Annotated in this window: 39 protein-coding genes and 1 tRNA gene (1 of these 40 cut by a window edge); 24 read left to right on the top strand and 16 right to left on the bottom strand. The window is 63.4% G+C overall.

The features are described 5' to 3' along the window. Together cysC and cysQ are read left to right on the top strand one after the other, a co-directional pair. Positions 1–1,223 (top strand): adenylyl-sulfate kinase (gene cysC / locus AC1DYC_RS26645; RefSeq protein ID WP_477410705.1); only part of this gene is annotated, 1,223 nt, incomplete at its 5' end. A gap of 10 nt (positions 1,224–1,233) precedes the next feature. Further along, the gene (gene cysQ / locus AC1DYC_RS26640) at positions 1,234–2,025 is read left to right on the top strand and encodes a 3'(2'),5'-bisphosphate nucleotidase CysQ (RefSeq protein ID WP_477410708.1); all 792 of its coding nucleotides are present in this window, start codon (positions 1,234–1,236) and stop codon (positions 2,023–2,025) included. 161 nt (positions 2,026–2,186) lie between these two features. On the opposite strand, the gene AC1DYC_RS26635 is transcribed toward cysQ, so the two are convergent. The 4 genes from AC1DYC_RS26635 to AC1DYC_RS26620 all read right to left on the bottom strand — a co-directional run bounded on the left by AC1DYC_RS26635 (position 2,187) and on the right by AC1DYC_RS26620 (position 6,217). Next, on the bottom strand, positions 2,187–3,329 hold the full coding sequence (locus AC1DYC_RS26635; RefSeq protein ID WP_477410704.1) for a DegT/DnrJ/EryC1/StrS family aminotransferase: 1,143 nt from the start codon (positions 3,327–3,329) through the stop codon (positions 2,187–2,189). 294 nt (positions 3,330–3,623) lie between these two features. Continuing rightward, a complete protein-coding gene (locus AC1DYC_RS26630) occupies positions 3,624–4,547 on the bottom strand; it encodes a carbohydrate kinase family protein (RefSeq protein WP_477302585.1) in 924 nt (307 codons plus the stop codon). Beyond that, positions 4,544–4,990 (bottom strand): RbsD/FucU family protein, encoded by a 447-nt coding sequence (locus tag AC1DYC_RS26625; RefSeq protein WP_477410703.1) that lies wholly within the window; start codon positions 4,988–4,990, stop codon positions 4,544–4,546. Before AC1DYC_RS26625 ends, AC1DYC_RS26630 begins: the two co-directional genes overlap by 4 nt. Continuing rightward, positions 4,991–6,217, bottom strand: coding sequence for an ROK family transcriptional regulator (locus tag AC1DYC_RS26620; protein ID WP_477410702.1), 1,227 nt, complete (start codon positions 6,215–6,217; stop codon positions 4,991–4,993). Positions 6,218–6,480: 263 nt separating this feature from the next. On the opposite strand from AC1DYC_RS26620, the gene AC1DYC_RS26615 reads away from it, so the two are divergent. From AC1DYC_RS26615 to bglA, 10 genes are all read left to right on the top strand, one after another. Then, complete coding sequence (locus AC1DYC_RS26615; protein WP_434221238.1) at positions 6,481–7,458, top strand: sugar ABC transporter substrate-binding protein; 978 nt, start codon at positions 6,481–6,483, stop codon at positions 7,456–7,458. Between the two features lie 153 nt (positions 7,459–7,611). Beyond that, complete coding sequence (locus tag AC1DYC_RS26610) at positions 7,612–8,673, top strand: ABC transporter permease (RefSeq protein WP_477410701.1); 1,062 nt, start codon at positions 7,612–7,614, stop codon at positions 8,671–8,673. A 2-nt stretch (positions 8,674–8,675) separates the two neighbouring features. Next, complete coding sequence (locus AC1DYC_RS26605; RefSeq protein ID WP_477285648.1) at positions 8,676–9,458, top strand: ATP-binding cassette domain-containing protein; 783 nt, start codon at positions 8,676–8,678, stop codon at positions 9,456–9,458. 140 nt (positions 9,459–9,598) lie between these two features. Beyond that, positions 9,599–12,061 carry a glycogen/starch/alpha-glucan phosphorylase gene (locus AC1DYC_RS26600; RefSeq protein WP_477410700.1) on the top strand — a complete coding sequence of 821 codons (2,463 nt, stop codon included), beginning with the start codon at positions 9,599–9,601 and terminating at the stop codon, positions 12,059–12,061. A gap of 58 nt (positions 12,062–12,119) precedes the next feature. Further along, on the top strand, positions 12,120–14,333 hold the full coding sequence (glgB, locus tag AC1DYC_RS26595; RefSeq protein ID WP_477410699.1) for a 1,4-alpha-glucan branching protein GlgB: 2,214 nt from the start codon (positions 12,120–12,122) through the stop codon (positions 14,331–14,333). A gap of 35 nt (positions 14,334–14,368) precedes the next feature. Further along, complete coding sequence (gene glgC / locus AC1DYC_RS26590; protein WP_112564064.1) at positions 14,369–15,634, top strand: glucose-1-phosphate adenylyltransferase; 1,266 nt, start codon at positions 14,369–14,371, stop codon at positions 15,632–15,634. Positions 15,635–15,652: 18 nt separating this feature from the next. Continuing rightward, positions 15,653–17,098, top strand: a complete 1,446-nt coding sequence (gene glgA, locus AC1DYC_RS26585; RefSeq protein ID WP_477410698.1) for a glycogen synthase GlgA — start codon at positions 15,653–15,655, stop codon at positions 17,096–17,098. A gap of 3 nt (positions 17,099–17,101) precedes the next feature. Beyond that, the gene (locus AC1DYC_RS26580) at positions 17,102–18,730 is read left to right on the top strand and encodes an alpha-D-glucose phosphate-specific phosphoglucomutase (protein WP_477410697.1); all 1,629 of its coding nucleotides are present in this window, start codon (positions 17,102–17,104) and stop codon (positions 18,728–18,730) included. Between the two features lie 172 nt (positions 18,731–18,902). Further along, positions 18,903–20,903 (top strand): glycogen debranching protein GlgX, encoded by a 2,001-nt coding sequence (gene glgX / locus AC1DYC_RS26575; RefSeq protein ID WP_477410696.1) that lies wholly within the window; start codon positions 18,903–18,905, stop codon positions 20,901–20,903. Continuing rightward, the gene (bglA, locus tag AC1DYC_RS26570) at positions 20,903–22,552 is read left to right on the top strand and encodes a beta-galactosidase BglA (RefSeq protein ID WP_477410695.1); all 1,650 of its coding nucleotides are present in this window, start codon (positions 20,903–20,905) and stop codon (positions 22,550–22,552) included. Before glgX ends, bglA begins: the two co-directional genes overlap by 1 nt. A gap of 92 nt (positions 22,553–22,644) precedes the next feature. On the opposite strand, the gene AC1DYC_RS26565 is transcribed toward bglA, so the two are convergent. Then, positions 22,645–24,411, bottom strand: a complete 1,767-nt coding sequence (locus AC1DYC_RS26565) for a pilus assembly protein TadG-related protein (RefSeq protein WP_477410694.1) — start codon at positions 24,409–24,411, stop codon at positions 22,645–22,647. After that, a complete protein-coding gene (locus tag AC1DYC_RS26560; protein WP_477410693.1) occupies positions 24,411–24,776 on the bottom strand; it encodes a TadE/TadG family type IV pilus assembly protein in 366 nt (121 codons plus the stop codon). The genes AC1DYC_RS26565 and AC1DYC_RS26560 overlap by 1 nt, the downstream gene beginning before the upstream one ends. Positions 24,777–25,149: 373 nt before the next feature. Here AC1DYC_RS26560 and AC1DYC_RS26555 point away from each other — a divergent pair, with 373 nt between their 5' ends. The 5 genes from AC1DYC_RS26555 (at position 25,150) to AC1DYC_RS26535 (ending at position 30,989) form a co-directional block, all read left to right on the top strand. Further along, entirely contained in the window at positions 25,150–26,742 is a 1,593-nt protein-coding gene (locus AC1DYC_RS26555; protein ID WP_477302938.1) for a peptide ABC transporter substrate-binding protein, read from the top strand. A 174-nt stretch (positions 26,743–26,916) separates the two neighbouring features. Further along, on the top strand, positions 26,917–27,840 hold the full coding sequence (locus AC1DYC_RS26550; protein ID WP_477302560.1) for an ABC transporter permease subunit: 924 nt from the start codon (positions 26,917–26,919) through the stop codon (positions 27,838–27,840). Continuing rightward, positions 27,833–28,960, top strand: coding sequence for an ABC transporter permease (locus tag AC1DYC_RS26545; protein ID WP_477410692.1), 1,128 nt, complete (start codon positions 27,833–27,835; stop codon positions 28,958–28,960). Before AC1DYC_RS26550 ends, AC1DYC_RS26545 begins: the two co-directional genes overlap by 8 nt. A 16-nt stretch (positions 28,961–28,976) precedes the next feature. After that, on the top strand, positions 28,977–30,596 hold the full coding sequence (locus tag AC1DYC_RS26540; protein WP_477410691.1) for an ABC transporter ATP-binding protein: 1,620 nt from the start codon (positions 28,977–28,979) through the stop codon (positions 30,594–30,596). 75 nt (positions 30,597–30,671) lie between these two features. Further along, positions 30,672–30,989 (top strand): hypothetical protein, encoded by a 318-nt coding sequence (locus AC1DYC_RS26535; RefSeq protein WP_477410690.1) that lies wholly within the window; start codon positions 30,672–30,674, stop codon positions 30,987–30,989. Position 30,990: 1 nt separating this feature from the next. Here AC1DYC_RS26535 and AC1DYC_RS26530 read toward each other — a convergent pair whose 3' ends face one another. Then, on the bottom strand, positions 30,991–31,323 hold the full coding sequence (locus tag AC1DYC_RS26530; protein WP_477410689.1) for a hypothetical protein: 333 nt from the start codon (positions 31,321–31,323) through the stop codon (positions 30,991–30,993). A gap of 176 nt (positions 31,324–31,499) precedes the next feature. Continuing rightward, a tRNA-Pro gene (locus AC1DYC_RS26525) sits at positions 31,500–31,576 on the bottom strand. Positions 31,577–31,776: 200 nt separating this feature from the next. Between AC1DYC_RS26525 and AC1DYC_RS26520 the strand changes: the two genes are divergently transcribed. Continuing rightward, the gene (locus tag AC1DYC_RS26520; RefSeq protein ID WP_477410688.1) at positions 31,777–33,297 is read left to right on the top strand and encodes a phosphomannomutase/phosphoglucomutase; all 1,521 of its coding nucleotides are present in this window, start codon (positions 31,777–31,779) and stop codon (positions 33,295–33,297) included. A gap of 2 nt (positions 33,298–33,299) precedes the next feature. Here AC1DYC_RS26520 and AC1DYC_RS26515 read toward each other — a convergent pair whose 3' ends face one another. Then, on the bottom strand, positions 33,300–34,190 hold the full coding sequence (locus AC1DYC_RS26515; protein ID WP_477410687.1) for an NmrA/HSCARG family protein: 891 nt from the start codon (positions 34,188–34,190) through the stop codon (positions 33,300–33,302). Positions 34,191–34,290: 100 nt separating this feature from the next. Between AC1DYC_RS26515 and AC1DYC_RS26510 the strand changes: the two genes are divergently transcribed. Beyond that, on the top strand, positions 34,291–35,190 hold the full coding sequence (locus tag AC1DYC_RS26510; RefSeq protein ID WP_477410686.1) for a LysR family transcriptional regulator: 900 nt from the start codon (positions 34,291–34,293) through the stop codon (positions 35,188–35,190). A 50-nt stretch (positions 35,191–35,240) separates the two neighbouring features. After that, complete coding sequence (locus AC1DYC_RS26505; protein WP_477410685.1) at positions 35,241–37,478, top strand: mannose-1-phosphate guanylyltransferase/mannose-6-phosphate isomerase; 2,238 nt, start codon at positions 35,241–35,243, stop codon at positions 37,476–37,478. 219 nt (positions 37,479–37,697) lie between these two features. Here the strand turns inward: AC1DYC_RS26505 and betB are convergent, their stop codons facing one another. Genes betB through betI form a run of 5 tightly spaced genes read right to left on the bottom strand, consistent with a single transcriptional unit; the run spans position 37,698 to position 43,980 of the window. Further along, the gene (betB, locus tag AC1DYC_RS26500) at positions 37,698–39,161 is read right to left on the bottom strand and encodes a betaine-aldehyde dehydrogenase (RefSeq protein ID WP_477410684.1); all 1,464 of its coding nucleotides are present in this window, start codon (positions 39,159–39,161) and stop codon (positions 37,698–37,700) included. Positions 39,162–39,211: 50 nt separating this feature from the next. Next, positions 39,212–40,864: a choline dehydrogenase gene (gene betA, locus AC1DYC_RS26495; RefSeq protein ID WP_477410683.1), complete on the bottom strand. Its 1,653-nt coding sequence runs from the start codon at positions 40,862–40,864 to the stop codon at positions 39,212–39,214. Next, positions 40,857–41,855 (bottom strand): threonine/serine dehydratase, encoded by a 999-nt coding sequence (locus AC1DYC_RS26490; RefSeq protein WP_477410682.1) that lies wholly within the window; start codon positions 41,853–41,855, stop codon positions 40,857–40,859. The genes betA and AC1DYC_RS26490 overlap by 8 nt, the downstream gene beginning before the upstream one ends. Continuing rightward, positions 41,852–43,381, bottom strand: a complete 1,530-nt coding sequence (betC, locus tag AC1DYC_RS26485; protein ID WP_477410681.1) for a choline-sulfatase — start codon at positions 43,379–43,381, stop codon at positions 41,852–41,854. Before betC ends, AC1DYC_RS26490 begins: the two co-directional genes overlap by 4 nt. Before the next feature lie 8 nt (positions 43,382–43,389). Then, on the bottom strand, positions 43,390–43,980 hold the full coding sequence (gene betI / locus AC1DYC_RS26480) for a choline-binding transcriptional repressor BetI (protein WP_477410680.1): 591 nt from the start codon (positions 43,978–43,980) through the stop codon (positions 43,390–43,392). A gap of 204 nt (positions 43,981–44,184) precedes the next feature. On the opposite strand from betI, the gene AC1DYC_RS26475 reads away from it, so the two are divergent. Together AC1DYC_RS26475 and AC1DYC_RS26470 are read left to right on the top strand one after the other, a co-directional pair. Next, positions 44,185–45,351, top strand: a complete 1,167-nt coding sequence (locus tag AC1DYC_RS26475; RefSeq protein ID WP_477410679.1) for an acetyl-CoA acetyltransferase — start codon at positions 44,185–44,187, stop codon at positions 45,349–45,351. 28 nt (positions 45,352–45,379) lie between these two features. Continuing rightward, positions 45,380–46,384 carry an asparaginase gene (locus AC1DYC_RS26470; RefSeq protein ID WP_477410678.1) on the top strand — a complete coding sequence of 335 codons (1,005 nt, stop codon included), beginning with the start codon at positions 45,380–45,382 and terminating at the stop codon, positions 46,382–46,384. On the opposite strand, the gene AC1DYC_RS26465 is transcribed toward AC1DYC_RS26470, so the two are convergent. Then, positions 46,377–47,732: a TIGR03808 family TAT-translocated repetitive protein gene (locus AC1DYC_RS26465; RefSeq protein WP_477410677.1), complete on the bottom strand. Its 1,356-nt coding sequence runs from the start codon at positions 47,730–47,732 to the stop codon at positions 46,377–46,379. The two genes, AC1DYC_RS26470 and AC1DYC_RS26465, sit on opposite strands and share 8 nt — an antisense overlap. A gap of 139 nt (positions 47,733–47,871) precedes the next feature. Between AC1DYC_RS26465 and greA the strand changes: the two genes are divergently transcribed. After that, entirely contained in the window at positions 47,872–48,345 is a 474-nt protein-coding gene (greA, locus tag AC1DYC_RS26460; RefSeq protein WP_477410676.1) for a transcription elongation factor GreA, read from the top strand. 267 nt (positions 48,346–48,612) lie between these two features. Continuing rightward, positions 48,613–49,905 carry a hypothetical protein gene (locus AC1DYC_RS26455; RefSeq protein WP_477410675.1) on the top strand — a complete coding sequence of 431 codons (1,293 nt, stop codon included), beginning with the start codon at positions 48,613–48,615 and terminating at the stop codon, positions 49,903–49,905. 34 nt (positions 49,906–49,939) lie between these two features. On the opposite strand, the gene scpA is transcribed toward AC1DYC_RS26455, so the two are convergent. Further along, positions 49,940–51,259, bottom strand: partial view of a methylmalonyl-CoA mutase gene (gene scpA, locus AC1DYC_RS26450; RefSeq protein WP_477410674.1) — the 3' portion only. 801 nt of this gene lie beyond the right edge of the window; only the last 1,320 of its 2,121 coding nucleotides appear in the window; its start codon lies off the right edge, out of view — the gene reads right to left on this strand; it ends in the stop codon at positions 49,940–49,942.

The following is a 51,259-nucleotide window of genomic DNA, read 5'->3' as shown; positions in this document are numbered from 1 at the left end:
CCGCGGTCGAATTGCCGTTCCGGTTTCCGGTGCAGTATGTCAACCGGCCCAATCTCGACTTCCGCGGCTTTGCCGGCACCATCGCGTCCGGCCAGGTTGCGCAGGGCGATGAGGTTGTCGTCGCGAAATCCGGCAAGGCCTCGCGGGTCAAGCGCATCGTCGCGCATGGCGGCGATCTCGCCCAGGCCGTCGCCGGCCAGGCCATCACCCTTGTGCTTGACGACGAGGTCGAGGTCTCCAGAGGCAACATGCTGGTGTCGCCCGCAGCTAGACCGCAGGTTGCCGACCAGTTCGCCGCCAACATCGTCTGGTTCGACGAGGCAGCGCTGCTGCCGGGCCGCTCCTACATCCTGCGCACCGAGACCGACCAGACCAGCGCAACCGTCACCGACCTGAAATACCGCGTCAACGTCAACGATTTCGCCCGCGAGGCGGCAAAGTCGCTCGACATGAACGAAGTCGGCATCTGCAACATCTCGACCCGCGCGCCGATCGCCTTCGACACCTTCGCCGACAACCGCACCACCGGCGCCTTCATCCTGATCGACCGCATCACCAACGCCACGGTTGGCGCCGGCATGATCCTGCACACGCTGCGCCGCGCCGAAAACATCCATTGGCAGTCGCTCGATGTCGGCAAGCGCGGGCGCTCCGACCTGAAAGGCCAGCGCCCCGCCGTGTTCTGGTTCACCGGGCTTTCCGGCTCGGGCAAGTCGACCATCGCCAACCTGCTCGAGAAGAAACTGTTCGCCTCGGGACGCCACACCTACATTCTCGACGGCGACAATGTCCGCCACGGCCTCAACCGCGATCTCGGCTTCACCGATGCCGATCGCGTCGAAAACATCCGCCGCGTCGCCGAAGTCGCCAAGCTGATGGCCGATGCCGGGCTGATCGTTATCGTCTCCTTCATCTCACCCTTCAGCGCCGAGCGCCGCATGGCGCGCGAACTGATGGCCGACGGCGAATTCGTCGAGGTGTTCGTCGACACGCCGTTCGAGGAATGCGCCAGGCGCGACCCGAAAGGCCTCTACGCGCGGGCATTGAATGGCGAGATCAAGAATTTCACCGGCGTCGATTCACCGTATGAAGCCCCGGAAAAACCGGAAATCCATCTTAAGACACTCGGCAAGACGGCCGAGGAGATGGTAGAGGCTCTGGAACACTGGCTGAACGAGCGCGACATTGCTGAAGACCAATACGAAGCCGGCGGCGGCATCTGACGACGAGGTGATGCTGGCCGTGTTCGAGCGCCTGGCGCTCGAAGCAGGACGCGAGGTGATGCGGGTCTTCAAGGCCGGCTGTGCGGTCGACAAGAAGTCCGACTCCTCGCCGGTGACGGAAGCCGACCGCGAGAGCGAGACGATCATCCTTGCCGGCCTGCGTACGGCCTTTCCCGATATTCCCTGCGTGGCCGAGGAAGAGGTCGCCGCCGGCATCGTGCCGCCCGATCTCGATGGTGCCTTCTTCCTGATCGATCCGCTCGACGGCACCAAGGAATTCGTCAACCGCAGGACCGATTTCACCGTCAACATCGCGCTTGTCCGCCATGGCGTGCCGGAGATCGGCGTCGTCTTCGCACCCTGCAGCGGTCGCTTCTTCTCTGGACGGCCGGGCAGCGCGGAAGCGATCGAAGTCGATGGCGATTTCCGCATCGTCGGCCGGCGGCGGATTTCGGTCAGGACGGCGGTGACGCCGCTCGCCGTCGTCGCCAGCCGCTCGCACAACACGCCAGAGACCGAAGCTTTCATCAGGGACCTCGGCGCCGCCGAGATCGTCTCGGTCGGCTCATCGCTGAAATTCTGCCTGCTCGCCGCCGCCGAAGCCGACATCTATCCGCGCTTCGGCCGCACCATGGAATGGGACACGGCGGCGGGCGACGCCGTGCTGCGCGCCGCCGGCGGTATGACGCGCACGCTGGACGGCGAGCCGCTCGCCTATGGCAAGCGCCAGCAGAGCGACGACGAGGATTTCGCCAATCCGCATTTCATTGCGAGCGGGAAGGCGGCGGAGGCAAGCGCCTAATCTCCCCCCTTGAGGGGGAGATGTCGCCGAAGGCGACAGAGGAGGTCGGTACGACCAGGCGCAACTTTCCTACGACAGAAGAAGGCTAGCGCTCTACGCGCGAGGACCCCCTCTGGCCTGCCGGCCATCTCCCCCTCAAGGGGGGAGAGATTACCTAACCGCTAAGCCGCCGCTACATGCGCCGAGTTCGAGCCGATATAATTGCGGATCGTTTCGATGATGCGGTCCTGGTCGGCTTCGCTGAGATAGGGATGCATCGGCAGGCACAGGATCCGCGTCGGCAGTTCTTCCGATACGGTCAGCCCGGTCGGCGTGCGCGGAAAGTTCTTGTAAGCGACCTGCTCGTGCAGCGGCTTCACATAGTAGATCACCGATGGGATCTTCTTTTCGGTCAGATGCGCCCGCAAGCCGTCGCGCTTCGGCGTCTCGATGGCATACTGCGCCCAGGCCGAGCGGCCGTGGCCCAGATTGCGCGACGCCTTGACGATGTCGCCGAGGCCCGCTGCGTAACGGTCTGCAACCACCTGGCGGGCGACCATCTCGTCCTCGAGGATGGCGAGCTTCTCGATCAGGATCGCCGCCTGGATCGTGTCGAGGCGTGAATTGATGCCGACGCGGACATTGTCGTACTGCGTCTCGCCCTTGCCATGGAAGGCGAATGAACGAAGCTGGTCGGCCAGCGCGTCGTCATTGGTGAACATGGCGCCGCCATCGCCGTAGCAGCCCAGCGGCTTCGCCGGATAGAAGCTGGTCGAGCCGACATGGCCGAAGGCGCCGCACATCTTGCCGTCAGCCGAGCCGCCGATCGACTGCGCCGCATCCTCGATCACCAGCAGCCCTTCGCGCTTGGCAATTGCCATGATCGCCTCGTAGTCGGCGGCAAGGCCGAACAAATCGACTGGAATGATCGCCTTGGGCTTCAGCCGGCCTTCCTTCTTGATCATCGCGATCGCCGCTTCGAGGCTGGCGATATCGATGTTGTAGGTCTCTGCGTCGACATCGACGAACACCGGTTCGGCCTTGGCCAACGCCACCACTTCCGCCGTTGCGGCGAAGGTGAAGCTCGGCACGAACACCGCATCGCCCGGGCCGATGCCGGCGGCAAACAGCGGCAACAGCAGCGCGTCGGTGCCGTTGGCGCAGGCCACGACATGCTTGGTGCCGATATAGGCGGCGAGCTTGTTTTCGAATTCGGTGACCTGCGGCCCGAGGATATAGCGGCCTTCCTCGACGACATTGTCGATGGCGGCCTTCAGCCGGTCGCGGATACGTTCGCGCTGCGCGCCAAGATCGATGAACTGCATGTCGGCCTCAAAACGGTAATGCGCGCGGTCCGGGAGACAACGATACGCGCAGAAACAACAACTTAACCGGCCCGCTGGTACCAGAGTTGCGCCGGTCGAGAAAGCCGGACCGGCTACGGGTCGGGTTGCCGAGGTGTCGCAGCCTGTTACCACGGGTTTTTGCCGCACTGCAGCAAGATGCTGGAAATCCGGGCTTTCCAGGCCGTGACGCGGCTAATTTATCGCGTCTTTCCGGCTCGTGGAAACATAAAGTGATCAAGCTTTGCGGCGGTTGCTGGCCTGAAAGGGCTCGGATCAGGCGATTTCATGTCGCCAGGGCGGATTGGCGCCGGCCCGCGACACCGTCACAGCCGCCGCCTTGGCGCCGAGCGCCAGCGCCTGGCGGATGGCGTCCTCGGAAAGGCCGCCGATGTCAGCCTTGGAGAGCAGTCCTTGCTCGTGCAGCGAGGCCAAAATGCCTGCATTGAACGTGTCGCCGGCGCCGACCGTGTCGACCACCTCAACCTTCTGCGGCATCACCGTGACCTTGTGCTCGCGGCTGTACCCGACGGCGCCTTCGCTGCCATGGGTGACGACGATCAGCTTGGGACCGCGATCCAGCCAGTTGCGGATGACGTCCTCATGCGAGCCGGCCTCACCGAACCAGTGCAAATCCTCATCCGACAGTTTTACGATGTCTGCCATTGCCATCATCGAGCGGATGCGGCGCAGATGCTTGGCCTTGTCGGGTATGAAATTCGGCCGGATGTTGGGATCGAGCATCATGACGCGGCGCTGGTGCTCGCGCTTCATGAATTCCTCATAGGCAGCACCCGCCGGGTCCGAGATCAGGCTGATGGCGCCAAACAGCATGGCCTCGATCTCGGCGCCGAGTTCGGGCAGGTCTTCGATCGTCAGCATGCGCCCGGCGGTGTTCTCGTCATAGAACGTGTAGGTCGCCTGGCCGTTGGTGAGCCGCACGAACGCCAGCGTGGTGGGGCGAGGGGAGGTGTGGGCATAGGTAGAGCTGACCTTGCTTGCCCCCAGCGCCTCGCGGAACTGGCCGCCGAACAGATCCGACGAAAGCCCGGAAAAGAAGCCGGCGGGCGCGCCGAGGCGGCCAAGCGCGATCGCCGTGTTGAACACTGCGCCGCCGACATAGGGCGAAAAGGCCGGCTCGCCCAGCGTGGTGGTGCGCGGCAGCATGTCGATCAGGGCTTCGCCGCAGCAGAGGATCATGTCTCAGGACTTTCCGGCGGATAGATCACGCCTTTACGGATGATGATGTTGGCATAGAGCCTGGGTTCACCGGTCGCGACGATCGCATACGCCGACCGGACGCGTGCATAAAAGTCGGCGCCGGCCAGCGCAACCACTTTGCGGCCCGGCGCACGCTTGGCGCAGATAGCCTCGATCTCGCGGTGGACCGGATCGGCAACCGAGGGATCGCCCCTGACCGAGGCGCGAAACAGCGCTTCCGGCACGAAGTCGTCCACCGGCAGCACGCTCAATATGGCGTCGAGCACCGGTATCAGGGGATGACCGTCGGCTCGCACCAGCCGGTTTGCCTGTTCTTCCGCCGGGTAGTTGCCATCGACGAGCGCGATCTCGTCGCCATGGCCCATGGCGCGCAAGGTCGCCAGAAGCTCCGGACCGAGCAGCGACGGAATACCGATCAGCATTCAGGTGCTCCTGGAAATCGTGGTCGAACCGATGAGGAAGCGTTCGGACAGCGGCAGGCTGGCGCCGCCCAGCGCCCGGGCATGGATGCCGACGGTGCCTTCGCGCACCACCGGGAGCTTGAGGCCTTCGCCGTCGATCGAACCGATGGCCTCTTTGATCGCATCCACGAGCCGGCGCCGCACCGACAGCGGCATCCAGCCGTCGATGACCGCAGCCTCGAAATCGATCACCGAGGACGCCGCGACAACAGCGTAGGCGAGCGCCCGAGCGGCATTGGCGATCCAGTCGTCGAGCTCGTGGCCGATCTCGCCCCAATCCTCAGGCGACGTCCACAGATGCGAAGCCTCGACGCCGCGTGCGTTAAGCGCCTTTTCCAGCATGGCGATCGAGGCGACGTCGATGAGCTGCGTCGGCTTGCCGTCCGGCCCCGGCACCGGCATCGAGCCCAGCGCCCCGGCATTGCCGGTTGGTCCGCCGAACAGCCTGCCGTTAAGCACGATGCCGCCGCCGGCAAAGGCGCCGATGTAGAAATAGACGAAGTCGCGCGCACCGCCGGTCTGTCCGAACACCAGTTCGGCGCCGCAGGCCGATGTCGCGTCGTTCTGCAGATAGACCGGGAATTCGCATTGCGACTGGATGTCGGCGCGGATGTCGCGATGGCGCCATTCGTCCATGATGTCGCGCGGCGCACCGGCGGTGTCGGCCCAGTTCCACAGTTCGAACGGCATGGCGATGCCGAGCCCGGCAATGCGCTTGTCCTGCGCCGGCGTCAGTTCGGCGCGCATCGTCTTCATGCCCGATGTGACGAACTCCACCGTCTCGCGCGGCGCCGGATAGCGGTAGGAGTGCTGCAGCATGGAGCGCACATGCCCAAGGAAATCGATCAGCACCAGTTCGGCGCTGCGGCGGCCGATTTTGAGGCCGATGAAGAACGCGCCTTCGGGGTTCAGCGCCATCGGGATGGAAGGCTGGCCGATCTTGCCACGCAACGGCGCCTGGCGCACCAGCAGGCTGTCTTCCTCCAGTTCGCGCATGATGACCGAGACGGTCTGCGCCGAAAGCCCGGTCATGCGCGCAATGTCTGATTTGGCCAGGCTGCCATGCTGGCGCACCAGAGACAGCACCAGCCGCTCATTGTGGTCGCGCATGCCGCTTTGATTGGTGCCACGGTGGAGACGGCTGGCGGCCGCCTCGGGCGAACCGTGCCTCGCAATGCCGGTCTCCACCCTTGTTCCTTCCCTTGGTTTATTCTTACTGCTTTTGCGGCAGAATGGGTGAACCGTGCAATGCTGTCAATAATAAATAAGAGTGATTTAATTATTGACAGGCGCCCCCCACTGGTGTCATTTGAGGGCGCGTCCACACTGGGAGATTTCGGTGGATGCGCTCAAGATGCCGGTTGGCGGCATCCGCATGGTTCCATGGGAGGAAGATCGTGACCAAAGCATTATTGAAGTCCACCGTGTTCGCCGCGGCGGGCCTCGGCCTGATGGCGTTTGCCTCTACGGCATCTGCCGCCGGCGTCGGCGCCTGCCTGATCACCAAGACCGACACCAACCCCTTCTTCGTCAAGATGAAGGAAGGCGCGACCGCCAAGGCCAAGGAACTTGGCGTCGACCTCAAGACCTATGCCGGCAAGATCGACGGTGACAGCGAAAGCCAGGTGGCGGCAATCGAAAGCTGCATCGCCGACGGCGCCAAGGGCATCCTGATCACCGCGTCCGACACCAAGGGCATCGTGCCGACGGTGAAGAAGGCGCGTGACGCCGGCCTGCTGGTGATCGCGCTCGACACCCCGCTTGACCCGATCGATGCCGCCGACGCGACCTTCGCGACGGACAATCTGGAAGCCGGCAAGCTGATCGGCGCCTGGGCCGCCGCGACCCTCGGCGACAAGGCCAAGGACGCCAAGATCGGCTTCCTCGACCTGACGCCCTCGCAGCCGACCGTGGACGTGTTGCGCGACCAGGGCTTCATGATGGGCTTCGGCATCGACGTGAAGGATCCCAACAAGATCGGCGACGAGGACGACGCGCGCATCGTCGGCCATGACGTCACCAACGGCAACGAAGAGGGTGGCCGCAAGGCGATGGAGAACCTTCTGCAGAAGGACAACACCATCACCGTCATCCACACCATCAACGAGCCCGCCGCGGTCGGCGCCTATCAGGCGCTCAAGGCTGTCGGTCTCGAAAGTCAGGTGCTGATTGTCTCGGTCGACGGCGGCTGCCCCGGCGTGAAGTCGGTGACCGAAGGCGTCATCGGCGCAACCTCGCAGCAATATCCGCTGCAGATGGCGGCACTCGGCATCGAGGCGATCGCTGCCTTCGCCAAGGACGGCACCAAGCCGAAGCCGACCGAAGGCAAGAACTTCTTCGATACCGGCGTCAACCTCGTTACCGACAAGCCGGCCAATGGCGTGAAGTCGATCGACACCAAGGAAGGCCTCGCCAAGTGCTGGGGCTGAAGGCTGCCTGACAGCAAGAACCTGACGGCCGGGGGCTTGATCCCCGGCCACTTCGGGTGGACGATGTGTCACTGTAAACGCGAATAATCCCGGCGGCAGACCGGACAGGCGCGAACGGGTTTCGGCATGGAGCTGAAGCCCAGGGGAGGAAACATGGCTCAGGCTCAGGAATTCGAAAAAGTTCTGTCGAGCAGCGACACAAGCGTTGCCGCTTTTGACGAGCACAAATCGGCCGTCAAACGCGTCCAGCATTTCCTGCATTCCACGCCGGCGGCGGTGCCGCTGATTGTGCTGGTCCTGTCGATCGTCATTTTCGGCATCGCCATCGGCGGACGTTTCTTTTCATCCTATACGCTGACGTTGATCCTGCAGCAGATCGCAATCGTCGGCATCCTCGGTGCCGCGCAGACGCTGGTCATCCTGACCGCTGGCATCGACCTGTCCATCGGCGTGATCATGGTGATTTCGGCTGTGATCATGGGCAATTGCGCGGTCAGCTACGGTATGCCGGCCGTACTCGCAGTACCCATCGGACTTGCCGCCGGCGCGGCCTGCGGCCTGCTCAACGGCCTGCTGGTCGCCTACATGAAGCTGCCGCCGTTCATCGTCACGCTCGGCACCTGGAACATCGTCATGGCCACGAACTTCATCTATTCGGCCAACGAGACGATCCGCGACACCGACGTCGACACCCAGGCGCCGCTGCTGCATCTGTTTGCCCTGAGCTTCAAGATCGGCACTGCGGTGCTGACACTCGGCGTCATCGCCACGGTCGTGCTCGTTTTGATCCTGTGGTACGTGCTCAACCACACGGCATGGGGCCGCCATGTCTACGCCGTTGGCGATGATCAGGAAGCGGCGAAGCTCTCTGGTATCCAGACCAAGAAGGTGTTGGTGACGGTCTACACCCTTGCCGGGTTGATCGCCGCTTTCGCTGCCTGGGTCTCCATCGGGCGCAACGGCTCGATCTCGCCGTCAGCTGCCGTCACCGACTACAATCTGCAGGCGATCACCGCGACAGTGATCGGCGGCATTTCACTGTTCGGCGGCCGCGGCTCGATCCTCGGCACGCTTTTCGGCGCGATGATCGTCGGTGTCGTTTCGATGGGCCTCAACATGCTGGGCGCCGATCCGCAATGGAAGGTGCTTTTGACCGGTGTGCTGATCATCGGCGCCGTGGCGATCGACCAATGGATCAGAAAGGTTTCGGCATAATCATGACCCAGGAACCCATCCTCACCGCGCGCGGCCTGATCAAGCGCTATGGCCGCGTCACCGCCCTCGACAATGCCGACTTCGATCTCTACCCGGGCGAAATCCTGGCCGTCATCGGCGACAATGGCGCCGGCAAGTCATCGCTGATCAAGGCGATTTCAGGTGCCGCCGTGCCCGACGAGGGCGAGATCCGGCTTGAAGGCAAAGCCGTCTCCTTCAAGTCGCCGATGGAGGCGCGCGAAGCCGGCATCGAGACGGTCTACCAGAACCTGGCTTTGTCGCCGGCGCTGTCCATCGCCGACAACATGTTCCTCGGCCGCGAGATCCGCAAACCCGGCTTCCTCGGTGACTGGCTGCGCATGCTCGACCGGCCGGCGATGGAAAAACGCGCCCGCGACAAGCTCACCGAACTTGGCCTGATGACCATCCAGAACATCAGCCAGGCGGTGGAAACCCTGTCCGGTGGTCAGCGTCAGGGTGTGGCGGTGGCGCGCGCCGCCGCTTTCGGCAGCCGCGTGGTGATCATGGACGAGCCGACTGCGGCGCTGGGCGTCAAGGAGAGCCGTCGCGTGCTGGAGCTTATCCTCGACGTCAAGAAGCGCGGCCTGCCGATCGTGCTGATCTCGCACAACATGCCGCATGTCTTCGAAGTGGCCGACCGGATCCACATCCATCGGCTGGGACGTCGCCTCTGCGTCATCGATCCCAAGCAATATACGATGTCGGATGCCGTGGCTTTCATGACCGGAGCCAAGGTTCCGCCGGAAGCGGCGCTCGCGGCCTGATCCGCTCTGCGGATAAATTGCCGCAGGGGAACCGGCGGCTATTCGACCTAAATCGATTGAATGTATGTTGCGATGCACTAGGATGGGCTGGGACTGAGAGCGAAAGCCGGTATGATCGCAGCACGATCACGAGAGGCAGTATGACGCGAACAATGACAGCCAAAGCCCCTGTTCTCGAAATCCCCGATCCCAAGACGCTCGCCGACGAGGTGCTGTCGGCCCTTAAATACCGGGTCGGCAAGGGCACCAACGTCGCCACCCAATATGATTGGCTGACAGCCTCGATCAAGGTCGTGCGAGACCGCATCGTCGATCACTGGATGCAGGCAACGCAGGAGGCCTACGCCCAGCAGGAAAAGCGCGTCTATTACTTGTCGCTCGAATTCCTCATCGGCCGGCTGATGCGCGATGCCTTCTCCAATCTCGGCCTGATGGACAATATGCGCGAGGCGCTGAAGTCGTTGGGCGTCGACCTCGACCTCATCGCGGGGCTCGAGCCGGACGCAGCGCTCGGCAATGGCGGTCTCGGCCGGCTCGCCGCCTGCTTCATGGAAAGCATGGCCACCGTCGACATTCCCGCTCACGGCTACGGCATCCGCTACGCCAATGGCATGTTCCGCCAGGAAATCCATGACGGCTGGCAGGTCGAACTGCCAGAGACCTGGCTCGACCACGGCAATCCCTGGGAGTTCGAACGGCGCGAACGTGCCTTCGAGGTCGGCTTCGGCGGCTCGGTGGAATCGATCACCTCCAAGGACGGACGGCTCGAACGCCACGTCTGGAAGCCGACCGAGCACGTCCAGGCCGTAGCCTACGACACGCCGGTGGTTGGCTGGCGGGCCAACCGGGTCAACACGCTCAGGCTATGGTCCGGCATGCCGATCGATCCGATCCTGCTCGACAAGTTCAACGCCGGCGACCACATCGGCGCGCTGGCCGAAAGCAACAAGGCCGATGCGCTGTCGCGCGTGCTCTACCCCGCCGACTCTCACAAGGCCGGCCAGGAACTGCGGCTGCGGCAGGAGTATTTCTTCTCCACCGCCTCGCTGCAGGACATCGTCCAGCGCCATCTCAGCCAGTATGGCGATCTTGTCTCGTTGCCCGACAAGGCGGCGATCCATCTCAACGACACCCATCCGGCGATTGCCGTGCCGGAGCTGATGCGCCTGCTGATGGACGTCCACGGCATGGATTTCGACCAGGCATGGGACATCACCAAGCGCACCTTCGGCTACACCAACCACACGCTGCTGCCCGAGGCGCTGGAAAGCTGGCCGGTGCCGCTGTTCGAGCGGCTTTTGCCGCGCCACATGCAGATCGTCTACGCCATCAATGCGCAGGTGCTGCTCGAGGCGCGCGCCACCAACCAGTTCTCCAACGAGCAGATCAGCCGCATCTCGCTGATCCAGGAAGCCGGCGACCGTCGCGTGCGCATGGGCAATCTCGCCTTTGTCGGCTCTCACTCGATCAACGGCGTGTCGGCGCTGCATACAGAGCTGATGAAGGAGACGGTGTTTGCAGATCTCCACAAGCTCTATCCCGACCGCATCAACAACAAGACCAACGGCATTACGCCGCGGCGCTGGCTGATCCAGTGCAATCCAGGCCTCACTGCGCTCACCCGTGAAGCGATCGGCGACCGCTTCCTCGACGATATCGACGCCATCAAGGGGCTCGACGCCTTTGCCGGCGACGCCGCGTTCCGCGACAAGTTCGCCGCCGTCAAGCGCTCCAACAAGGTCAAGCTCGCCAATCTGGTCGCGGATCGGCTCGGCATCAAGCTTGATCCGTCGGCGCTGTTCGACATCCAGGTCAAGCGCATCCACGAATACAAGCGCCAGCTGCTCAACATCCTGGAAGCCATCGCTCTTTACGACCAGATCCGCTCGCACCCCGAGAAAGACTGGATGCCGCGCGTCAAATTCTTCGGCGGCAAGGCGGCGCCCAGCTATCACAATGCCAAGCTGATCATCAAACTCGCCAACGACGTCGCCAAGGTCATCAACAGCGATCCGTCGGTTCGCGGCCTGCTGAAAGTGGTGTTCGTGCCGAACTACAATGTCAGCCTGGCCGAGGTGCTGATGCCGGCCGCCGACCTTTCCGAGCAGATCTCGACCGCCGGCATGGAAGCGTCGGGCACCGGCAACATGAAGTTCGCGCTGAACGGCGCCTTGACCATCGGCACGCTCGACGGCGCCAATGTCGAGATCAAGGAGTGCGTCGGCGACGACAACATCTTCATCTTCGGCCTGACCACGGCCGAAGTCGCCGAGCGGCGCAACAATGGCTACAACCCGCGCGCGGTGATCGAAGGATCGCCGGAACTGGCGCAGGCTGTCGCCGCCGTCTCGTCGGGCGTGTTCTCGCCCGACCAGCCGGATCGCTACCGCGAGTTGGTCGACGGTCTCTACAACACCGACTGGTTCATGGTTGCGGCGGATTTCGACGCTTATGCCGCTGCCCAGCGCGATGTCGACGCCGTCTGGCGCAACAGTCCCGACTGGTACGCACGCGCCATCCGCAACGTCGCCCGCGTCGGCTGGTTCTCTTCCGATCGCACGATCCGCCAATATGCGAAAGAAATCTGGAACGTGCCCGCCTGATATGATTGCATGAGGCCGCGAACAACGTGGCCCAACTCCCCGGGAGGGAAATCGGCTGATGAGGAAACCGCGCGTGACCGCTGCGACAAGCGGGCCGGACGGGCTGGCGCCAGCCGGCGATGTCGCGGCGATTGTTGCCGGCACGCACGGCGATCCCTTCGCGGTTCTGGGTGTGCATGAAGCCGGCAAGGGCTTCGCTGCCCGCTGCTTCGTGCCCAATGCCGAGTTCGTCACCGCCTATACGCTGACCGGCAAGGAGGTCGGCGAACTCTCACGCCGCGACGATGCCGGTTTCTTCGAGGGCAAGGTATCGATCCGCAAACGCCAGCCGCTGCGCTATCACGCCAAAAATGCCGGCGGCGACTGGTGGCTGACCGATCCCTATTCCTTCGGCCCGGTGCTCGGCCCGATGGATGACTACTATATCGCGCAAGGATCGCACCTCAGGCTGTTCGACAAGCTCGGCGCCCATCTCATCGACCATGAAGGCGCCTCCGGCGTGCATTTCGCCGTCTGGGCGCCCAATGCGCGACGCGTCTCGGTGGTCGGCGACTTCAACGAATGGGACGGCCGCCGGCACACGATGCGCGACCGCCGCGACACCGGCATCTGGGAACTGTTCATTCCCGATATCGGCGCCGGCCACCCCTACAAATACGAGATCATCGCCCCCGATGGCGTGCGCCTGCCGCTCAAGTCCGATCCGTTCGCCTTCAAGTCAGAGCTGCGCCCGGCCACCGCTTCGGTGACGGCGGTGCCGCCGGCGCATGAGTGGGGCGACGATTCCCATCGCAGTTACTGGCGCAAGGCCGATCCCAGGCGCGAAGCCATCTCGATCTACGAGGTCCATGCCGGCTCGTGGCAGCAACACGATGACGGCAGCTTCCTGTCATGGGATGAACTTGCCGACCAGTTGATCCCCTATGCCGTCGAAACCGGCTTCACCCACATCGAATTCCTGCCGATTTCCGAACATCCCTATGACCCGTCCTGGGGTTATCAAACAACCGGACTTTATGCCCCCTCGGCGCGCTTCGGTGACCCGGACGGCTTTGCCCGTTTCGTCGACGGTGCGCATCGCGCCGGTGTCGGCGTCATCCTCGACTGGGTGCCGGCGCATTTCCCGGTCGACGCTCATGGCCTGGCCAATTTCGACGGCACCGCACTTTATGAGCATGCCGATCCGCGCAAGGGTTTTCATCCCGACTGGAACACCGCGATCTACAATTTCGGCCGCCGCGAGGTGGTGTCGTTCCTGGTCAACAATGCGCTGTTCTGGGCTGAGAAATACCATGTCGACGGTTTGCGCGTCGATGCAGTCGCCTCGATGCTCTACCTCGATTATTCGCGCAAGGCCGGCGAATGGATCCCCAACGAAAAGGGCGGCCGCGAAAACCTCGAGGCGGTGTCCTTTCTGCAGAAAATGAACAAGGAACTCTACGGCCATCATCCCGGCGTGATGACCATCGCCGAGGAATCGACCTCATGGCCGAAGGTCTCGGCACCGGTGCATGAGGGCGGGCTGGGCTTCGGCTTCAAGTGGAACATGGGCTTCATGCACGACACGCTGGAGTATTTCGCCAAGGAGCCGATCTTCCGCAAGCACCACCACAACGACCTGACCTTCGGCCTGACCTACGCCTTTTCAGAGAATTTCGTGCTGCCGCTCTCCCATGACGAGGTCGTCCACGGCAAAGGCACGCTGCTTGGCAAGATGGCCGGCGACGACTGGCAGAAGTTTGCGACTTTGCGTGCCTTTTACGCCTTCATGTGGGGCTATCCCGGCAAGAAGCTGTTGTTCATGGGCCAGGAGTTCGCCCAGCGCCGCGAGTGGAGCGAGGCGCGCGCGCTCGACTGGAACCTGCTCGACTTCCGCCCGCATCGCGGCGTCTGGCAGACGGTGCGCGACCTCAACTATCTCTACCGCTCGCGCCCGGCGCTGCATGCGCGCGACTGCGAGCCGGACGGCTTTTCCTGGCTGATCGTCGACGACAAGGAAAACTCGGTCTTCGCCTGGCTGCGCAGTGCGCCCGACGGCAACCCGATCGCTGTCATTTCCAACTTCACGCCGGTGCCGCGCGACAATTATCGCGTGCCGTTGCCCAAGGTCGGCAAATGGCGTGAAATCATCAACACCGACGCTTCGGACTATGGTGGTTCAGGCAAGGGCAATGGCGGCGTGGTCGAAGCCAGGGCGGAGGGAGGAGGCATTTCGGCGACGATGCTTTTGCCGCCGCTGTCGACGATCATGCTGGAATTAGTTGGCGACTGAGCGATGCTCCAGACTGGTAATTTGGGAGGGTAAAAATGGCAGACTTGAAGAGAACCCAGCCGCTGGCGCGCGATGCCATGGCCTATGTGCTGGCCGGCGGCCGCGGCAGCCGGCTCAAGGAACTGACCGACCGGCGCGCCAAGCCCGCGGTCTATTTCGGCGGCAAGACGCGCATCATCGATTTCGCGCTGTCCAATGCGCTGAATTCCGGCATTCGCCGCCTCGGTGTCGCCACCCAGTACAAGGCGCATTCGCTGATCCGCCACCTGCAGCGCGGCTGGAACTTCCTGCGGCCTGAGCGAAACGAAAGCTTCGACATCCTGCCGGCCTCGCAGCGCGTCTCGGAAACCCAGTGGTATGAAGGCACGGCCGACGCCGTCTACCAGAACATCGACATCATCGAGGCCTATGGCCCCGAATACATGGTCATCCTCGCCGGCGACCATATCTACAAGATGGACTACGAGCTGATGCTGCGCCAGCACGTCGACGCCAATGCCGACGTCACCGTCGGCTGCCTCGAAGTGCCGCGCATGGAAGCGACCGGCTTCGGCGTCATGCATGTCGATGGCAAGGACAACATCATCGCCTTCGTCGAGAAGCCCGCCGATCCGCCCGGCATTCCCGACAAGCCGGAATTCGCGCTCGCCTCGATGGGCATCTATGTCTTCAAGACCAAGTTCCTGATGGAGCAGTTGCGCCGCGATGCCGCCGAACCGGGCTCCAGCCGCGATTTCGGCAAGGACATCATCCCCTACATCGTCCAGCACGGTAAGGCGATCGCGCACCGCTTCGCCAAATCCTGCGTCCGCTCGACGGCGGAGAACGAGGCCTATTGGCGCGATGTCGGCACCGTCGACGCCTATTGGGAAGCCAATATCGACCTGACCGATATTACCCCCGAACTCGACCTCTACGACCGCGATTGGCCGATCTGGACCTACGCCGAATTGAAGCCGCCGGCAAAGTTCGTGCATGACGAGGACGGCCGGCGCGGTTCGGCCGTCTCCTCGCTGGTCTCGGGCGACTGCATCGTCTCGGGCGCTTCGCTCAAGCGCAGCCTGATCTTCACCGGCGCGCGCATCAACTCCTATTCGACGCTGGAAGAAGTCGTCATGCTGCCCGACGTTCATGTCGGCCGGAACGCAAAGTTGAAGCGCGTCGTCATCGACCACGGTGTAAGGATACCGGAAGGCTTGGTGGTTGGCGAAGACCCGGCTCTCGACGCCAAGCGTTTCCGCGTCTCGGAAAAAGGTATCTGCCTGGTCACGCAGGACATGATCGACAAGCTGAAGCTGTAAAGACAGGACGATAGACGCATGCAGGTTCTGTCGGTCACGCCCGAGATCTTCCCGCTGATCAAGACCGGCGGACTGGCCGACGTGACCGGCGCATTGCCGATCGCACTTGCCGCCAAGGGCGTGACGATGCGCACGCTCATCCCCGGCTTTCCGCAGGTGATGGACGCCTTCAAGAAAAAGAAGGCCGTCTACCAGTACCCGCTGCTGCAGGGCGGCAAGGCTTCGGTCCATGTCGTGAAGATTGCCGGGCTCGACCTGTTCGTGCTCGACGCGCCGCATCTCTACGACCGTCCCGGTGGCCCCTACGGCAATGCGGCCGGCGCCGACTGGCCCGACAACTGGCGGCGCTTCGCGGCGTTGAGCCAGGTCGGCGGCGACATCGCCGGCGGCGCCATCTCCGGTTACCAGCCGGATTTGGTGCATGCACATGACTGGCAGTCGGCGATGACGCTGGCCTATATGCGCTACGGCAAGGCGGTCGGCGTGCCGTCGCTGATCACCGTTCACAACCTTGCCTTCCAGGGCCAGTTCGGCGCCGGCATTTTTGGCGAGCTCGGCCTGCCGGCGGTGGCGATGGCGCTCGACGGCGTCGAGTATTATGGCGGCGTCGGCTTCCTCAAGGCCGGCCTGCAGGCTGCCTGGGCGATCACCACGGTGAGCCCGACCTATGCCCAGGAGATCCGCTCGCCGGAATTCGGCATGGGCCTCGACGGCCTGATCAACATGCGATCCTCGGACCTCTACGGCATCGTCAACGGCATCGACGTCGACATCTGGAACCCCGAGACCGACAAGCATCTGGTGTCGGCCTATTCCGCGCAGACGCTGAAGGCCCGGCTTCCCAACCGGGCCGTTGTCGAGGACCGTTTCAATCTGGAGCACGATGACAGCCCGATCGTCTGCGTCATCAGCCGGCTGACCTGGCAAAAGGGCATGGACATACTGGCAGCGGTGGTCGACGGCGTCGTCGCCACCGGCGCGCGGCTGGCGATCCTCGGCTCCGGCGATGCCGGCCTCGAAGGTGCGCTGCTCGCCGCTGCCGCTCGCCATCGCGGCCGCGTCGGCGTCGTCGTCGGCTACGACGAGGGACTGTCCCACATCATGCAGGGCGGCTGTGACGCCATCGTCATCCCGTCGCGCTTCGAGCCTTGCGGGCTGACCCAGCTCTATGGCCTGCGCTATGGCTGCGTGCCGGTCGTTGCCCGCACCGGCGGCCTTGCCGACACCATCATCGACGCCAACGAGGCAGCGATTTCGGCAGGTGTCGCCACCGGCTTCCAGTTCGCGCCCAACAATGGCGGCGCCATGCTGCACGCCATCCGCCGGCTGGTCGATGCGCATTCGAGCCCGGCTGTCTGGGAACAGATCCAGCGCCAGGGCATGAAGGCTGATGTCTCTTGGGACAAGAGCGCCGACAAATACGTTGAACTCTACCGCCTGTTGCTTTCGAAAAGGGTTGCCTGAAGCATGATCCGGACCGTCGCCACCAAACCCTATCTTGACCAGAAACCCGGCACGTCCGGCCTGCGCAAGAAGGTGCCTGTCTTCCAGCAGGAGCACTATGCCGAGAATTTCATCCAGTCGATCTTCGACGCGCTGGACGGTTTCAAGGGCAAGACGCTGGTGATCGGCGGCGACGGCCGCTTCTACAACCGCGAGGTCATCCAGAAAGCGATCGCCATGGCCGCGGCCAACGGCTTCGGCAAGGTCATGGTCGGGCAGGGCGGCATTTTGTCGACGCCGGCGGCCTCGCATGTCATCCGCAAATACAAGACCTTCGGCGGCATCATCCTGTCGGCCAGTCACAATCCGGGCGGCCCGCATGAGGATTTCGGCATCAAGTACAATGCCGGCAATGGCGGCCCGGCGCCGGAAAAGCTGACCGACGCGATCTTCGAAAAGACCAAGACGATTTCGAGCTTCAAGACTGCCGATATCGCCGAGATCGACATCGACAAGATCGGCACCGTGACGGCCGGCGGCATGACGGTCGAGGTGATCGATCCGGTCACCGACTATGCCGAGCTGATGGAAAGCCTGTTCGATTTCGACGCCATCCGCGCCAATTTCAAATACGGCTTTCGCATGCGCTTCGATGCCATGCATGCGGTCACCGGCCCCTATGCCAAGGAGATCCTCGAACGCCGGCTCGGCGCGGAGAACGGCACCTGCCGCAACTACAAGCCGCTGCCGGATTTCGGCGGCCATCATCCCGATCCGAACCTGGTCCACGCAAAACATCTCTATGACGAGATGATGGGACCTGACGCACCCGATTTCGGCGCCGCCTCAGACGGCGACGGCGACCGCAACCTGATCATCGGCAAGGGCATTTTCGTCACCCCGTCGGACTCGGTGGCGATGCTGGCCGCCAACGCGCAGCTGGCGCCGGGCTACAAGGATGGTCTCAAAGGCATCGCCCGCTCGATGCCGACCAGCGGCGCGGCCGACCGCGTCGCCGAAAAGCTCGGCATCGGCATCTATGAGACACCGACCGGCTGGAAGTTCTTCGGCAATCTTCTCGATGCCGGCATGGCAACGATCTGTGGCGAGGAAAGTGCCGGCACCGGCTCCAACCATGTCCGCGAAAAAGACGGGTTGTGGGCGGTGCTGTTGTGGCTCAACATTTTGGCCGTGCGCGGCGAAAGCGCCAAGCAGGTGGTCACCGAACACTGGGCGACCTATGGCCGCAACTATTATTCGCGCCACGACTATGAAGAGGTCGAGACTGAGCGCGCCAATGCCCTGGTCGACGAACTCCGCGCCAAGCTTGGCTCGCTGCCCGGCACCAGCGTGCGCGGCATGAAGATCGCCAGTGCCGACGATTTCGCCTATCACGATCCGGTCGACGGTTCGGTGAGCAAGAACCAGGGCATCCGGATACTGTTCGAAGGCGGCTCTCGCGTCGTCTTCCGCCTCTCCGGCACCGGCACTTCCGGAGCGACGCTGCGCGTCTACATCGAGCGCTACGAGCCTGACAGGGCGCGGCACGATCTCGACACGCAAGAGGCGCTCGCGGATCTGATTGCCGCAGCGGATGATATTGCCGGCATCAAGAGCCACACCGGACGCAACAAGCCGAGCGTGATTACTTGAGGGTGGCGGTGCGCGCCCTTCCTTCTCCCCTTGTGGGAAAAGGTGGATCGGCGCGCAGCGCCGAGACGGATGAGGGGTGCGCGAAGGATCGCCGCCCTCGCCAAGCTGGAACACCCCTCATCCGTCGCCTTCGGCGACACCTTCTCCCACAAGGGGAGAAGGGGGAGACTGCATGACCCAGCTCGGCGCAACCATCACTCGCGATGGCATACGCTTCGCCGCCTGGTCGTCGTCGGCGCGGCGTCTCTGGGTATCGATCTTCGACGACGCTGGCTCCCGCGAGACCGACCGGCTTGACCTACAGCCCGAAGGCGAGGGCGTGCATGCGTTGTTAGTCAGCGGCCTCGCCGCCGGCACCCGCTACGGCTTTCGCGCCGATGGCGACTACGCGCCGGAGCGCGGGCTGTGGTTCGATCCAGAGAAACTGCTGACAGATCCATACGCCGTCGAAATCGACAGGCCCTATCGGCACCACTGGCGACTTGCGGCGCGGCGCAATGAAGGCGCCGATACCGCGTCGCTGATGCCGAAAACCATTGCGAGTGCGCCACCCAAGCCGCTACCGGCCAAGGCGCCGCTGTTTGCGCCCGGCGGCCTGATCTACGAGCTCAACGTCCGCTCCTTCACCAGGCTGCACCCGGACGTGCCAGAAGCGCAGCGCGGCACCATTGCAGCGCTTGCGCATCCAGCCATCATCGAGCACCTCAAGAAGATCGGCGTCTCGGCTGTCGAGCTGATGCCCATCACCGCTTCGATCGACGAGCGGCATCTGCCGCCGCTCGGCTTGAGCAATGCCTGGGGCTACAACCCCGTGACCTTCATGGCGCTTGATCCGCGCCTGGCGCCGGGCGGCCTCGCCGAATTGCGTGATACGGTAGCGGCCCTGCGCAAGGCCGGCATCGGCACCATCCTCGATCTTGTCTTCAACCACACCGGTGAGAGCGACCGGCTCGGGCCGACGCTGTCGCTGCGTGGCCTCGATGCCAACGCCTACTACCGGCACGAGGCGGGTGGCAGGCTGGCCAACGACACCGGCACCGGCAACACCGTCGCCTGTGACCATCCTGTTGTTCAGGAGACGGTGCTCGACACACTTCGCCATTTTGTCCGCCAAGCCGGCGTCGACGGTTTCCGCTTCGACCTGGCGCCGGTTCTCGGCCGCGTCGATGGCGCGTTCGATCCCGCCGCGCCACTGCTCGGGGCCATCGCAACCGATCCCATCCTTGCCGACAGGGTCCTCATCGCCGAGCCCTGGGACATCGGCCCGAACGGCTACCAGCTCGGCAATTTCCGCCCGCCATACCTCGAATGGAACGACCGCTACCGCGACGACGTCAGGCGCTTCTGGCGCGGCGATGCCGGCGCGGTCGGCGCGCTGGCGACCAGGCTCGCCGGTTCGTCGGACGTGTTCGGCAGGGAGGGTCAACCGGCCAGCCGCACTGTCAATTTCATCGCCGCGCATGACGGCATGACGCTGGCCGACATCGTCGCCTATGAGGCCAAACACAACCAGGCCAATGGCGAGAAGAACCGCGACGGCCACAATGAGAACCTGTCCTGGAACAATGGCGTCGAGGGCGAGACCTCCGACAAGGCGATTGCCGAGGCTCGTACCAGTGACCGCCGGGCGCTGCTCGCGACCTTGTTTGCCTCGCGCGGCACCATCATGCTGACCGCGGGCGACGAATTCGGCCGCACGCAAAGGGGCAACAACAATGCCTACGCGCAGGACAATGCCATCACCTGGCTCGACTGGGCGGGACGCGACCCCGCACTGGAAGCCCATGTGTCGGCGCTCGCGGCACTCCGCCGCGCAATGCCGGCGCTCGGCGATCCACGCTTCCTGACTGGAGAGCCGCAAGGCAGTTTGGATGTGCCCGATGTCGCCTGGCTGACCGAGACCGGGGCGCCGCTCACTGAGGCCGACTGGAACGATGCCTCGCGCCATCGCCTCGTCATGCTGCTCGCCGACAGCGGGGACGGGCGCCTTGCCGTCATCGTCAATGGCGACCGCCGCCAATGCGTCTTCACGCTGCCCGTGCGGGAAGGGTTTCAGTGGCAGCCGGCGATCGAAATGCCGGCGATCGACCTTGCACGCCCGCTGCCCGGCCGTAGCGTGAATTTCATGATCGAGCGCCGGACCGCAAAGGGCCGCGCCAGGAAGGGTCCGTGATGGCCGACGACAATGCCCAGCCGGGACCTGAACAGAGCGCCGACTGGTGGCGCGGCTGCGTCATCTACCAGATCTATCCGCGCTCCTTCCAGGACACGACCGGCGACGGCAGCGGTGACCTCTCAGGCATCACATCGCGGCTGGCGCACGTGGCCTCGCTTGGCGTCGACGCCGTCTGGCTGTCGCCTTTCTTCAAGTCGCCGATGGCCGACATGGGTTACGACGTCTCCGACTATCAGGCTGTCGATCCGATGTTCGGCACCTTGGAGGATTTCGACGCGCTGGTGGCCGAGGCGCACCGGCTCGGCCTGAAGGTGATCATCGACCAGGTGCTGTCGCACTCCTCCGACAAGCACGAATGGTTCGTCGAAAGCCGTGCCAGCAGGGACAATGACAAAGCCGACTGGTACGTCTGGGCCGACACCAGGCCCGACGGCAACGCGCCCAACAACTGGCTGTCGGTTTTCGGTGGCCCGGCCTGGGAATGGGACGCCACCCGCCGGCAGTACTACATGCACAATTTCCTGGCCTCGCAGCCGGACCTCAATTTCCACAATCCGGAGGTCCAGGACGCGCTGCTGGAGACGGTGCGGTTCTGGCTCGACCGCGGCGTCGACGGATTTCGTCTGGACACGGTCAACTACTATGTCCATGACCGCTGGTTGCGCAGCAATCCGCCTTTGGCGTCGAGCGTCGCCGGCACCAATGGCGAAACCAACACCTATCTTTTCCAGGAACATCTGTTCGACAAGACGCAGCCGGAAAACCTCGATTTCCTCAGGCGCTTTCGCGCGCTGCTCGACGAGTATGGCGGCCGCGCCAGCGTCGGCGAGGTCGGCGACGAAGGCCGCTCGCTGCAGACGCTCGCCGCCTACACCTCCGGCGGCGACAAGCTCAACATGTGCTACACGTTCGATCTGCTTGGGTCGCAATTCTCGCCTGCTCATGTGCGTGGCTGCGTCGAGGCCTTCGAGGCAGCGGTTGCCGACGGCTGGGTCTGCTGGGCGTTCTCCAATCACGATGTCGTCCGCCACGTCAGTCGTTGGACGCGGCCGGACGGCGATCCAAATGCGGTGGCGAAATTCTCGATTGCTCTTCTCTCATGCCTGCGCGGATCGATCTGCCTTTACCAGGGCGAGGAACTCGGGCTGCAGGAAGCGGAACTGACCTTCGAGGTTCTGCGCGATCCCGTCGGCATTCGCTTCTGGCCTACGGTCAAGGGCAGGGACGGTTGCCGCACGCCGATGGTCTGGGAGGCGGGCGCCGACAATGCCGGTTTTTCCTCCGGAAAACCCTGGCTGCCGGTGCCGGCAAGCCACCGCGCCCAAGCGGCCGACATCCAGAATGGCGACGAAAACTCCGTGCTCGCTGGCTACCGGACGATACTGTCCCTGCGCAAGGCGCATCCGGCCCTGGTCGAGGGGTCGATCCGCTTTCTCGATACCGACGGCGATGTCCTTGCCTTCATCAGGCAGGGCGAGGGCGAGACATTGCTCTGCGTCTTCAATTTCGCCGACGAGTCGGCCGACTGGCCAAAGCCGCCGGATTTCGGGTCTGTCGTGGCGATCGCTTCGGGTGACGGTGCGGTCCTGCAGGAGGAGGGGCTTTCGCTACCGGCGCTGGGCTGGTTTGTCGGACGAGCCGGCTAGCGCTAGAGCAATTCCAGGAAAAGTGAAGCGGTTTTCCCGGGAAAAGCGCGCAGCGCTTCCCTGAGGAATTGCGTCAGGACAAAGGGGTCACCTTATTGCACCAGAACGGAGCGGCCGCAGGTCGCGCCGGTGACCCGGACATCGGCCTGGCCAACGCTCACGCCGAGCGCTGCGAGCACATTGTAGACCAGTGTGTCGACCGGCGCTGTCACGCTGTTCAGCAGCGCCACCACGGCCGGCTTCACCGTTCCAAGCAGGGCGTTGAGGTTGATCGGCAGGCCCAGCACGTTGGCCGTAAGCGACAGATCGTTGACCAGCGAGGTGGTCAGCGACTGCGTCAGGTTCTGCGTTGACACGGTCTTGATCGTCTTGGCGGCGATGTCGCTATAGTTGAAGACCAGGTTTGTCGAATTCATGTTGGTCATCGCAAACGCCGCAGAGCCCTTCACCGACAAGAGCGGGACGAGCAGCAGCCTCACCGCCGCGATCTCGGTGTTGTAGAAGGATTGCGGTTTGGTGAAGTCGGCGAAGGCGCCGGCATTGCCGTCGGCGCTGCTGGCCGCGAGATGCGCCTCGACCACACCGGGACGCGCGGCGATGGTGACCTTGATGCTGTCAGGACCCTTCGGACAGCTTATGTCCGTCAGCTTGGCCTCCGCATAGGCGATTTCGATGTGCAGCGGCAGGGTAACGGAGAGCAGGCTGGTGCCGCCACCGATATTGCTGTTGCCGACCGTAACTGACGCCAGAAGCTTGATGCGTGTCTGCGCGGTGCGCACTACGGTGCCGGCCTCGCCGACAGCCAGCCATGGCGAAGATTGCATCGGTTCGCCAATGGCGACGTCGAGCGTCGTGGCGGTGAGCCCAGGCACGGTGACGCCCAGGTCGAGCTGGGCCTGGTTGGTACCGTTGGCAAGCGAGGCTGCGGCCGTCAGCATGCCCATGGCGCTGGCATCGACACCCAGCCCCGACGGCTTTTGCCCAAGAGCCAGGCGCCCGACCGTGCCGAGGTCGACAAGGTGGCTGAGCGGAATCTGGACCGTGCTGGTGGCCTTCGAGGCCACCGACTGCAAGGCCAGTTTGGCGGTGTTGTCCAACCCCGGAACATTGGCCATGGCGGTGGCGATCTGGCCGATGCTTGCCTTTGAAGCCAGCACATCCGAATAGGACACGCCAGTCATGTTCAACTGAACCGCAAGCGCATCGACGAAGGAAAGCACGTTGATGTCGGCGGCGATCAGGGAATTATAGTCCATCACGCTGAGCGAGATGTTGCCGCCCACCAGCCCCTTAAGGAGCGCGTTGAGCAGCCCGCCATTGACGCTGAGCAGCCTCGAGCCGACCGAAAAGGTCGCCTGCGCCTGGGCGTTTGCGGTGGCCGTCGTGCCGATGACCGGCGGGGCCATGAGCGAGGCGCCGAAATAGAGCGTGCCCTGCTTCGTCAGGAAGACGCGCACGGCGTTGTAGGGCAGCTTGTTCGCCTCGAACCGGCTGCCGGTGGCGATGGAGCTCAAGCCGGTGTAGCGCCCGGGTACAATCTGGACCACCGCCTTGGTGGCTGTCGGCGCGATGGTTGTCCCGCTTTTCTGCACGGTAACGGAGCTGATGCCATTGTCGCTCAGCGTCGTCAGCACCGCCGTTTCGGCGTTGTTGAGATTGGCCGCGGCGGTGATCGCCGCCAGGTCGACGATCGACTGCGCGGCTCGGCGCTCGTTGAACAGCGCACCCTGGTCGACGGCGAACGCCGTCAGCACCAGTGCGAAGGGCGCGCTGAGCGCCGTCATGACGGCGAAATTGGCCCGCTTGTCGCGCAGCAGCCGCCGGCATATCTGCCGCATTCCAGCCACGGCACTACGCATCAGATGCCCCCGACCCGGATCGTCGATTGCCGGTGAATGGTCATGCCCGGCATAGGCAGATTGGGGAACAGATTCCAGATCGGCAAATTCCGTGCGTCGTAGCTGACCGAGACCACGAACTGACTGCCATCGGCGACGCTGTCCTTGGCGTCGACCGTCAGCTTCGTGCCATCGACGAAGGGATAACCGTTGACATCGTTGTTGATGAAATTGGTCACCAGCGTCTTGCGTTCAGTGGCGTTCAGTCCCGCAATCGCCGTTCGCGCCGCATCCGCCGCGATTTGCTGTACCGAGTGGCTGGCGCCGAAATAGATGCCATATGCAACCATGCCGAGCAGAAGCAGGATAAACAACGGCGCCAGCATGGCAAATTCGATCGCCGAGGTCCCCGAGGCGTTCACCCGGAAACGACACGATAAAGCGCGGATTTTTGGGTTCTGCAGCATACTGCTGAGTATGCCAAACCCCGGTAGCAAAAACAGAAAACCGATAAAGCAACCGCAAGGTGCAGCCAGTTGAAAAGCGTCTGAATTTTAGCTGATCCTACTTTAGCGAAAGACTGCTCACTCAACGTCAAGCAGCGGGCGGTTGAAATAATATTTCCGTCTGTCTAGTCTCCTGCCACCAGCTGCCGGACGGGAACCGGCGGCGCGCTCAAAAGGGGCCAGAAATCGGTTCCGGGGCGTCAACACTCGAAGGCGCGAGCCGCTGGGCAGCGCCACAGGGAGAGACTTCATGATGCTGAAAAATATGCTGAAGGCGACGCTGGTCGCCACGACCATGACCTTTGCTGCAGGCACGTTCCTGACGCCGGCCCTTGCCGAGACCGTCTACAACAGAGGCAGCGCCGCCGAAGCGGAGACGGTCGATCCGCACAAGACCTCGACGGTCTACGAAGCCGATATCATACGCGACCTGTTCCAGGGACTGGTCATGCACGATCAGAAGACGAACCTCATTCCGGGCGCCGCCGAAAGTTGGACCGTATCGGATGACGGCACCGTCTACACCTTCAAGCTGCGCAAGGACGGCTTGTGGTCGGATGGCAGCCCGGTGACGGCAGACGACTTCGTCTACTCCTTCCGTCGGCTGGAGGATCCGGCGACCGCCGCTGAATACGCTTCCATGCTTTATCCGGTGAAGAACGCCGAGGAAGTCAACACCAAGAAAGGCAAGCCCGAGGATATGGGCGTCAAGGCGATCGACGCCAACACCCTGGAAGTGACGCTGAAGGCGCCGACGCCATACTTCCTCGAAATGCTGACCCACCAGGCTACCTATCCGGTCAACAAGGCCTCGATCGACAAACTCGGCGCCGACTGGATCAAGGCGGGCAATCTGGTTTCGAACGGCGCCTATACGCTGGCCGAGTGGATTCCCAACGACCACATGAAGCTGGTCAAGAATCCGAAATTCTGGGACGCCGCGACCGTCAAGATGGACGTCGTCAACTACATCCCGACCGAAGACCGCTCGTCGGCGATGAAGCGCTTCGAGGCCGGCGAACTCGACAGCTACGGCGACCTGCCGACCGAACAGCTCGCTGACCTCAAGACCAAGTTCGGCGATCAGGTCCGAGTCGGACCGTATCTCGGAACCTACTACTATGCGATCAAGACCGATAAGGCGCCGTGGGACAATGTCGAGCTGCGCAACGCCATATCGATGGCGATCGACCGCGACTTCCTCGCCGAGAAAGTCTGGCAGAACTCGATGCTTCCCGGCTATTCGATGGTCCCTCCAGGCATCGCGGGCTACACGCCGGCAATGGCCAAATATGCCGACATGTCGCAGATCGACCGCGAGGACGCCGCCAAGAAGATCCTCGAGAAACTCGGCTATACGCCCGAGCATCCGCTGAAGATGGAGATCCGCTACAACACCTCGGAAAACCACAAGAACACCGCGGTTGCCATCCAGGAACAGCTGAAGCCGCTTGGCGTCGAGATCACGCTGCTCAACACCGATACCAAGACCCACTATTCCTTCCTTGAGCAGAAGGGCAACTACGACGTGGCGCGCGCCGCCTGGATCGCCGACTACAAGGATCCCGAGACCTTCCTCGGCATCACACGCAAGGCCAGCGGAAACAACTACTCGAGCTACGTCAGCCCGGCATATGAAGCGGCCATGGACAAGGCCGCGGCTGCCGGCGGCAAGCCGGAAGAGCGCATGAAGGACCTCACTGAGGCCGAGCGCATCCTCGTCGACGACGTCGGTAACATTCCGCTTCTCTACTACAGCTTCCACGACATCGTTTCCTCGAAGCTGCATGGCTTCGATGACAATGTGATGGACATCCATCCGTCCCGCTTCGTCTCCAAGGACTGATAGTCATCCTTGACTGGACCGCCGCGCCTCATCCGGGCGCGGCGGGCTGGTCGGTCATCGCACCGGTCCGAAAGTCGTGGTCGATTTTCGGCAAGCCCGGTGCGAAGATTTGGCGCCGGAGCGTGGTTATGCGTCCGCACGGACGCGTGTCGCTCTGGCCGAAGCGGGGCGCTTATGCTGCGATATATCTTACGGCGGCTTCTGACCGCCATACCGACGCTATTCGTCATCGTGACCATGGCGTTTTTCCTGATACGCGTCGCACCGGGCGGCCCCTTTAATCAGGAGCGGGGCCTCAGTCCCGAGATCAGGGCCAATCTGGAAGCCCAGTTCGGCCTCGACGATCCGCTCTGGCTGCAATATGCCCACTATCTCGGCAACCTGCTGCGCGGCAATTTCGGGCCGAGCTATAATTTGCCTGACTTCACCGTCACCGAACTCTTCGCCAAGGGCTTGCCGATTTCAGTCCAGCTCGGCACCTCCGCACTGATCCTGGCGCTTCTGCTGGGTTCGGTGCTCGGCACCATTGCCGCGCTCAACCAGAACAAGCTTGGCGACTATACGGTGATCGCGCTGGCGACCGCCGGCAGTACCATCCCCACCTTCGTCATCGCCCCGATCATCCAGCTTGCCTTCGGATTGACCTGGAAGCTGTTGCCGATCGGCGGCTGGGGTGATGGCGCACTGATCAACAAGGTCGGCCCGGTGCTGACGCTCGCTTTGCCGCAGATCGCCATCGTTGCCCGCCTGATGCGCGGCTCGATGATCGAGAGCTTGCGTTCCCACCATATCCGCACGGCGCGTGCGCTCGGCCTGTCCGACTGGTCGGTGGTGGTCAAGCACGCACTGCGCGGCGCCATTCTGCCGATCGTTTCCTTCACCGGTCCGGCGGCCGCGGCGCTGCTTACCGGTTCGGTCATCGTCGAGACGATCTTCTCCATTCCCGGCGTCGGCCGCTATTTCGTCGATGCCGCGCTAAACCGCGACTACACGCTGGTGATGGGGACCGTGGTGGTGATCGCGCTCTTCACCATCGTCTTCAACCTGATCGTCGACGTCATGTACGCGGTCGTCGATCCGAGGGTGCGCTATGACTGACATTGCAGCCACCGCCGCTCCGCCCGCCGTCGTCGGCCGCTCACTCTGGGGCGATGCCTGGGCGCGCCTCAAGGCCAACCGCGCAGCCATGTTCAGCCTCTATTATCTGGCCTTCATCGGTGTCATCAGCGTGTTTGGCCCCTGGTTCGTGCCGCATCAATACACCACCATCTACGCCGACTATGTGCGCACGCCGCCAAGCTTCAGCCCCTATCCGAAGGCCGACATGATCGAGACGTCGCTCAAGGATGCAATCAAGCGCATGCGCGTCGACATCAAGGAGTGGAAGCAGGAGGGCGATCGCGTCACCGTCACCGTTACCTCGACCAAACCGATCGATGAGCGCAACATCCGCTATCTTGACCGCTCCGATGCCTTCGACGATACCAAGATAGAGAGCAAGTCGGCTGACGGCCTCGAAGTGACGATGACCGCGTCGGTCAAACAGCAGTATTTCCTGTTCGGCACCGACAACACCGGCCGCGACCTGTTGTCCCGCACGCTGATGGCAGGGCGCATTTCGCTGGCCATCGGCCTGCTTGCCGGCGTTGTCGCCGTGGTCATCGGCGTCCTTTACGGGGCGGCGGCCGGCTTTTCCGGCGGCAAGATCGACGAGGTGATGATGCGCATCGTCGACGTGCTCTATTCGCTGCCGTTCATCTTCTTCGTCATCATGCTGGTGGTGTTCTTTGGCCGCAATTTCGTGCTGATGTTCCTGGCTGTCGGGGCGGTGCTGTGGCTCGACATGGCGCGCATCGTGCGCGGCCAGGCGCTGTCGATACGCCGCCAGGAATATGTCCAGGCTGCCGAAGCCATGGGCGTCGGCCAGCGCGGCATCCTGATCCGCCATGTCATCCCCAATCTGCTCGGACCCGTGGTGATCTACATGACGCTGCTGGTGCCGCAAGTCATCATTCTGGAAAGCTTCCTGTCCTTCCTCGGCCTTGGCGTGCAGGAGCCGATGACCAGCTGGGGCGTGCTGATATCGGTCGGCGCCAAGAACATCGGCACCGCCAACTGGCTGCTCCTGTTCCCCGCCTTCTTCCTCGTCTCGACGCTGTTTGCGCTGAATTTCGTCGGTGACGGCTTGCGCGACGCGCTCGACCCGAGAGACCGATAATATGGGGACCGCCGAGATGAAAACTCCCGAAACGATCCTCAGCGTCAAGGACCTGCGCGTCCGCTTTCGCACGCTCGACGGGGCGGTCGAAGCCGTCAAGGGCATCAACATCCACGTCAATGCCGGCGAAACCGTCGCCGTGGTCGGCGAATCCGGCTCCGGCAAGAGCCAGACGATGATGGCGGCGATGAGCCTGCTGGCTTCCAACGGCGAGGCGACGGGTCACGTCGACTATCGCGGCCGCAACCTGTTGACGCTGAGCAAGTCCGACCTCAACAAGGTGCGGGGCGCCAAGATCAGCATGATCTTCCAGGAGCCGATGACCTCGCTCGATCCGCTCTATTCGATCGGCAACCAGCTGATCGAGCCAATTCGCAAGCATCGCGGGCTGAACGCGGCCGAGGCGCGCGAGGAGGCGCTCAAGCTGCTCAGGCTGGTGCATATTCCCGATCCCGAGCGGCGGATGAAATCCTATCCGCACGAAATGTCGGGCGGCCAGCGCCAGCGCGTCATGATCGCCATGGCGCTCGCCAACGACCCCGACATCCTGATCGCCGACGAACCGACGACGGCGCTCGATGTCACCATCCAGGCGCAGATCCTGGTGCTGCTGGCCGAACTGCAGCGCAAGCTCGGCATGGCCATCGTCTTCATCACCCATGATCTCGGCATCGTCCGGCGCTTTGCCGACCGCGTCTATGTCATGCGCTATGGCGAGGTGGTCGAGGAAGGCGAGGCCGAAGCGCTGTTCGCCAATCCGCAGCATGCCTATACGAAGATGCTGCTGGCCGCCGAGCCGACCGGCACCAAGTCACCGCCGCCGGCCAATGCGCCGGTACTGCTCGAGGGCCGCAATGTCGAGGTGACCTTCAAGATCGGCGGCGGCTTCCTCGCCGGTGATCCGCTGCTGCTACGCGCCGTCGACCACATTTCGATCCGGCTGAAGCGCAACCAGACCATCGGCATCGTCGGCGAATCCGGTTCCGGAAAATCGACGCTCGGCCGCGCGCTGCTCAGGCTGCTGCCCAGCGACGGCGTGATCCGCTTCGGCGACCGCGACATCTCCACCGCCGACCGCCAGGCGATGCGGCCGCTGCGCCGCGAGATGCAACTCGTCTTCCAGGATCCGTTCGGTTCGCTGTCGCCGCGCATGACCGTCGGCCAGGTCATCACCGAAGGGCTTCTGGTGCATGAGCCGAACCTGTCAGGCAAGCAACGCGATCAGCGCGCGATCGAGGCGTTGCTCGAGGTCGGCCTCGATCCCAACGCGCGCAACCGCTACCCGCACGAATTCTCCGGCGGCCAGCGCCAGCGCATCGCCATTGCGCGCGCCATGATCCTGAAACCCAAACTGGTGGTGCTGGACGAGCCGACCTCGGCGCTCGACCGCTCGGTGCAGAAACAGATTGTCGAATTGCTGCGCAAGCTACAGGCCGACCACGAACTGTCCTACCTCTTCATCAGCCACGATCTCGCCGTCGTGCGCGCCATGGCCGACTACATCATCGTGATGAAACAGGGCAAGATCGTCGAGGAAGGCCCGACCGAAGACATCTTCAGCAACCCGCAGGCCGCCTACACGCAGACGCTGATGGCTGCAGCGATCGATGTGACGCGCTTCAGGTTGAGTGCGTAGGGGGCGGTGACTGATTATCTATCTCGCTGGAAAGGTTCCCGTCACCCGGGACCGGCCCTAGGCGTCCCGTCGAGTATGGAAATCGTCGGAGAACGGGACAAGCATCTCGGCCCGAAGTGGGATTTTGCTAGGGCTGTCATTGCCGTCGAGCCATCGGAAAACTTCGGAGTGGTGGATTTCATCGGCGATGAGGTCGCTCTGTCGTCCGGCTATATTGAATCCTTCCTCGACGGCCTCTTTGACGAGATCCTAACGCAGGAGCCGGGCCCGATTCTCCGGATCAAGATAGTCCTGAAAGCCATCGAGCATGACCCGATCGACTCTTCCCGGAACGCTTTCGTCGAAGCAGGGCGAGACGCTGGCCGGAAGGTCTGGGCCTGGCTGGGCGACTAAGCTAGCTGCACCTACGCTCTCTCACCGCGACAATTGCTTGCTGTTGTTGTTTCAGCTTTTCGATCCTGGCCGTCTCCCGGTTGGCGACAGCGGTCTTCACGCGTGCGCCGCCGAGCAGCCAGTTCGGCAGGCTGGTTTTGGTGACCTTGCCGCGGGTGATGGCGGTTTGAGAGATTTCGCGCGCGGTATCGCCGACGGCAGTGTTGAGCTCGGCGCATGTCATGCTGTCGTATTTCGCCGCGTTGACCGTACCACCCAGCGATGAGCAACCTACCGCGAGCGACAGAACAAGCAGCGCTGACAGCCGGCCTGCGCTCGAAATCAACAACTTCATCTTCCGCACACCTCGTTCCCGGCCGCTGTTTCGGCGGCAGTCCTATTATCGAGGTAGCGCAGATGGTTGTCGCGTCAAAATACCATGCCGACACCGGATGCCGATGCGGCCGTTTTTGCCTTTGAGGTATCTTGTGGGGTGTCGGGAGAAACGGACACCTAAGTGTCTGTTTTTTCTGGTCGGAGTGGCAGGATTTGAACCTGCGACCCCCTCGTCCCGAACGAGGTGCGCTACCAGGCTGCGCTACACTCCGTGACCAGACCGCGGGCTTATAGCCGCCGTACTTCGTTCCTGCAAGCGGCAATGACAGCGCTTCTGTCGCATTTCATTCGCTTTCGTCGGGCATTGCCACAAAGCTTGGATTTCCCGCCCGGGATAAACCCGGCTTAAAGCCTTGCGTGCTATGGAGCAGCCTCGATAAATCGTATTTTCGCCATCCGGAGCTCTGCTGTCTTGCCCCTGAAAATCGTAGGCGACGCCCGGCCTAACACCTTCGAGTTTGAAACCTCGGCGCTGATAAAGCCGTCCGGGTTTCGCGAATATGACGCCCGCTGGTGGTTCGGCCATCCGGCCTCGGAAGTGCCGCCTCAGCTCAACCTTATCGGCGTCCAGGCGCTCGGCATGGGGCTCGGCACGCTGATCCGCCGCCTTGGTGCCGGACCAGACATCGTCACCGGACATGATTTCCGGTCTTATTCGCTGTCGATCAAGCTGGCGCTTGTTTCCGGGCTGATGGCCGCCGGCGCGCGTGTCAGGGATGTCGGCCTGGCGCTGTCGCCGATGGCCTATTTCGCCCAGTTCGCGCTCGAGACCCAGTCGGTGGCCATGGTCACGGCCTCCCACAACGAGAACGGCTGGACCGGCGTCAAGATGGGCGCGGCGCGCCCCTTGACCTTTGGTCCCGAGGAGATGGGTACGCTGAAGAAAATCGTGCTGGCCGGCGACTTCGACCTTGTCGGCGGCGGCTCCTATGATTTCGTTTCGGGGTTCCGCGAGACCTATCTCGACGATCTGACTGCGGGCAAGCGCATCTCGAGACCGCTGAAGGTGGTCGTCGCCTGTGGCAACGGCACCGCCGGCGCTTTTGCGCCAGAAGCGCTGGCGCGGATCGGCTGCGAGGTCATCCCACTCGATGTCGATCTCGATCACACCTTCCCGCGCTACAATCCCAATCCCGAAGACATGCGGATGCTGCACGCCATCCGCGACAAGGTGCTGGAAGCCGGAGCCGATGTCGGCCTCGGCTTCGATGGCGACGGCGACCGCTGCGGCGTCGTCGACAATGAAGGCGATGAGATCTTCGCCGACAAAGTCGGCGTCATGCTCGCGCGGGATATTTCGCGGCTCCACCCGGGCTCGACCTTCGTCGTCGACGTCAAGTCGACCGGATTGTTCAACACCGACAGCGTGCTGCGGGAAAATGGCGCCGTCACCGACTACTGGAAGACCGGCCACTCCTACATCAAGCGCCGTGTGGCCGAACTCGGTGCCATCGCCGGCTTCGAAAAGTCAGGCCACTTCTTCTTCAATCCGCCGGTCGGGCGCGGCTATGACGATGGCATCGTCACGGCGATTGCCATCTGCCAAATGCTGGATCGCAGCCCCGGCAGATCGATGGCCGATCTCTACCACGACCTGCCACTGACCTTCGGCACGCCGACCATGTCGCCGCACTGCCCGGACGATGTGAAATACAGCGTTGTCGAACGGGTGGTTTCCGACTTTCAGGCCATGAAGAAGGACGACGCCGTCTTCGCCGGCCAGAAGATCGCCGACCTCATCACCGTCAATGGCGTGCGTATCGTGGCCGAGGACGGCACCTGGGGCCTGGTGCGTGCCTCGTCGAACGAGCCGTCGCTTGTCGTGGTGGTGGAGAGCCCGGTATCCTCCGAGCGCCGCTGGCAGATGTTCGAAGCCGTCAATGCCGTGCTGCGCCGTAGCCCCGAAGTCGGCGCCTACAACCAGACCTTTTAGGATCAGCGGTTGGCCGCTGATGCCTGCCCAAGCACACTCCAATCGAATTCTCGTGCCCAGTCGGCAAAACTGTGCCAGCGGACCTCCGGGAATTCATTGCGCAAGGCGTCTATGTCGACGTCGTAGCCGACGCGGTCGAACCATTCGAACATCAGCGCGGCATCCTCGCTCTGCTGACGTGCCACGGCGATCGGGATTTCCTGATAGCTGATCGGGCGGCCGATGGCCTGCGACAGGATCTTCGCCTCGTCTTCACCCGACAGTTCGTCCCCGGCGAAGTCGAAGCGCTTGCCGAACACCTGTTCTCGCCGCTCGGTCAAGGCGGCGACGAAGGCGCCGATGTCAGCCAGCGCGACCAGCTGGAGGGCACGCTTTGGCGGCACCGCGAAGGCATAAGTGCCCTGGCTGAGCGCGTTGATCGACCACGGGGCGACGACATTCTCCATGAAGGCGACCGGCGCACTGATCGTGTAGGGGATGCCGAGCCCGACGACATGTTTTTCGACGAGATACTTGCTGTCGAAATGCGGAATCCCGGTTTTCTTGTCTGCACTGGCAACTGATGAATAGATCAGATGCCCGACGCCGGCAGCCTTCGCCGCACCGGCGGCAAGGATCCCTTGGCGGGTCTCTTCTTCCATGCCGGCCTCATAGCTGTTGCCCATCAGGAACATGGTGTCGACGTCTCCGGCGGCCCTCACCACGGAGGCTCTGTCGGCGAGATCGCCGGCCACCACTTCGGCGCCCGCCGCTGCCAAATGCCGAGCAGGTTCGCTGTCTGGCTTGCGCGTCAACGCCTTCACCCGATGTCCTTTCGACAGCAGGGCGCGCGCCACTGCACCGCCTTGCTGGCCGGTAGCGCCGGTCACCAGAATGTTTAGTTTGCTGGTCATCTCGTCTGCTCCTTCTTGTTTCGCTGGAGCAAAATTAGGACCTGTCGTATTGATGCATAATTGCCTATAATTGGAAAACTTTGTCCCATTTTTAGATACAATGCTCGACCTCAACGACATCGTCGTATTTGCCCGCGTCGTCGAAGCCGGCAGCTTCACGGCTGCCGCGCGCGTGCTGGCCATGCCCAAGACGACGGTCAGCCGCCGCATTGCCGCGCTCGAACGCGAGGTGGGGGTCCGCCTGCTGCAGCGCACGACGCGTAGCCTCAACATGACGGATGCCGGGCGTCTTTATTACGAGCAGAGCAGCCAGGCACTGCGGACGATCGAGGAAGCCAATCTGCATCTCGCCGAAACCAGGGCGGAGCCGTCAGGTACGATTCGCATTTCGGCCCCGGTCGGCTTCGGCGGCCATTTCCTAATCGGCGCCGTCGTCGACTTCCTCGCAATGTATCCAAAGACCAAGGTCGAGCTCCGCCTGACCGACGACAGGCTCAATCTGGTCGAGGACGGTATCGATCTCGCTTTCCGCACCGGCTCGCTCCAGGATTCGACGCTGATCGCTCGCAAGCTCGGCTCCACGCACAGGCTGCTCTGCGCCAGTCCGGACTATCTCGCGCAACACGGCGTGCCGGAAGAGCCGGTGGATCTCGCGCGCCATCAATGCGTCGTCGCCGGCCCATCGACGTCGGGTGCCCACTGGGTGCTGGATGGACCGCGCGGCCAGGAGACGGTCGCCGTGGTCGGCCGCTTCGCCGCCAACGAGATGCAGGCGGTCATTGCAGCCACGCTTGCGGGCTTCGGCATCGCTCAATTGCCCCACGTGCTTGCCGAGGGGTTGATCAATGAAGGACGGTTGCGGCGTGTTCTCAAGCAGCATACGACGCCGGCCGGTGGCCTCCACGTCCTCTATCCGAGCAGCCGTCACCTTTCGCCCCTGGTCAAGGCGTTCATCGAGCTGGCAGCCGAGCGGATTTCCAGCCAGGTAAACACGGCTTAAAGGCATGCGTGCTATCCAATCGACCAACAACCCTGGATCACGAGACGCGAATGACCGAGCGCATTGTCAGTTTTGTCATGAGTGGCGGCGTCGGATCGCGGCTGTGGCCGCTGTCGCGCGAGGACAACCCGAAACAGTTCCACGATCTTTCCGGCGACGGCTCGATGCTGGCCAAGACCTTGCGCCGGCTGACGGCGCGACTGGGCGGCGAAACACCGATCTTCCTGATCGCCGCCGAGCGTCATGCCGAGCGCGTCCATGCCGACCTAGCCGGTCTCGACCTTTCAGGCGGCGGCCCGCTGTTCGAGCCGACCGGGCGTAACACCGCTGCTGCCGTGGCGCTGGCTACGCTGCGCACATTGTCCGAATTCGGCGACAGCCTGGTTCTGGTGGTGCCCTCGGACCACGAGATTGCGACACCGAAGCAATTCTGGCAGAGCGTCGAGGCGGGCAGTCAGGCAGCCCTTGCTGGCCGGCTGGTGGTCTTCGGCATCAGGCCGACGCAGCCCGAGACCGGCTACGGCTATATCGAGGTGTCAGGCGAGAACAGCGGTGTCTTCGATGTCTCGCGCTTCGTCGAAAAGCCCGACCTCGCCACCGCGCAAAGCTACCTCGAGGCTGGCACCTTCTACTGGAACACCGGCATCTTCCTGTTTCGCGCCGGCGCCATGCGCGACGCCTTTGCCGCCTTCCAGCCCGACATCTGGCAAGCCACCGAAGCCGCCTACAAGGCTGCGACGAGCGACCTGTCCGGCCTCTATATGCCGCTGGACCTCTACGCCGCCATTCCGTCGAACTCGATCGACTACGCTATCATGGAGCGGGCCAAGGACATCGCCATGGTGCCGGCCGGCTTCCGCTGGAACGATCTCGGCTCCTGGCAGTCGCTGCTCGATGTCGGCCCTGCCGATGCCAAGGGCAATGTCCTCGTCGGCGATGTCGTCGCCATCGATTGCGAGAATTCCTATATCCGAAGCGACGGCCGGCTGTTGTCGGCGATCGGCATGAAGGACGTCGCCATCGTCTCGACGGCGGACGCCACCTTCGTCGCTCCGGTGAGCCACAGCCAGCATGTGAAGAAGATCGTCGAGCAGTTGGAGAAATCGGGCCGGCTGGAAACAAGGTTCACCCCGGCGCATGATCGCGTCATCGAAAGCGGCGCCTGGCGGCGGCGCGTGCATCACTGGCTGTTCGAAGAGACCTTGCCGCTATGGTCGACGGCAGGCGTCGACGAGCGCCATGGCGGCTTTCACGAGGCGCTCGGTTTCGATGGTAATCCGCTGGTAAAGCCCAAGCGCATGCGCACGATGGCCAGGCAAGTCTATGCCTTCGCCGTCGCCAAGGCGCGCGGCTGGGACGGTCCGGCTGATCGCCTGATTGCCCATGGCATTGCCTTCATGGCCGGCAAGGGCCGCACCGACAGAGGCGGCTGGGTGCGCACGCTCAATGTCGATGGTTCCGTCGCCGACGCCACCGAAGATGCCTACGACCATTCCTGCGTGCTGCTTGCGCTGGCGCATGCGCATATGTGCGGCAATCCGGAGGCGCTGCGGCTCGGCGAAGAAACGTTCTCCTTCCTCGACGCGCATCTCGAGGACAGCCGCATGACCGGCTTTCTCGAGACATCGGACGGTGAGGGCGAGCGCCGCTCCAACCCGCATATGCATCTGCTCGAGGCTTTCCTCGCCTGGTACGAAGCGACGGGCGACCGCACCTATCTGCGCCGCGCCGCCCGCATCATCGATCTCTTCCGCAGCCATTTCTTCGATGCCGAGAGCTGGACGCTGGGCGAATATTTCGACGCCGGCTGGAAACCGGCGGCCGGCGAGAAGGGCACATGGACCGAGCCCGGCCATCATTTCGAATGGGCCTCGCTGCTCACCGACTTCGCCGCCCGCAGCGGCCAGAACGAGTTGAGCAATTTTGCCCGCAAGCTCTATGCCTCGGCCATCGCCAACGGCCTCAACCGCGCCACCGGGCTTGCTTACGGCGCCGTCTCACGGCAGGGCCTGCCGCTCGACCTTGTCTCGCGCAGCTGGCCGCAGGCCGAAGCAATCAAGGCGGCGATTGCGCTCGACGGTTCAGGTGGGCCTGATCTCAAGCCGGAAATCGAGGCGCGCGTCGGCCGGCTGTTCCGCTGGCACGTCGACCCGGCCCCGCTCGGCCTGTGGATCGACCGCATCGACGAACGCGGTCGCTCGCTGGCAACGGATGTGCCGGCCAGCATCTTCTATCATCTGGTGTGTGCGCTGACGCAGTATCTGGATGGAACGGCGCAGAAGGGGTGAGGCGTTGAAGCTGCCAATCTCCCCCTTGCGGGGGAGATCCCTGGCAAGGCAGAGGGGGGTGCTGTCCCGCCAGCCTATCCGTTATTCACGACTATCAAATGCCCTTCGGGTGAAAAGATCACACCTGAGCTTGGCGATCCTTCACACCCCCCTCTGCCGGACATCTCCCCCGCAAGGGGGGAGATTGGCTGTCGCCTCGGCCTTCGCCAATCGTCAGCGTCAATACGGGCTCGCCACATCCCCCGTCTCGACATACACCGCCTTCAACTGCGAATAGAGCGCCAGCGCCGCCAGCGAATTCTCACGGCCGATGCCGGATTGCTTCACCCCGCCGAAGGGAATTTCCACCGGCGTCAGATTGTAGGCGTTGATCCAGCACGTGCCGGCCTGCAGCTCGGCGATCACCCGATGCGCACGCTGCAGGTCGCGAGTAAACACGCCGGCGGCAAGGCCGAATTCGGTGTCGTTGGCGCGGTCGATCACCTCGTCCTCGCCGTCGAATTTCAGCACGCTCATCACCGGCCCGAAAATCTCTTCACGCGCTATGCGCATGTTATCCGTGACACCGGTGAACACCGTCGGCTCGACAAAGAAGCCGCCGTCGAACCCTTGCAGCGACGGCACGTTGCCGCCGCAGGCGAGCGTCGCGCCATCCTGCTGGCCGGCCTTGATGTAGGAGATCACCTTCTCCTGTTGCGCCTTGTTGACCAGCGGACCCATCTGCGTTTCCGGATCGAGCGGATCGCCGATGCGGATCTTCTTCGTCCGCTCGACCAGCCGGTCGACGAAGCGGTCGTGAATGCCGCTCTGCACGAAGACGCGTGTTCCATTCGAGCAGATCTGTCCGGTGGAGTAAAAATTACCGAGCATGGCGCCGCCAATGGCGTTTTCGAGATTGGCATCGTCGAAGACGATCAGCGGCGACTTGCCGCCGAGCTCCATAGTCGCGTGCTTCATCTTCGAGCCGGCGAGCGACAGCACCTTGCGGCCGGTCGGCACCGAGCCGGTCACCGAAACCTTGGCAACGACATCATGGCCGACAAGGCCGGCGCCGACATCGCCATAGCCCTGCACGACGTTGAACAGCCCGTCGGGCAGGCCGGCCTCTGAGTAGATCTCGGCCAGCGCAAGCGCCGACAGCGGCGTGTTTTCCGACGGCTTGAACACCATGGCGTTGCCCATGGCGAGCGCCGGCGCGGATTTCCAGCCGGCGATCTGGATCGGATAGTTCCAGGCGCCGATGCCGACGCACACACCGAGCGCCTCGCGGCGCGTATAGGCAAAGGGTCCGCCGAGATCGATGGCCTCGCCGTTGAAGGCGGCGACCGCGCCGCCGAAATATTCGAGGCAATCCGCCGCCGAAGGCGCGTCCGCCACCAGCGTCTCCTGGATCGCCTTGCCGGTGTCGAGCGTCTCGATGCGGGCGAGATCGGCGTTGCGGGCGCGCAGAATGTCGGCGGCACGGCGCAGGATGCGGCCGCGCTCCACCGGCTTCAGCCGCGCCCAGGCCGGTTGTGCCGCGCGCGCGGCTTCGATGGCGAGCTCCAGCACATTCGGCGTCGCCGAATGCAGCGTGGCAATGACCTCGCCGGTCGCCGGATAGATCACCGGCAATGGCGCGCCGCCCTCGTCCTCGATATAGCGGCCGTTGACATAGTGCGATGCCGTTGGCTGGGCGCGCATGGGAATTCTCCAAGTGTCTCGGTAGGGCAGGGCAGTTGCCCGACAATGCTCTATCTGTCCGCCACCTGCCAGCGCGGATTGATCCAGGGTTCCTGGTTGGACGGCGCCAGCGGCGTGCGGCCGAGAATGTGGTCGGATGCCTTCTCGCCGGTCATGATCGACGGCGCGTTGAGGTTGCCGTTGGTGACGCGCGGGAAGATCGAGGAGTCCGCCACTCGCAACCCGTCGACACCGATGACCCGGCACTCTGGGTCGACGACGCTCATGATGTCATCGGCGCGGCCCATCTTGCAGGTGCCGCACGGGTGATAGGCGCTCTCGGCATGATCCCGGATGAAGGCGTCGAGATCTTCGTCCGACTGGACGCGCGAGCCCGGCGAGATTTCCTTGCCGCGAAAACTGTCGAAAGCCTTCTGGCCGAAGATTTCGCGGGTCAGCCTGATGCAGTGGCGGAACTCGGTCCAGTCGTCTGGATGCGACATGTAGTTGAAGCGGATCACCGGCGTCGCTTTCGGGTCGGGCGAGCGCAGCGTCACCGAGCCGCGCGACTTCGAGCGCATCGGCCCGACATGCGCCTGGAAGCCATGCGACTTCGCCGCCGCCTTGCCGTCATAGCGCACAGCCGCCGGGATGAAATGGTACTGGATATCGGGGTAGTCGACGCCGGCAGCAGAGCGCACGAAGGCGGCCGCTTCGAAATGGTTGGTGGCGCCGAGGCCGGTCTTGAAGAACAGCCACTGCGCCCCGATCAGCGCCTTGGAGAAGGGGTTCAGCACCGAGTTCAGCGTGATCGGTTGTGTCGATTCCTGCTGGATGTAGAGCTCCATATGATCCTGCAGATTGCGGCCGACACCGGGCCTGTCGGCCACGACCTGGATGCCGTTTTCGGCGAGATGCGCGGCCGGACCGATGCCGGACAGCATCAGGATCTTGGGCGAATTGATCGAGGACGCGGCGACGATCACCTCACGTCGCGCCTTAACAACCTGAATCTGTTTGTGAGCTTCGATCTCGACGCCGACGGCGCGTTGATTCTCGATGATCACGCGGCGGGCGAAACCTTTGACCACGCTGACATTTTGCCGTTTGAGAGCCGGCTTCAGATAGGCCGATGCCGCCGACCAGCGGCGGCCGCCGCGGATGGTCTGCTCCATCGGGCCGAAGCCTTCCTGCTTCGAACCGTTGTAGTCGTCCGTCAGCTCGAACCCCGCCTGGCGGCCGGCCTCGACAAAAGCGCCGTAGAGCGGATTTTTGCGCGGGCCGCGCTGAACATGCAGCGGGCCGCCTTTGCCCCGCCAGCCGTCCTCGCCGCCGTCATTGTCCTCCATGCGCTTGAAGTAGGGCAGCACGTCGGCGAAGCCCCAGCCGGTCGCGCCCTCTTCGGCCCAATGGTCGAAGTCGCGCGCATGGCCCCTGACATAGACCATGCCGTTGATCGAGGATGAGCCGCCGATCACCTTGCCGCGCGGCGTTGCCAGCACGCGGCCGCCGAGATGCGGCTCCGGCTCGCTGGCAAAGCCCCAGTCGTAGAGGCTCATGTTGAGCGGGATCGACAGCGCCGACGGCATCTGGATCAGCGGCCCGATATCGGTGCCGCCGAACTCGATGACGATGACCGAATGCTTGCCGTCTTCCGACAGCCGGTAGGCCATGGCCGAGCCGGCGGAGCCGGAGCCGATGATGACGAAATCTGCTTCAAGCATGGTTCATATGCGCCATGAAATCGGCGAGCGAAACGTTGCCGCCGGTAGCCACAACCAGGACTGTTTTGTCAGCCACATTCACCTTGCCGCCGAGCAGCGCTGCCAGCGACGCGGCGCCCGACGGCTCCAGCACCAGCTTCATCCGCTCGAAGGCAATCTTCATCGCCCGGCGCACCGACGCATCGTCGACGGTGATGCCGCGCACACCGGCGGTCTTCACTGCCGCGAATGGCGCGTCGCCTGGCCGGCGCGACATCAGCCCGTCGCAGATCGACTTCGGCGCGATCGGCATGGTCTCGATGGCGCCGTGATCCAATGACGCTCCCATGCCGTTGAACCCTTCCGGCTCGACACCGATGATCTCGGTTGTCGGCGACAAATAGTGGAAGGCGAGCGAGACGCCGCCGATCAGTCCTCCGCCGCCAACCGAGCAGAACAACAGATCGGCGCTGGCACCCTTCGCCTCGAGTTGCTCCAGCGCTTCGAGCCCGGCGCCGGCCTGGCCGGCCACAATCTCCGGATCGTCGAACGGGTGCAGCAAGGCAAGTCCCTCAGTCTCGGCGATCTCGCGCGCCTTGGCGGCAGCGACCTCTTCGCGGGCGCGGTCGCCATGGTCGGTCAGCACGACCCGCGCGCCATAGCCTGCGGTCGCGTCGCGCTTGGCGGCCGGCGCGTCGATCGGCATGACGATGGTGACGGGAATGCCGAGCGCCTGGCCGGCCGCCGCCAGCCCCTGTGCGAAATTGCCGGAGGAGTAGGCGACGACGCCCTTTCTGGCTTCGTCGGCCGACAGCCGCTTCAGCCGCCAATAGGCGCCGCGCACCTTGAACGATCCCGCCCATTGCAGCGATTCCGGCTTGATGAAGACGCGGGCGGCACCCGTCTCTTTGGCCAAGGCTGCCGATTCAAGCAAAGGCGTGATCTGTGTCGCCTTCGATGTGACAGCATAAGCCTGTCTGAGGTGATCGAGGGAGGGGACAATGGTCATCATTCGCCTCGCGGAAAGCGTTTCTGGTCCTCGAGATTGTCGAGGTTCATGTGGTTGCGCATGTAGCGCTCCGACGCTTTTTGCAGCGGCTGGAACTCCCAGGGGTAGTGCGTGCCGTTGCGCAGTGCCGGATAGACCACCCAGCGTCGCGCCTGGCTGGCGCGCACCGCAGCGTCGAAGGCCGCCATGTCCCAGCGCGCCCGCACCGCTCCCGTGAAGGCCGCCACCAGATCGGCATGCGCCGGATCGGTGGCAAGGTTGGTCAGTTCGCGCGGATCGGCTTCGAGATCGAACAGAAGCGGCGGGTCGATCTCGCAATGGATGAATTTGTAGCGGCCGTCGCGGATCGCCACCAAAGGTGTGTTGGAGCCCTCGGCGGCATATTCCATCAGCACCGGGGCGTCGCGTTTCGTGCCCTCGAGCAGCGACAGCAGCGACTGGCCGTCGGTCCACGGCGCGATCGCGGAGATGTCGATGCCGGCGAGGTCGCACAGCGTCGGCGTCACGTCGAGATTGGAAACCGGCGCCTCGATCAGCCCGGCCGGAATACCTTTGCCGGCGATCATCAGCGGCACCCGCGCCGATCCCTCGAAAAAGTTCATCTTGAACCACAGGCCGCGCTCGCCAAGCATGTCGCCATGGTCGGAGCAGAACAGGATGATGGTGTCGTCCAGCATGCGCGTGCGCTCGAGCACCGACACCAGCTCGCCGACCTTGTCGTCGAGATAGGAGATGTTGGCGTAGTAGCCGCGCCGCGAGCGGCGGATCTGCTCCGCCGTGATGTTGAAACTGTCGTAGTCGCTGGCCCGATAGAGCCGTTGCGAATGCGGATCCTGGTCGGCATAGGCGATGAATCCCACCTCCGGCTCCAGCGCCGGACAGTCTTCATAGAGATCCCAATATTGCCGTCGTGTGACATAGGGGTCGTGCGGATGAGTGAAGGAGACGGTCAGGCACCAGGGCCGGCTGGCCGCATCATCGGAGGTGCGGGCAAGATCGTAGAGTTTTTGCACCGCATGGAAGGCGACCTCGTCGTCATATTCCATCTGGTTGGTGATCTCGGCGATCCCTGCGCCGGTCACCGAACCCAGATTGTGATACCACCAATCGATGCGCTCGCCGGGCTTGCGGTAATCCGGCGTCCAGCCGAAATCGGCGGGGTATATGTCGGTGGTCAGCCGCTCCTCGAAACCGTGCAACTGGTCGGGGCCGACGAAATGCATCTTGCCCGACAGGCAGGTGTAGTAGCCGGCGCTGCGCAGATGATGCGCATAGGTCGGGATCGAGGAGGCGAACTCGGCGGCATTGTCATAGACCTGCGTGCGCGACGGCAATTGCCCGCTCATGAAAGCGGCGCGGCCGGGCGCGCAGAGCGGCGAGGCTGTGTAATTGTTGGCAAAGCGCGCCGACCGCGCAGCCAGCGCCTTGAGATGCGGCGCATGCAGGAAATCCGCCGGCCCATCCGCAAACAGCGTGCCGTTGAGCTGATCGACCATGACGATCAGGATGTTGGGTCGCCTTGATGTCACTGAGGCTGTCACTGTGTCTGCCGCCCGCCGAGTTTGATTTCGAGATAGTCTTCGACCAGCGCGATCGCGGTCGCCGCATCCGGCACCCCGTCCTTCAGTGCGCGCCTGATGTAGAGCCCGTCGATCATCGCCGCGATCGCTTCCGCCGCGCGGTCGGCTTCTTGCCGTGGCAGAATGCCGGTTAGCCCGCTCATCAGGTTGGAATGCAGCCGCCGCGCATAGACCCTGAGCAGCCGGCGCAAGGCCGATGATTGCTGCGCCTCGACATAGAAGGCGAGCCAGGCGGCGATGGTTTCGGGCTGGAACTGGATGTCGGAGAAGTTGACGGCGACAACGGCCGAGACGCGTTCGCGCGGCGTGGCGGCGGATTGAAGCGCGCGCCGCATGTCGATCGTCAGCTCGGCCAATATGTGCCGCATCGTTGCCAGCAGGAGCTCATCCTTGGCGCCGAAATAATGATGGGCAAGTGCCGATGAGACGCCGGCGCGTCCGGCGATCTCCGACATGGTCACGTCGAGCGAGCCGCGGTCGCCGATCGCCGAGATCGTCGCGTCGATGAGCGCCTTGCGGCGCAATGGTTCCATTCCGACTTTCGGCATTGTTGTTCCCGGCTCTTGGCTCGCATGATTATTTTTTATTGATCCGTCAATCAACAAAAAATCGACTCGATTGCAGCCTGCACCAAGCGATTGTCGGCTTGCGGCCCTTTTCGACGCGGGAGGGATTGTTTATATTTGAACAATAAAGGCGAAGTGCGCCATATGAGCCCACATGTTAGGCTGGCGCCAAGGATGGAGACCGCCATGACCGCATGCATCGTTGGCTGGGCGCATTCGCGCTTCGGCAAGCTTGAAGGCGAGACGCTGGAAGGGCTGATCACCAAGGTTGCGGTCGACGCGCTCGACCATGCCGGCATCGGCCCGGACGAGGTCGACGAGATCGTGCTCGGCCACTTCAATGCCGGCTTCTCCCCGCAGGATTTTACCGCCAGCCTGGTGCTGCAGGCCGACGACCGGCTGCGCTTCAAGCCGGCGACGCGGGTCGAGAACGCTTGCGCCACCGGTTCGGCCGCGGTCCGGCAAGGCATCCGCGCCATCGACGCCAATGCCGCCCGCATCGTGCTGGTGGTCGGCGCCGAGCAGATGACGACGACACCCGGTCCCGAAATCGGCAAGAACCTGCTCAAGGCGTCCTATCTGCCGGAAGAGGGCGACACGCCGGCCGGCTTTGCTGGCGTCTTCGGCAAGATCGCGCAGGCCTATTTCCAGCGCTATGGCGACCAGTCGGACGCGCTGGCGATGATCGCCGCCAAGAACCACAAGAACGGCGTCGACAATCCCTATGCCCAGATGCGCAAGGATTTTGGCTACGAATTCTGCCGTCAGGAAAGCGAGAAGAACCCCTTCGTTGCAGGGCCGCTGAAGCGCACCGACTGCTCGCTGGTCTCCGACGGCGCGGCAGCCCTTGTGCTGACCGACACGGCGACGGCGCTGAAGATGCGCCGTGCCATTGCCTTCCGCGCCAACGAACATGTCCAGGATTTCCTGCCGATGTCGAAGCGCGACATCCTCTCGTTCGAAGGTTGCGAGCAGGCCTGGAACCAGGCCTTGAAGAAGGCCGGCGTGACGCTGGACGATCTCTCCTTCGTCGAGACGCATGACTGCTTCACCATTGCCGAACTGATCGAATATGAGGCGATGGGCCTGGCCAAGCCCGGCGAGGGCGCCAAGCTGGCGCTGGACGGCACGACGGCCAAGGACGGCAGGCTGCCGGTCAATCCTTCGGGCGGGCTGAAGGCCAAGGGCCACCCGATCGGCGCCACCGGCGTGTCGATGCATGTGCTGACCGCCATGCAGTTGACCGGCGAGGCCGGCGGCATCCAGGTGCCGGGCGCAAAGCTCGGCGGCATCTTCAACATGGGTGGCGCTGCCGTCGCCAACTACGTTTCCATCCTCGACCGGATCAGGTAGAAGCAGCCCGTATTTTTAGGGCGTAGTCATGACAAATCCGGTTCTGGTCGAAGTCTTGCGCGGCGCGATCGTCGAGAGCGCCCATCGCGGCGCTGTCGCGGTCTTCGATGGCGACGGCAAGCCTGTGATGGAGATCGGCGATACGACGCGGCCAGTGTTTCCGCGCTCCGCAGTGAAGGCGATCCAGGCGCTGCCGCTGGTCGAAACGGGTGCTGCCGACGCGTACGGCTTCGGTGACCGCGAACTGGCGCTGGCCTGCGCCTCGCATTCGGGCGAGCCCGCGCATGTCGAACTGGCGCAAGCCATGCTGGCCAAGGCCGGCCTCGACAAGACGGCGTTGGAATGCGGTGCGCACTGGCCGTCCAGCCATGGTGCGGAGATTGCACTGGCGCGTGCCGGCGGCTCGCCGAACCCGCTCCACAACAATTGTTCCGGCAAGCATTCCGGCTTTCTCTGCACCTGTGTGCACTCGGGGATTGCCCATCAGGGCTACGTCAAGGCCGGCCACCCCTTTCAGGAGATGGTACGAGACGCCATGCAGGCGGTGACCGGCGCTGCTCACGATGCCAATGACCGGGCCATCGATGGCTGCTCGATCCCGACCTACGCCGTGCCTCTAAAAAGCTTCGCGCTGGGCTTTGCCCGGATGGCGACGGGCAGGAGCTTTGGTCCTGAACGCGCCAAGGCGGCCAAGCGTCTGCTGTCGGCGTGCATGGCCGAGCCCTTCCTGGTTGCCGGCACCGGCAAGGCGGATGTTGCGCTGATGCAGGCGGCGCCCGGCCGCGTCTTCGTTAAGACCGGCGCCGAAGGCGTCTATTGCGCCGCCATTCCCGAGCTCGGCCTCGGCATCGCGCTGAAATGCGATGACGGCGCCGGCCGCGCCGCCGAGGTGATGATCGCGGCTGTGCTGGCAAAACTTCTGAGTTCCGACGAGGCGCTGGCGGCAAACCTTCTGGAACAGGCCAATCCAGTAATCGAAAGCCGCATCGGCGCCAAGGTCGGCTCGCTGCGGCCGACCGCGGCGCTTAGCTAACGCGGTTTCGTTCGACCGTCAGATGCGCATAGCCGGTATCGCTTAACCGGGCGAGGTCGCCGGTCGCGGGCTCGGCCCAGCGCTGGCCGATGATGCCGCCGTTTTTGGCGCCGTCGATGACATTGTAGGAAATGATGGCGTTTCCCGCGCCCTCGACCACGGTGACGGCGATGCCGGTTCCGGCCTGACGGATGATGTTTCCCGTCGCCACCACATTGCGCATATAGGCACCCCAGCCGATCTGCATGCCGTAGAGCGGCGCGTTCTCGATGACATTGCCGGTAACCGTGGTGTCGGCCTCGACGCTGATGCCGACGCCGAAGCCAGGTGGGTCGGCAGGGTAGGGGCCTGTGGTCGACAGATTGCGCACGATGTTGTTCGAGCACACGCCCATGCGGCCGCCCTCGTTGAAATTGACGATCGAGATGCCGTTGGCGGCACCGTCGACGATGTTGTTGCCAATGATGGCGCCTTCGAAGGAGAATTCGGAATAGAGCGCGGTTTCGCCCGAACGCGAGCAGGTGTTGCCGGTCATCTGCAGATTGCTGGAACTGTTGGCGCGGATCGCCGAAAAGGCACAGTCCGAGACGATGTTGCCGGTGACGGAGACATTGCCGGCGCGGAAGGCGTTGATGCCGTTGCCGTTCTGGCCGGTACCGCCGCTGCGCGCGCCAATGCGCTGTACGCGGTTGCCGCTGACGATGGTGCCGTCCTCGGCCTGCTGCCAGCGGTGTACGAGAATGCCGCCATTGCCGCAATCGGACACCGTGTTGCCCGATATCTCGAGGCCGGCGGCCTCGACGGAATAGATGCCGGCATCCGCTGCCCCCGATATGTCGCAGCGCTCGACGCGGCCCGATACATGCTCGAACGCCAGCCCGTGCTTGCCGCTGCCGGTGATCGCGCAATTGTCGATGGCAAGATGGGCGACGCGACGCAGGTCGAGTAGGCCTTGCGCGTCATCGGCCAGCCAACTGTTGGCGCCGTCGAAGACCAGCCCTGTGAGGTCGATATGCTCAGTCTGTTCGGCGGTCAGCAAGTGGCCGTTGCCGCCGTAGATAATGCGTGAGGCGCCGGGCACGCCGGAAAGCCTGACACGGGCGGGCAAGCTCAGGTTGGATACGACATAGTTGCCCGGCGGCAGAAACACCGGCGCGTTGCGTTCGCTCGCCTCGGCAAGCATTCGGATGAACGCCTTGGTCTGATCGTCCGGGGCGTTCGGCTGCACGCCAAGCTCCGTGGCGTCGATCGAGCCGCGCGCAGCCGTCTTTGCCAAGGCCTTGCCCAGCGAAAGACCGAGCACAGCAAAGCCGGCCGTCCCCCTCAGAAGCGCTCGTCTGTTCAACATCGGCACATCCCTTGCGATCGTCCGGCCAACCGCAGGAATCATGCCAGCCGCAGAGGTCTTCGCTCGGCCCATAGTCCGGCCAATGACCGGGTCCGGCAAGTGGCTTGTACAGTCGCCGAAGCGGGCCTAAGTTTATCCGATGAGCAGAGCTTTTACCCGCGAGGAAGACAGCGAAAACGCCATTGCCGGCATCGGCGAGCGGCCGATCAGCCCGCACCGCAATCTGGTGACGGAGCGTGGGCTGGCGCAGATCGAGGACAATCTGACCGATCTGCGCGACATACTGGCGAAAGCCGAGCGAAAAGCCGACCGCGAGCGCATCGCCGTCGTGTCGCGCGACCTGCGCTACTGGACCGCGCGGCGTGAAAGTGCCGAACTCTCCGTTCCTGAGCCGGGCAGTGACCAGGTGCGCTTCGGCATGAGCGTCACGCTGGAAGCCGACGACGGCAAAAAGGTGCACTGGAAGATCGTCGGCGAAGACGAGGCCGACCCCGCCAAGGGCAGCATTTCCCACGTCTCGCCGATGGCCATCGCACTGTACGGCAAGAAGGTCGGCGACGTGGCGAGCGTCAACGGCAAGGAGTGGGAAATCGTCAAGCTGTCGGACGGCTGACCTTCAAGCTTGGCGACATGGCGTGAATGCGATTGCGCCGCCACCATGACGATCTCGATCACGCCGTCTCGGAGGTCTGTGCGAGATTTTGACAGTTCGATGGCTGCGCCGCGCCCGTCTGGCAGGCCTGTTGGAGTTCGTGTCTCTGCTGCTGGATGATGAACGGCTAGTAATGCTGCGCTTTTAGGCGTCGAGCTTAAGGAAAGCGAAAACGTTGCCAGGTATCGTTCGTTCTTCTCCTTGGAGATGCCTGAGAAAAGGACGTTGGTGGCCAATAGTCTTCGTGAACACTTGGAGTACCTCTCCGCCCTGAAGCGCATCCACGACGCCGCCCACAAGCGGCGTTGGGCGGGTAACCGGCTAGGCGAACTCGAAGATGCCATCGTGAATGGCGGTGACCAAATATGGACGCCTCTTTGCGCGCTGGTCGCTGAATTTAAGGACAATCCGCGCGCGCATGCGCTTATCTACGCCCGCTTGCATGCGAAGGGTTCAGACTGGCAGCGGGACCTGGTTGCGCGAATGATCATGGAGATGGTCCCGAACACGCCAGGCGCGCTGGACGAATTGGTCGCGGGTTTTGCGAAAGCCGCCTCACCCTTGACGGCGCGGATGGTGATTGCTGTTGCGCTAGAACGGGACACGGGGCAGGGGCCGAAGCCCAGCGGTTACCGAGCCCATGATGAAAAAAGATATCCAATCCCGCAACCACGCGCCGATTGGAGCTACCGCGGCGTCGGCGGTGTCTGCCGGATGGGCGACCTTCAGCGGCGCCTGCTGTCGCATCCTGGCTTCGGATCGGCGGTGGTCGAGTTCCTGCGCACGCGGAGAGGACAGCCAGATCAGCCGTACCTTTCGGGCCCCGACAAGGAAGCGTATCAAGCCCGCTCGGCATGGCTAGCCCAGCGGGGTGCGGAGATCGAGATCATCCGCATCATGCGGCGGGCGATCGATCGGGAACTGCCGGCCTGCGGTTCCGAGGAAGCGGACTGGACCGCTGTCCTGGTTAGGCTGCGTAGTGACATCACAGCCGAATTCGACAGGATGTTCGCCACCGTGTTCGGCGTTGTGGCGGACGATGTCGAGTCCTTGACCGACTTCGTGCGTCGTCGCTCGGCCGAGCATGAAGGCTATTTCTCGCATGGCATGGAGAAGCTGAGGGACAGCAGTCATAAGAGCGAGGTGCGCGAACGGTTGGAAACCTTCCTGCTCTCCTCTCGCGTCATAACGTCCCCGAGTTGGGGGCAGGGCTCAATTCAGGCCGAGGGTCCTCGTTGGAACGCATGGAGCGCTTTGCGGATGATGCTGTGGGAGCCAGGCGATCCTGACAGATTCGCCGAGCGTCTGATGGCCCAGTCGGACACACCTCGATTCAGTTTGGAGAATCGAAATACGGAAGCAATGTTCGAACTGCCGACTCCGAAGGACCCGTATGGCAGCAGGCCGCTGACCGAAGTGTTCGTCAGCCGAGAGGTTTTCGCCGCCTTCATGGCGGCCGCATTTCCACAAGTTCCCCCGAATCTGACCTGGCGCTTCCCTGCTGAAACCGACCCCGCTTAGCGCACTGCCGCAACGGGTATTCTAACGGTGCCGCTCAGCCCGCCAGCAGCCGGTCCAGCAGCCGATCCGCCGCTTCCGGAATAACCGTGCCCGGCGGGAAGATTTCCGCGGCACCAGCCGCAAGCACCGCGTCATAGTCCTGAGGCGGGATGACGCCGCCGGCGACGATCAGGATATCGTCGCGGCCGAGCTTCTTCAGCGCGTCCTTCAACTGCGGGATCAGCGTCAGGTGACCCGCCGCCAACGACGAGGCGCCGATGACGTGGACGTCTTGTTGGACTGCGAGCTTTGCGATCTCTTCAGGCGTCTGGAACATCGCGCCCACGGTGACGTCGAAGCCGAGATCGGCAAAGGCGGTGGCGATGACTTTCTGGCCACGATCATGGCCATCCTGTCCCATTTTGGCGACGAGGATGCGTGGCTTGCCGCCGGATGTCTTTTCGAACGCTTCGATCTTTTCCTGCAGCCGGTCGACCGCCAGATTGTCGCCAAGCGCATTACGATAAACGCCGGAGATCGTCTGCACCGAGGCGACGTGGCGGCCAAAGACCTTTTCCAGCGCCAGCGAAATCTCGCCGACGGTCGCATTGGCGCGCGCGGCGCGGATGGCAAATTCCAGCAGGTTTTCGTTACCCGCCGCAGCGCGGGTCAGCGCATCGAGTTCGCTCTCGACCGCGCCGACATTGCGCGTGCCTTTGAGGTTCTGCAGCTTCGACAACTGCCGGGCTCGGACCTCGGCATTGTCGATCTTCAAGACGTCGACCTCGATGTCGTTCTCCGGCCGATGCGCGTTGACGCCGACCAGCATCTGCTCGCCGGAATCGATGCGAGCCTGCGTGCGCGCTGCCGCCTCTTCGATGCGCAGTTTCGGAATGCCCTGTTCGATCGCAGCGGCCATGCCACCAAGGCTCTCGACCTCTTCGATATGGGCAAGCGCGCGCGCCGCCAGATCATGCGTCAGCCGCTCCAGATAGGCCGAGCCACCCCACGGGTCGACAATGCGCGTGGTGCCGGATTCCTTTTGCAGGATGAGCTGCGTGTTGCGGGCGATGCGGGCCGAATGGTCTGTCGGCAGCGCCATCGCCTCGTCGAAGGAATTGGTGTGCAGCGACTGCGTATGGCCCTGCGTCGCCGCCATCGCCTCGATCATGGTGCGGGTGATGTTGTTGTAGGGGTCCTGCGCCGTCAGCGACCAGCCGGACGTCTGACAATGGGTGCGCAGCGACAGCGAGCGCTCATCCTTCGGCGCGAAATTCTTCTGCATCAGGCTCGACCACAGAAGCCGCGCGGCGCGGAGCTTGGCGACCTCCATGAAGAAGTTCATGCCGATTGCCCAGAAGAAGGAAAGCCGTGG

The organism is Mesorhizobium sp. P2_E7 (assembly GCF_056403855.1).
The sequence above is the reverse complement of the archived record's forward strand: the minus strand, read 5'-3'. Positions and strand labels throughout refer to the sequence as shown.

Bases quoted from the DNA above. Each gene is read 5' to 3' on its own strand.
- cysQ (WP_477410708.1), top strand. From the start codon at position 1,234: ATGCTGGCCGTGTTCGAGCGCCTGGCGCTCGAAGCAGGACGCGAGGTG.
- AC1DYC_RS26635 (WP_477410704.1), bottom strand. From the start codon at position 3,329: ATGCAGTTCATCGATCTTGGCGCGCAGCGCGAACGTATCCGCGACCGG.
- AC1DYC_RS26630 (WP_477302585.1), bottom strand. From the start codon at position 4,547: ATGATCCTCTGCTGCGGCGAAGCCCTGATCGACATGCTGCCGCGCACC.
- AC1DYC_RS26625 (WP_477410703.1), bottom strand. From the start codon at position 4,990: ATGCTGATCGGTATTCCGTCGCTGCTCGGTCCGGAGCTTCTGGCGACC.
- AC1DYC_RS26615 (WP_434221238.1), top strand. From the start codon at position 6,481: ATGGCGTTTGCCTCTACGGCATCTGCCGCCGGCGTCGGCGCCTGCCTG.
- AC1DYC_RS26610 (WP_477410701.1), top strand. From the start codon at position 7,612: ATGGCTCAGGCTCAGGAATTCGAAAAAGTTCTGTCGAGCAGCGACACA.
- AC1DYC_RS26605 (WP_477285648.1), top strand. From the start codon at position 8,676: ATGACCCAGGAACCCATCCTCACCGCGCGCGGCCTGATCAAGCGCTAT.
- AC1DYC_RS26600 (WP_477410700.1), top strand. From the start codon at position 9,599: ATGACGCGAACAATGACAGCCAAAGCCCCTGTTCTCGAAATCCCCGAT.
- glgB (WP_477410699.1), top strand. From the start codon at position 12,120: ATGAGGAAACCGCGCGTGACCGCTGCGACAAGCGGGCCGGACGGGCTG.
- glgC (WP_112564064.1), top strand. From the start codon at position 14,369: ATGGCAGACTTGAAGAGAACCCAGCCGCTGGCGCGCGATGCCATGGCC.
- glgA (WP_477410698.1), top strand. From the start codon at position 15,653: ATGCAGGTTCTGTCGGTCACGCCCGAGATCTTCCCGCTGATCAAGACC.
- AC1DYC_RS26580 (WP_477410697.1), top strand. From the start codon at position 17,102: ATGATCCGGACCGTCGCCACCAAACCCTATCTTGACCAGAAACCCGGC.
- glgX (WP_477410696.1), top strand. From the start codon at position 18,903: ATGACCCAGCTCGGCGCAACCATCACTCGCGATGGCATACGCTTCGCC.
- bglA (WP_477410695.1), top strand. From the start codon at position 20,903: ATGGCCGACGACAATGCCCAGCCGGGACCTGAACAGAGCGCCGACTGG.
- AC1DYC_RS26565 (WP_477410694.1), bottom strand. From the start codon at position 24,411: ATGCGTAGTGCCGTGGCTGGAATGCGGCAGATATGCCGGCGGCTGCTG.
- AC1DYC_RS26560 (WP_477410693.1), bottom strand. From the start codon at position 24,776: ATGCTGGCGCCGTTGTTTATCCTGCTTCTGCTCGGCATGGTTGCATAT.
- AC1DYC_RS26555 (WP_477302938.1), top strand. From the start codon at position 25,150: ATGCTGAAAAATATGCTGAAGGCGACGCTGGTCGCCACGACCATGACC.
- AC1DYC_RS26550 (WP_477302560.1), top strand. From the start codon at position 26,917: ATGCTGCGATATATCTTACGGCGGCTTCTGACCGCCATACCGACGCTA.
- AC1DYC_RS26545 (WP_477410692.1), top strand. From the start codon at position 27,833: ATGACTGACATTGCAGCCACCGCCGCTCCGCCCGCCGTCGTCGGCCGC.
- AC1DYC_RS26540 (WP_477410691.1), top strand. From the start codon at position 28,977: ATGAAAACTCCCGAAACGATCCTCAGCGTCAAGGACCTGCGCGTCCGC.
- AC1DYC_RS26535 (WP_477410690.1), top strand. From the start codon at position 30,672: ATGGAAATCGTCGGAGAACGGGACAAGCATCTCGGCCCGAAGTGGGAT.
- AC1DYC_RS26530 (WP_477410689.1), bottom strand. From the start codon at position 31,323: ATGAAGTTGTTGATTTCGAGCGCAGGCCGGCTGTCAGCGCTGCTTGTT.
- AC1DYC_RS26515 (WP_477410687.1), bottom strand. From the start codon at position 34,190: ATGACCAGCAAACTAAACATTCTGGTGACCGGCGCTACCGGCCAGCAA.
- AC1DYC_RS26510 (WP_477410686.1), top strand. From the start codon at position 34,291: ATGCTCGACCTCAACGACATCGTCGTATTTGCCCGCGTCGTCGAAGCC.
- AC1DYC_RS26505 (WP_477410685.1), top strand. From the start codon at position 35,241: ATGACCGAGCGCATTGTCAGTTTTGTCATGAGTGGCGGCGTCGGATCG.
- betB (WP_477410684.1), bottom strand. From the start codon at position 39,161: ATGCGCGCCCAGCCAACGGCATCGCACTATGTCAACGGCCGCTATATC.
- betA (WP_477410683.1), bottom strand. From the start codon at position 40,864: ATGCTTGAAGCAGATTTCGTCATCATCGGCTCCGGCTCCGCCGGCTCG.
- AC1DYC_RS26490 (WP_477410682.1), bottom strand. From the start codon at position 41,855: ATGATGACCATTGTCCCCTCCCTCGATCACCTCAGACAGGCTTATGCT.
- betI (WP_477410680.1), bottom strand. From the start codon at position 43,980: ATGCCGAAAGTCGGAATGGAACCATTGCGCCGCAAGGCGCTCATCGAC.
- AC1DYC_RS26475 (WP_477410679.1), top strand. From the start codon at position 44,185: ATGACCGCATGCATCGTTGGCTGGGCGCATTCGCGCTTCGGCAAGCTT.
- AC1DYC_RS26470 (WP_477410678.1), top strand. From the start codon at position 45,380: ATGACAAATCCGGTTCTGGTCGAAGTCTTGCGCGGCGCGATCGTCGAG.
- AC1DYC_RS26465 (WP_477410677.1), bottom strand. From the start codon at position 47,732: ATGTTGAACAGACGAGCGCTTCTGAGGGGGACGGCCGGCTTTGCTGTG.
- greA (WP_477410676.1), top strand. From the start codon at position 47,872: ATGAGCAGAGCTTTTACCCGCGAGGAAGACAGCGAAAACGCCATTGCC.